The organism is Aeromonas sp. Marseille-Q7275 (assembly GCF_965119515.1).
In genome coordinates this window covers 1-56,672 of record NZ_CBCPLW010000022.1, presented here as the reverse complement: position 1 = coordinate 56,672, position 56,672 = coordinate 1, and the positions used below count along the sequence as shown (strand labels likewise).

Here is a 56,672-nt window from a genome sequence, read left to right as displayed (position 1 = left end):
GCTTTTTTGACACTGATGGTATGAAAACAAGCTTTTCCAAGAAATATTGTGAACTAGATACGGCAAAAAATGCACCTATCTGGATAAATCAGATTAAAGAGTTTCTCGCAAAAAAATAGCTCTGCAGCCCATAGAGTGAAGCTAGGCAGAACTACTTTATAGAAAAGCTTCGATTAAAAACCACCCGCATAGTGCGGGTGGTTTTTTCTATTCCCGGTCGACCCCGAGATATTTAGCTTCAGCCCGAAATCAAGCCAACGGCGGCGTGCGCGGCGGCACCATCCGCTTGCTGCCGGTGGACTCAAAGGCCGAGGCGACGCGCAGCAAGTTGTTGTCGTCATAGGCGCGACCGGCGAAGGTCAGGCCTACCGGCATACCGATATCGGCCATGATGCCCATGGGGACGGTGACGGTCGGCACGCCGAGATGGCGAATGGCGAGGTTGCCGTTGGCGACCCAGATGCCGTTGCTCCAGGCGATATCGGCGGAAGCCGGATTCACGTCCGCATCGGCCGGGCCCACGTCGGCGACGGTCGGGAACAGCACGGCGTCGAGCTTGAGCCCGTCCATCCAGTCCTCCAGATCCAGCTTGCGGGTCTGCTCCAGGCCGCGCAGGCCGTCCGGCACCGATGCGATCTCGTCCCAGGATTTCAGGCCGCGCTTGGCCATATTGACGTACTCGTCCATGCCCGCCGCCAGATCGCCCTCGCGGTTCGGCAGGGTGCCCGGATCATGGGGGAAGATCTGGGGGCCATCCACATCGGCGAGCTTGTTCAACTTGGGATCGCCGTTGGCGCGCAGGAAATCGTCGAACGCCCAGCCGGAGAGCTCCCACAGCTCGTCGTTGAGAAACTCAGGTGACACTATGCCGCGATTGAACACGGTCGGCGCGCCCGGTCTGTCCCCTTCGCAGTTGGAGACCAGGGGGAAGTCCACTTCGACAACGATGGCGCCCGCGGCTTCCAGCGCCTGACGGGCCTGCTCCCACAGGGCGATCACGGTCGGACGGGTATGAATGCGCTGACCGGTCGGGCCACCGATGCCGGGGTTTTCGCTGGTGCCGGCCAGTTCATCCTTGTTGATAAACATGCGCGGCACGCCGAGGCGCTTGCCCTTGAGGGCGGAGGCACCGGCGGCGAGATCGAGATAGGAAGCCGGGCGCACCTCGGACGCCTTGGGCAGTTGCACCCAGGGCTGCAGGCGCCACAGATCCCCACGGGTGTCTGCATCGTCAGCCACCACCACATCCAGCACTTCCAGCAGATCGGCCATGGTGCGGGCATAGGGCACCACCACGTCCATGGTCGGGGTCAGCGGCCAGTTGCCGCGCACCGAGATGACGCCACGGGACGGGGTGTAGGCACACAGGCCGTTGTTGGAAGCCGGGCCCCGGCCGCTCGACCAGGTCTCTTCCGCCAGACCAAAGGCGGCAAAGCTGGCCGCGGTGGCGGTACCGGCGCCGTTGGAGGAGCCGGAGGCAAAGGGTGCGGTCAGGTAGTCGGCGTTGTAGGGGCTCTCGGCACGGCCATAGACGCCGCGCTGCATGCCGCCATTGGCCATGGGGGGCATATTGGTTTTGCCAAGGCAGATGGCACCGGCTGCGCGCAGCCGCTCCACGGTAAAGGCATCGCGCTGGGCCACCAGATCCTTGAAGGCCGGGCTGCCGGAGGCGGCGGTCAGCCCCTTGACCAGATAGCTGTCTTTGGCGGTGTAGGGGATGCCGTCGAGCGGCCCCAGGGTTTCGCCACGGGCGCGGCGGGCATCGGAGGCTTGCGCCTCTTTCAGTGCATCGGGATTGGGTACCACCACGGCGTTGAGGCGGGTGTCGGTCTCGGGGCCGTTGTAAGCCTCGATACGGGCCAGATAGGCCTTGACCAGTTCGACCGCCGTGGTGCGGCCTGCTTCGAGCGCACCGCGCAGCTCGGCAATGGAAACCTCTGTCACTTCGATCATGGGGATCTCCTGTAGAAGGGTGACTGCTTGTCATGATGATCGCCGCATCGGCGCCTGCGACCATCACACCATCAAGAGATAAAACCCCACGGCGTGGGGTTTTTAATACTCACCGGAACCGGTTTACGACCCGTCGCGAGAGGCCGTCAGCAAGGTGAAGAGCAGCGCAGGAACCGGAGTGTATGTGAATACATGAGGATTCCGAGCAGCACATAAGCCTTGATCACGGCCTCGCAGCAGGATCGTCATCCGGTTCTTACTGACCGGAAGGGATCTGCTGGGTAATGCAGTGGATATTGCCACCGCCCAGCAGGATCTCGCGGGCCGGCACGCCGACCACGGTGTGCTCCGGGAAGATCTCTTCCAGAATGCGCTGGGCTTCGCCATCTGTGGCGGCATCCAGCAGCGGGTAGACGATGCGATCGTTGGTGATGAGGAAGTTCACGTAGGAACCGGCCAGACGACCTTCTGCCTCGCGCGGCACACCGGTACCGCTCTCGACGCCGGCAGACTCTTCCTGGGTGCAGTAGAGCGGGCCCGGCTGGGGCAGCTTCCACACTTTCAGCTTGCGACCCTTGGCGTCGACCGCCGCTTCCAGCACCTTGAGGGCGGCCAGGGAGCGGGCGTACTGAGGATCGTTCTGGTCATCAGTCCAGTGCAGGGCCACTTCACCCGGGCGCACGAAGCAGCACATGTTGTCGATGTGGCCGTCGGTCTCGTCCATGTAGACGCCTTCGTCCAGCCAGATAAAGCTGGTGACACCCAGGTAGTCGCGCAGGTGAGCTTCGATCTGCTCCTTGGAGAGGTGCGGGTTGCGGTTTTCGTTGAGCAGGCACTCGGCGGTGGTCATGCAGGTGCCTTCACCGTCCACGTGGATGGAGCCCCCTTCCAGAATGAGCGGCGCGGCGTAGCGATCCATGCCGTGCTGCTCCAGCATCTGGGCCGCCACCTTTTCATCCTGATCCCAGGGGTAGTAGAGACCGCCCTTGTGACCGCCCCAGGCGTTGAAGCCCCAGTCCACCCCACGGCACTCGCCGGCGGCGTTGGTGACCACGGTCGGGCCAGTGTCGCGGGCCCAGCAGTCATCGCTGGCCATCTCTACCAGGGTGACGTGGGCGGGCATGATGGCGCGGGCCTGCTCCATAAACTGGGCCGGCACCCCCATAAAGACCGGGGTGGCTTGCCCGATGGCATCCGCCACCTTGGCGAAGGTGGCCTGCGCGAAGCGACCGGCGACGCGCCAGTTGTCCGGGCGGAACGGCCAGATCATCCAGACGGCCTGCTGGTGCGCCCACTCGGCGGGCATGGTGAAGCCGTCGGCGGCCGGAATGGAGTTGATGGTCTTGATGCTCATCGCAAGGCTCCTTGCATGGATTGAGGCCCCCCGATTCATCTGGGAACCCTGGAAAAATAACAGTGGGTCGCAGTGTAAGAAGTTGCGTGCCCATCCATCAAATGAATAGGATGGATTGTCCCATAAACACGGCGAATAATCCTCCCATGAAACTGCACCAGCTCGACCTCAATCTGCTGCTCGCCCTTGACGCCCTGATGACGCAAGGGAGTGTGACCCGCGCCGCCGAGTCGCTCTTTATCAGCCAGCCCGCCATGAGCCATGCCCTCAATCGCCTGCGGGCCTTCTTTGACGATCCGCTGCTGGTGCGCACGCCCCAGGGGATGCTGCCGACCCCCCGGGCCCAGCGGCTGCATCTGGGGGTGCAGCAGGTGCTGCGGCTGCTGGAGCAGCAGCTCAGCGAGGAGGATCTGTTCGAGCCGCGCCAGTCGAAGCGCCGCTTCGTGCTCTGCACCACGGACTACGTGGAGTGCGTGCTGATCCCGCCGCTCATCCAGCGCCTCAGAAGGCTGGCGCCCGGGGTCACCATAGAGATCCGCATACTGCGCGACACCTTGCCGGAGGCGGAGCTGGCGAGCGGCGAGATAGATCTGGTGCTGGGGTTTGACGAGTACATGCAGGTGCCGGGGTATCTGGGCAAGGAAACCTGGCTCACCGAGCCCCTGGCCGGACTGGTGCGCGCCACCCTGGAGCTGGAGGAGGAGCGCATCACCCTCGAGCAGCTTATCGAGATGCCCCACGTGTTCCACTCTCCGCTCGGCACCTCGGAGGCGAGCCTCGACCGCTATTTGCAGAGCCTGGGACACAGCCGCACCATCTCGGTCAACAGCCAGAGCTATATGTCCGCCGCCGCCATCGTCAGCCAGAGCGACCACCTGCTGGTGCTGCCGAGCATGGTGGCCGAGCTGCTCGCCAACCACTGGCCGCTGAAAAGCCTGCCCCTGCCCGAAGACGTGCCCGATTACCATCTCAACTGCGTCTGGCACCCGGTCCATGCACAGCAACCGGCGTTGATCTGGTTGAAAGAGCTGATGAAGGAGTTGGTGAGCCCGGTTTGAGCCCGCTGCGTCTGGCGGCTCCTCCCCCTCATCCCCAGCCCTTCTCCCGCGAGGGGAGAAGGGAGCGGATCGGCGTTAAATAGAAAGAATCGGGACAGCCGACACGCCAAAGCAACAAAGCGACAAAGCGACAAAGCGACAAAGCGACAAAGCGACAAAGCGACAAAGCGACAAAGCGACAAAGCGACAAAGACCCAAAATGCCAGGGCTTCAATGTGTTGGCACTAGAGGCCCCTTGTGATCTTCACTTTCAAGGATTCCCCGATCGGTTCCCTCTCCCTCTGGGAGAGGGCCAGGGTGAGGGAAAAGCTCCCCGCCCACCCGTACGCCACCGAGTAATGACTATATCTAATAGGGTCAAACAGCTCTGGATATGCACCATGAAGACCCACTCCTTTGCCAAGCGGCTGAGAGCCGAAGCTACCCTGGCAGAGCAGAAGCTCTGGTTCCAGCTTCGTAATCGCCGGTTTGAGGGGCTCAAGTTCCGCCGCCAGTTTCCTGTCGGGCCCTACATAGTGGACTTCATCTGCCTGGAACAGCGGCTGGTGATCGAGGTCGATGGCTCGCAACATAGCCAGCCGGAAGGTCAACAACAGGATGAGGCCAGCACGGCCTATCTCAATGGTGAAGGGTTTCGGGTGATCAGGGTGTGGAATAACGAGGTGCTGGGGCGGATGGATGGAGTGCTGGCGTTTATCAGATTGTCATTGCAGTGACTAGATCCCCCCCTCATCCCCAACCCTTCTCCCGCAAGGGGAGAAGGGAGCGGATCGGCGGCCTGCGGATAAATTGTGGCAGCCGACACGCCAAGACAAGAAAAATTCAAAGCTCCAAGACTCCAAGATTCCAAGATTCCAGCACTTTGGCACTTCAGCTATTTCGAGCCTCGCCTCCACCACCTCATCGATCGGTTCCCTCTCCCTCCGGGAGAGGGTGAGGGGAAGCGCTCACCTCGCCTCTGAGGCGACCGGCAGCTCCCCGCGGGCGATGGCGGCCAGCAGCAGGGCGTGATCTTCCCGGGTGCGCTGACCATAGGCCACGGCGAAGTCGGCGATTGCCTCATCCATCACCTCCGACTTGCCAAGATAGCCGGCGATCTGGGCCGCATCCCCCGACTTGGCATGGGCCAGCGCCAGGGCCCAGCCGCACAGCTGGCAATACTCCACGAAGTGGCGAGGTTTGACCATGCCGGGGGTGATGTCGATGCCCCCCTTCATGTCCCGCAGCTGGCGCACGTAGAAGTGGCGGCCCCTGAGCTCGCACCAGCCGAGGAAGATGTCCGGCGATCCCTGGATCATCCGCTGCCCCCGCACCACCCGCCGCCCCTGGTTGCCGCTGTCGTCTTCCGAGGTGAAATAGGGGGCCAGCACCGAGGGTTGCGCCTCTTTGACCTGCAGGAAGAGGGGATCCTCATCGTCGGCGCCGGTGAGCAGGATCACCCAGCAACGGGTGCCCACGCTGCCCACCCCCACCACCTTGCGGGCCACGTCCACGACCCGGTAGCGGCGCAGCAGGATACGCCTGTCCTCCGGCAGGGAGGCGAGATAGGCCTCCAGCAACTCGCCGAGCACCTCATAGACGGGTTCCCCGTCCTCGGTGTGGGTCTCGCGGATGACGAAGGGGTGAAGTTCGCGGATCCTGTGCTGATCGTCCACCAGATCCGTCATCTTGCCGAGCACCTGCAGGTGGTTGCGACCCCGGGCCTTGGCGAAGGTGGCCTTGACGCGCTGATGGGCATCGACGGAGAAGGCGTCGAGCACCGAGGCCTGTTCGATGTGATCGTACCAGACCCTCATAAAGCCCATCTTGCCGTATTCCCGCAGCTTGGTGCGGTAACCGGTCGCTATCATCCTGGCCGCCTCCCGCTGGCGGGCGGCGTCGGCCCCCAGGTACTCGGCCGCCACCAGGGCGCTGGCGGCCAGGCGCTTGAGATCCCACTCCCAGGGGCCGAGGTGGGTCTCATCGAAGTCGTTGATGGCCAGCACCAGGTTGCGCTCGGCGCTCGCGTAGAGGCCGATATTGGCGACATGCATGTCGCCACAGGCCTGGACCATGAGGCCGGAGTGGGGGGTGGCGACGAGATCCCCCGCCATGATGGCGGCCCCCCCGCGCAGGAAGGCAAAGGGGGACTCCTGCATCCTGGCATGGCGCACCGGCACCAGCTGCTTCAAGCGAGTGGTGGCCTGGGCCTTGAGCACGGCGATGGGATCCCTGTCATAGGGCGCTGGCGGCAGCCAGGAGTGAGCCTCGCGAGGAAACTGTTCCCGCAGGGCCTTGCCGGCGGCGAACCGCTGCGCGATGGAGAGCTGTGGCGTGGTGAAGTGCGCCAGTATCGCCCGAGACGTTGCCTTCCTGGTCATTCTCTTTCCTCCTGCCGATATCCTCACCATCAAGATGGAAGAGGGGGCAGGCAGGGGCAAGCACCGGGGACAAATATAGGCCCAGAGGGCCGGGATTCAGCGGCGAGGGGTCAGGGCCGCCATCAGCTGGTCGACGACGCCCCTCAGCAGGGCGCGGTCTGGGTGGCACTGGGCGAAGGTCACCAGCCCCTGGATGTTGACCTGCAAGAAGGCGGTCAGGGTGGGAATGTCCCCCCCGGAGGCCAGCTCCCCCCGCTCGCTGGCCTGATGCAGCAGCTGCGCCAGGTCGCTTTCCAGCTCGCCATAGATGACCTTGAAACGCAGGTGCAGCTCTTCGTCCTGCTCCGCCAGCTCCATCAGGGTGCGGGTCAGCAGGCAGGAGCCCTGCAGGGCATCGTCCACCAGCTGGGTGAAGTAGGCCTTCAGCCCGGCCAGCGGGCTCGGCTGATCGAAGCAGCGACGGCGCAGGGCGCCCTTCTCCTGCACATAGTGATCGACCGCCTCCAGCAGCAGCCCACGCTTGTTGCCAAAGGCGGCATAGAGACTGCCCGGGTGCAGCCCGGTCGCCGCCACCAGATCCTGCATGGTGGTCTTGGCATAGCCTCTGGCTCGAAACGCCTCCATGGCGCTTCGCAGGACAAGGTCCCGATCAAATTCGGCACTGCGCATGGGATCTCCGCTGGCAAGGGCCCGGCGTACCGGGGAACAGGGCGGCAAGTTTACCCCAGCAGGCAGGCAAGACCAATCCATGTTGAATGCTTGCTCAAAAAAGACTTGCGTACAAACCAAAAAACGTCTTGAATGCCCATTCAAGAATCACCCCCGAGGACGCTCTGCATGGATACCCTGTTTCAACCTTACCGCCTCAACGGCACCCTCACCCTCGCGAATCGCTTCATGATGGCTCCCCTCACCCGCTGCATGGCGGGCCCGGGGCTGGTGCCGACCGCGCAGATGGCAGCCTACTATGGCCGCCGCGCCGACATCGGCCTCATCATCTCCGAAGCCACCATCATTCGCCCGGACGGCCAGGGCTATCCCAACACCCCCGGCATCTACAGCCCTGAGCAGATCGCCGGCTGGAAACAGGTTACCGCCGCCGTGCACGCCAAGGGGGGCAAGATCTTCGCCCAGCTGTGGCACGTGGGCCGCCTCTCCCACCCCTTCTTCCATCAGGGCGAGGTGCTGGCACCCTCCGCGGTCGCCCATGAGGGCACGGTGCCGCGCATGCGCGAGCTGGTGTATCAGGTGCCCCGCGCCCTGACCGAGAGCGACATTGCCCAGCTGGTCGAGGATTACGCCCAGGCCGCCGCCAACGCCATCGAGGCGGGCTTTGACGGGGTGGAGATCCACGGTGCCAACGGCTACCTCATCGATCAGTTCCTGCACCATTCGAGCAACCTGCGCACCGACCAGTATGGCCAGACCCCGGAGAACATGAGCCGCTTCGCCCTGGAGGTGGTGGACGCCATCAACGCCCGCATCGGCAGCGAGCGGGTGGGCCTGCGTCTCTCCCCCGGTGCCTATGTGCACCTGGAAGGGGATGCGCGGGATCGCGCCGTGTTCGATTACCTGCTGGCGGAGCTGAACCAGCGCGCCCTGGCCTATGTGCACCTCGGCATCTTCGATGACAGCCTCACCTTCGACTACCTGGATGGCCGCGCCTCCGACTACCTGCGCGCCCACTACGACGGCCACCTGGTGGGGGTCGGTAACTACACGGCAGAGAGTGCCGCCGAGGCGATCCGCGCCGACCGCTTCGACCTCGTCGCCATCGGCCGCCCCCTTATCGCCAACCCGGACTACCTCGTCAAGGTGAAGCAGGGGGAGACTCTGACCCCCTATGCCGACACCATGCTGGCGGAACTGGTATAAACCGCGCCGCCCCCCGAGGCAGCGCCGTGACCGGCACCATGCAGACCGAGCTGGTGCAAGCCGCCAGAGCCGAGTCATCCACAGACCGGGCCGCCGTTGCCCGGCCAGCTTGTTCCTGACCAAGGATGGGATCCGCGCCATGGCGCGGGTTTCCAATGTTTGGGCCCCTCTCCCGGGCCCTTTTTTGTGCCCGCCTTCTGCCCCTGAAAAATGGTTGCCACCAACAACCAGTTGGCTATATTGGTTGTAGGTAACAACCAGAAGGACACTCACAAGATGGATCCCCGCCCCCTGCGCGCCCTGTCACGGGAACTGGTACGCGAACTCGGCATGCTCTCCCAGCAGTGCGGCTCACTTGCCCTGAGCCCCCTGGAGGCCCACCTGCTCATCGAGCTGGAGAATGGCCCCGCCACCAACCAGCAGCTTGCCGAGCGGCTGCGCATCGACAAGTCCAATGCCAGCCGCCCCCTGGCCCGCCTCGCCGAGCGGGAGCTGATCACCTGGCAGCCGCACCCCTCGGACGGGCGCAGCAAGCAGGCTAGCCTCACCGGACAGGGCAAGGCGCAGCTTGAGGAGCTGCACCGGCAGATGGACGAGGCCATGGCCGAGACCCTGGCCCAGCTCGCCCCCGCCGAGCGCGAGCGGCTCTGGGACGGCATGCGCCTCTATCGCAGCGCCCTCTCCCGCGCCCGCCGCCAGCAGGGCTATCGCATCAGGCCCATAGCCCCCGAGGACAATGCCGCCATCGCCGCCGTGATCCGGGCCGTCTCCGCCGAATACGGCCTCACCGCCGACAAGGGCTACGGGGTGGCGGACCCGAATCTCGACTTCCTCCATGAGACCTATCAGGGGGAGCACAGCCGATATTGGGTGATTGAGGGGCCGGACGGTGCCATTCTCGGCGGGGGCGGCATAGCCCCCCTGGTGGGGGAAACCGGAACCTGCGAGCTGCAGAAGATGTACTTCCTGCCCGCCCTGCGCGGCCTGGGGCTGGGGCGGCGACTGGTGCTGCAGGCCCTGGCCGAGGCACGCAACCTCGGATACCTGCGCTGCTATCTGGAGACCACGGCCGATCTGCGCGAGGCCACCAGCCTCTACGAGTCGCTGGGCTTCGAGCACCTGCCTGGCCCCCTCGGCTGTACTGGCCACGACGCCTGCGAGATCTGCATGGTGCTGAAACTAGAATAGAGCGCCCCCTCATCCCCAGCCCTTCTCCCGCGAGGGGAGAAGGGCGCAAACAAGTTGCCTATGAACGGTGCCCTCTGCCTCACCTAAACCCGTTGGGTGTAGTGATCAAAGGCGATGACCTTCTGATATCCCTCTGATTCGTAGAGCGATTTGGCAGGATGATTAGATACGGCTGTGGCCAGCTTTACAGTCAGCGCATCTGTCTCTTTGGCAAAACTTGCCACCCGTTTTAACAGGGCTCGCGCCACTCCCTGCTGGCGGGCTGACTCGATGACAAAGAGATCGTTGAGGTACCACATCCGCTTCATGGCAACGGATGAGAATGCCGGGTAAAGCTGGGTAAAACCGATGCTTTCACCCATCTCATTGCGAGCAAGAAAGATGACTGCATCGGCAGCCTCGAGGCGCTCGGCAATAAACCCGGTTGCGGCACTCTGATCCGGCGCCTGCCCATAAAACTGCCGATAGGCATCAAACAGACAACTGATTTCTTCAAGATGATCCGGGGTGGCCTGGATAATGTGCATTCAATGTCCTTATTGCAGTTTTTCCGACATCCCATGACCAGAGGAACCATATATTGGCGCCGTATGGAGAAATAGTTAGATATTCGTATCAAGAGGGGAAATAGAACCAGGCTGTCTGGATAAGGCCGTCCTCCACCTCGAACACCGCCACGCTCTCGATGGGCTCAGGGGAGAGGCCATAAATCAGCTCGTGATCGAACACCTTGTTGCCGAGCAGGGTTCTGGAAAGCAGCTCGGCCCGCAAGGCCGGGTTGTTGAATCTGTGCTCGGCATAGAAGCTCCGAAGCGCCCCCTTGCCGACTGTGCTCGGGGTCTCGGTCGGCATGCGATAGCCTTTGAAATCCTCGGCGAAGCAGGCCAGGAAGGCGTCAATGTCGTGGGCATTGTAGGCGGAAAACTGCGCCTCTACGGGTTGGGTGACGGACATGCCTATCTCCACAAATGAAATTTAAATCACTTATCCGTGTTTTTTATTCACACATCAAGCCCCGGATGGGGATAGCCTCCCGACAGCGCACATAACAAAAGACCCCGCCGAAGCGGGGTCTCTCTTGTCATCAGCCACCCGCAGGGCGCGGGCGGGGTGATCAGTGCTCGCGGGTCTGGCGGAACGCCACGTCCGGGTGACGCTCCTGGGCCAGGCGCAGGTTGACCATGGTCGGGGCTATGTAGGTGAGGTTGTCACCGCCATCCAGGGCCAGGTTGACCTCGTTCTTGCGCTTGAACTCCTCGAACTTCTTGACGTCGGTCCCTTCCACCCAGCGGGCGGTGGAGACGTTGACCGCCTCGTAGATGGCCTCGACGTTGTATTCGCTCTTCAGGCGCGAGACCACCACGTCAAACTGCAGCACACCGACCGCGCCGACGATGAGATCGTTGCTGATGAGCGGACGGAACACCTGCACCGCGCCCTCTTCGGAGAGCTGCACCAGCCCCTTGAGCAGTTGCTTCTGCTTGAGCGGGTCGCGCAGGCGGATGCGGCGGAACAGTTCGGGGGCGAAGTTCGGGATGCCGGTGAATTTCAGATCCTCACCCTGGGTGAAGGTGTCGCCGATCTGGATGGTGCCGTGGTTGTGCAGCCCTATGATGTCACCGGCGCAGGCTTCGACCGCCTGCTCCCGGTCACCGGCCATGAAGGTGACGGCATCGGAGATGTTCACGTCCTTGCCGATGCGCACGTGGCGCATCTTCATGCCCTTGGAGTAGGTGCCGGAGACGATGCGCATAAAGGCGATACGGTCTCGGTGTTTCGGGTCCATGTTCGCCTGGATCTTGAACACGAAGCCGGAGAACTTCTCCTCGGTGGCCACCACTTCGCGGCTCTCGGCCTTGCGCGGCATCGGAGACGGCGCCCAGTCGGTCAGGCCATCCAGCATGTGGTCGACACCGAAGTTGCCGAGCGCAGTCCCGAAGAAGACAGGGGTCATCTCGCCGGCGATGAAGGCCTCGTGATCGAACTCCGGAGAGGCGCCCTGCACCAGCTCCAGTTCGCCGCGCAGCTGGGCGGCCAGATCTTCACCTATGGCGGCGTCCAGCTCCGGGTTGTTCAGCCCCTTGACCACCCGCTTCTCCTGGATGGTGTGGCCCTGACCGGTCTGATACAGATAGGTCTCGTCCTTGTAGAGGTGGTAGACCCCCTTGAAGGACTTGCCGCAGCCGATGGGCCAGGTGATGGGGGCGCACATGATCTTCAGCTCGCGCTCCACCTCGTCCATCACTTCCATGGGATCGCGCACTTCGCGGTCCAGCTTGTTCATGAAGGTGAGGATGGGGGTATCGCGCAGCCGGGTCACTTCCATCAGCTTGCGGGTCCGATCTTCGACGCCCTTGGCGGCATCGATGACCATCAGGCAGCAGTCGACCGCGGTGAGGGTACGGTAGGTATCTTCGGAGAAGTCCTCGTGACCCGGGGTATCGAGCAGGTTGACCAGGCAGTCCGCATAGGGGAACTGCATCACGGACGTAGTGATGGAGATGCCGCGCTGCTTCTCCATCTCCATCCAGTCGGATTTGGCGTGCTGACCCGAGCCACGGCCCTTGACGGTACCGGCGCGCTGGATGGCCTGTCCGAACAGCAGGACCTTTTCGGTGATGGTGGTTTTACCCGCATCCGGGTGCGAGATGATCGCAAAAGTGCGTCTCTTGGAGACTTCACTCAGAAATTCAGCTGACATAATTCGACGTTCTTCTATTGAGCGGCGGCCTGGAGCCACCGTGGGAATAAATGCGGGACAGCACCTTGGGATCAGGGCTCCCATGCAGACAACGACGCCACGCAGCCGGGTCATGGAACCCGCAGGTGGAAAAAGGAGGAGCGCTGCGTTACATGGGCCTTCTCGCCTGAGTCAAAGCAAAATTGCGCGACATTATACCCGCGCGAGTGAAAAATACCCAGCCCGGCATGAGGGGCTGGAGGGCGGTTCGGGATCAGGCCGCCTTCACCACCCGGTTGCGCCCCGCCAGCTTGGCGCCGTACATGGCCTCATCGGCCCGGCGGATCAGCTCCCCGAGATTGTCATCCTCTGCCTTGTACTCGGCACAGCCTATGCTGACGTGGATGGGGTGATCCTCAGGCACCCCCTCGATGACGAGGCGGGAGACGGCAATCCTGACCCGCTCGGCCACCTCGGCCGCCTCCTCAAGCCCGGTGTCCGGCAGCAGCACCAGAAACTCCTCGCCCCCGTTGCGCCCCACCCTGTCCAGGCTGCGCACCTGCGCCTCGATGCACTGGGCCACGGCGGTCAGCACCTGATCCCCCACCTGGTGGCCGAGCTGGTCGTTGACCTTCTTGAAGTGATCTATGTCCAGCAGCAGCACGCACAGGGGCTTGCCGCTCTCGCGCGCCTGGGCGAACCATTTGCGCCCCTTGGCCTGGATCTGGCGCCGGTTGTGAATGCCGGTCAGCTCGTCCGTCATGGCGAGGTGCTGCATCTTGCGGGTGCGGCTGCGCTGATGGAGCACCAGTACCCCCATGACCAGCAGCGACAGGACCACCACCAGATATTGCCAGTAGCGCCGCTCCTGCAGCTGCTTGAGCTTCTCCGCCTGCAGCTGCTGCTGGGATCTGAGGGTCTGGTTCTCCAGCTCCTTGCGCGCCAGATCGAACTCGAAGCGCATCTGCAGGGCCCGCTGCTCCCGCAGCCGCTGATCCAGTGCATGACGGGTCTGCACGAAGGCCTTGAGGCTGGCCAGGGCCTCCCCGATCCGCCCCTGATGCTCCAGCACCCGGGCGCGCACCTCATGCACCCAGGCGAGGAAGCGCAGGTTCTGCTCCCGGGCAAATATCGGCTCGGCCTCGTCCAGGTGCCGCAGCGCCTCGGCCGGCTTGCCCATGGCATCCAGCGCGGTAGCCATGACGATGTGCCAGTGGCCCAGAGTCACGCTGTCCGCCCCCTCCCCCTGCTGCAGCAAGGTGGCGGCCTGCTCCAGCTTGGCCATGGCCTGCGCCGTCTTGCCCTGCCTGAGCAGGATGGTAGCCAGCTCTATCCTGCTCCAGGCCAGCACACCGTCCTGCCGCTGCGCCTCATAGTAGCGCTCGGCCTCCACCATCAGGGGCAGCGCCTTGTCGTACTCGCCCGTGTCCACATAGAGCAGCCCCTGCTGGGTGTGTATATCCACCAGCCGCTCCTGATCCCCCAGCGTCCGGTAGTCGTGCTCCAGCTCCTGGAAGTAGCCCTCGGCCCGCTCGAAGAGCCCCATCCGGCGATAGGCATTGGCGATCCTGGCCAGCACCTCCCGCCCCTTGTTCTCCAACCCCAGCGCCTCGTAGCGGCGATGGGCATCGATAAGCTCCATCAGCCCCTCGGCCAGCTCCCCCTGGTAGGAGTACATCTCCCCCCGCAGGTTGAGGATGTCGGCCCGTTGCCGCTCATCCCCCAGTCTGCGCGCCAGGGTCAGGGCTGCGTCGTAATCCTGCCGCGCCTCGTCCATGTTGCCGAGCAACTGCTGATGATAACCGCGACAGGCGAGCAGACCGCTCTCGGCGACCCTGTCCTTGCGGCTCTTCACCTCTGCCAGCGCCCGATCGGCAAACTGCACGGCGCGCAGGAACTCCTCGTCCCGCTCGCTCGGCTGGGCCCAGCACTGCAACCGGGCGATGCGACCCTGCACCTCCGGCGGATAGGCATCGACATGGGCAACCAGGGCGGCGACACGGTCGCGAAACACCTGCAGGGGCGGGGTATCATCCTCCAGCTGCTGCAACTCCCGGGAGAGCGCGGGCTCGGTCAGCCGGGGAGACACCGCGAAGGCGGGTGTCACTCCCAGCCATAACAGCAGGCTAACGCCCATCAGGATCTTCATGCTGATTCAGTCTCCCCGTTCGATGGCCCGGACGCCATGCCCGCCGCCTCAATCATATCCCTCCTTGCCATGGGCGCACAGCCACGGCATGCATTGCCCTGTCAGCGCTCACTCCTGCTATCTCATTCTTTACAGAAGGAAAGTCTGCATCGACTATAAGCGAACTGACACAAGGGAAGGGATGAAGAATGACCTACGAGGAGCTGCGGGAGGCTTACGACAGGTTGTTGCTGGAGAACGAGCGCCTCAAACGCATCGCGGATGACGCACGGGAGAAGCTGGATGCCGCCATGGACGGCACCGGCCTGTGCATCTGGCAGAACCATGTGCCCACCGGCAAGCTCATCATCTTCAACCGGCGCTGGGGATCCATGCTCGGCTATCAGCCCAAGGAGCTGTCTGCCCACTTCGACATCTGGCGCGAGCACCTGCACCCGGAAGACAGGGAGCGGGTGCTGCAGGCCTTCTTCGACCACCTGGAGGGCAAGAGCCCCTTCTATCAGGTGATGCACCGGATGATCGCCAAGGATGGCAAGACCACCTGGGTGCTGGATCGCGGCCGGGTGGTGGAGCGGGATGCCCAGGGCAACCCCATCCGGGTGATGGGCACCCATATCGACATCACCCACGAGAAGGAGTACGAGCAGCAGCTGGCCCAGCTCGCCCACCGGGATCCCCTCACCGGCCTGCTCAATCGCACCGCCCTGCACCGCCAGTTCCCGCAGGAATACCAGGCGATCTGCTTCATCGATCTCGATGACTTCAAGCAGGTGAACGACAACCTGGGCCACCGCGCCGGGGACGAGCTGCTGGTGGCCCTCAGCCAGCGGCTGCGTCACTGCTGCGGCGAGGAGGTCAGGCTGGGTCGGCTCGGGGGGGATGAGTTCGTGCTGCTGCTGCCCTGGCCGAGCGAGGATCCCCGCACCAGCCACCTGGCCCGTCAATGTGTCGACACCATTACCACCCCGTTCGAGCTGCCCAATGGAGAGGCGGCCGTGGGCATGAGCATGGGGATAGCGGCCATTCGGCCACAGGATGACTTCAGCACCGCGCTGGCCCGGGCCGATCAGGCCATGTACAGGGTCAAGCGCAGCGGCAAACGGGGATTCTATATCGCCAGGCCGAGCGGCCAGCCGCTGCTGGATCAGGATCAGATCAGCGAACGGGGCCTCTACCACAGGGTCGACATCTGACACCGGAGCGGCGCCAGCCCGCCCCTAGCCGCGTTGCCAGCGCCTGAGCAGGCGGCCCCGCAGACCGCAGTCCAGCAACCAGCTGTTGTCGAACACCCGCAAGATGGCCGACTTGGCATGCCTGGACATGGCGACGGCGTGGAAGCGGGTCTGCTGTGTTCGCCGCCGGTTCATCCGATCGAGCAGGGCATGGGGCAGGCTCTGGGCGATGAAGTCGGAGATCACCAGCACGTCCGCCCTGGCAAAATCCGGTTGATCCAGCTGCACCAGCGCCTGCTCGAGGCAGGGCACCAGATCGGTGCCGCCGTGGAAACTCATGGAGAGGAAGCGCTCCGCCTTGTCCAGCCCGGTGTCTGCGGTGATCTCCAGGGTCGCCACCTCGGTGGAAAATAACATTAGATAGCAGCCCCGCTTCTCGTCCATCGCCAGTTTGAGCAGGGCCAGGAAGAGCGCCTTGGCGCACTCCTCCGGATAGCCCCCCATGGAGCCCGAGGTATCGACGCAGACGATGAAGGGGCCCCGCGGCTGCACCTCCTGCCCGCCCTGCTCCGGGGAGCGCTGCATCAGGCGCTGGCGCGGCAAGGTGCCCCGCGACTGATAGCTCAGCAGGCGCCGCTCCAGATAGCGGCGATAGAACTCCAGCTCCAGCTCCGGCAGGGCCAGCATCACCGCCTCGCTCGGCAAGAGGCGCATCAGATCGCTGGCCGGGTGCACCCCCACCAGATCGTCAGGCACGTCGTCGGTCTGCACCTCTTCCAGCTCGTGCATGGGCACGGGGGGCAGCGTCCGGGCGTCGGTCCGCCGATCCCGCTCGCTGCGCCCCAGCAGGGCCGCTATCTCCCCCAGCAGGGGTTCGCGCTGCAACATGCGGGCATATTGCTGCACCAGCACCAGGCTGCGCTTGTGCCAGCTGCCCTGGGCCAGATCCCAGAGCCCCCCGGCGGAGATCTGGTGCGGATCCAGGGCATCGGCCAGGGTCCGGTTCGCCAGCAGCTGATCCTCTATCTCCTGGCGCTGCTTCTCCCGCTCCGCCTCGGCGATCTGCTGCTGCAACTGCAGCAGGCTGCCCACCAGGCTGGCCCGCCACTTCTCCACGAACAGCTGACGCAGCCCCTCGGTCGGCTGCACCATGATCTGGCGCACCAGGCTGCGGGCATCCCCGGCGAAGGGGCTGTGCTGCTCCAGCGCCTCAAGCAGGGCCGGCAGCCGCCCCACCAGCTCGGGCAGGGACAGCAATCTGTGGGCCTGATAGAGCAGGTACTCCTGCTCCAGCGCCACCGGCACCGGCTTGTGGCGCATCTCCTCGCCGAGCTGCTCGCTCCAGCTCTGGATGCGTTTTTTCAGCAGCTTGCCCTGCAGCGGGGAGCGTTTGAGAAACTCGGAGATCTTGGGGGTGGAGGCCAGCAGCAGCGCCATCTCCCCCGCCAGCTCCCCCTCACCGATGAGGAGCCCCAGATCCATCATGCCGATCTCTAGCATGGGCACTCCCTAGGCAAGGGACGCACGGCGCCTTGCTGCCGGAGGCCAAGGGCTGGTGGCGGCGTCAGTCCGGAGCGCATCAGGCATCCAGCCCGGGCAGGCGATCCCGCCACTGCTGCAGCTCCTCGCCCAGCCGTTCCAGGTCCCTGTTCAGCACGAAGAAGCTGTCCTCCACCTGGCGCAGCCAGTGCTCCCCGACAAACAGGTGGGGCTGGTGACGGTCGAACAGGCTGCGCTGCCCCTTGAGGCTCTGCTGCACCCTGACAACCTGGCTCGCCAGCTCACCGAGCTCCGCCTGCCAGGGGGCCGTCACCACCTCGGGAATGGGGGTTCGCTCCACCAGCACCAGGGGCACGGGCTGGCGCTGGACATCCAGCACCTGCAGCCGCAGCTGCTCGTCGAGCACCAGCTCGTAGTGCCCCTCCTTGGGGTTGCCAAGGGGCCAGCCCACCAGCGCCTCCCCGGTGGGGTGCCAGTGGGAGAGCAGGGTGCGATCGAAGGTGAGGGTCTCGGTCAGGCGATCGGGATCCCCCCCATCCAGGGGCGCCGGGGTGAGCAGGTGGAAGTGCACCTGCTTGCCGAAGGGTTTGGCGTTGGCCAGCGGCAACTCGGTGCCGCGGGCGCGGCGGCCGAACCACTGCTTGCGCTTGACCGCCTTGCAGCCGAGTCGCTGGGCAACCGCCCCCTTGAGTTGCTTGAACCGCTCGCGCAGGGCCAGCAGCTCACGGGTCAGCACCAGTTGCTGGTAGCCGTAGAGGCGGGAGAACTCGCCGATCATCTCCAGCAAGGCGGTGCGGGAGGCCTCGTCGTGCCAGAGGCAATCCTTGAACAGCAGCAGATCCAGCGGGGCCACTTCGTCGCGGCCGTTGAAGAAGGCGCTCGCCTTGATGAGCCTGACCGCCTTCTTCCAGCGCCGATCCGACACATAGCAGCCGTGGCCGAGCTGGCTGTCGAGCTGCTGGCGCAGCTGGTAGATGAGCTCGAAACAGGCGTCGGGCAGGCGCACCTGCTCGATCTCCTGCTGCCAGGCCTCGTACTCCTCCCCCCGGATCTGCACCGAGGGAGTCAGGTTCTGGTGGGATTGGCCATCGCTCGCCAGCATGGCCTGGAAGTTGGATTTCTCCTGCACCCTGTCCATCCAGATCCGCACCAGCATGCGATCGTAGAGCGCCTCCAGCCCGCTGTCCGGGGCGGGCAACTCGTTGGAGGCGGTCACCAGCAGCCGCATGGGAATGGGGTGCTGGCTGTCGCCGTTGCGGAACTGCCGCTCGTTGATGGCGGTGAGCAGGGTGTTGAGGATGGCCGGGCCCGCCTTCCAGATCTCGTCGAGGAAGACCACCTCGGCCTCCGGCAGGTAGCCCTGGGTCAGCCTCAGGTACTTGCCATCCTCCTTGAGCGCCTGGATGGAGAGGGGGCCGAACACCTCCTCCGGCGTGCTGAAGCGGGTCATCAGGTATTCGAAGTGGCGGGCATCGTGAAAGGCGAGCTTGAGGCGCCGTGCGATCAGGCTCTTGGCGATGCCGGGGGGGCCCAGCAGGAAGACGCTCTCGCCACTCAAGGCCGCCAGCAGGCCGAGCCGCAGAGCATCCTGGCGCTCATAGAGCCCCTCCCCGAGGGCGGCCAGCAGCCGTGGCAGGCGCTCATGGATGGGGGTGGCACGAACAGTATTCTGGGCTAAAGGCGGCATAGGCACAGTTCCGAAGCTGGTATTGTCATCAGTGTCCGCAGGGTCCGGCCTCAGGCCCCGCCTCACTGTCATGGTCTGTTGAATCTGTTCATCCCGCGGCTAGGGTCGGGATCCTGCACGGCCCTGGCGGGACAATCCCGGCACGCAAGGGGGTGCAGCAAAACCTGCGAGAGTGTACTCTGCGCATCAGAATTTACCCCAACGCAGATCAAGAGTGAGCCTTCGCATGCAAGATCCCCTACTGGACCCACTGCGTCAGCGCATCCTGGCCAGGATGGGCATCCCCCTCTGGCAACTGAGAGCCCAGGGCCTGCCAGGCAAACCGGCAGACGCTGCTGCAACCCAGCCGCCGGTAAACATGGCGGCAGAGGATGCGGCGGCCTCACGCCAGCAGGTGGCGGTGCCGACCGGCAAGCTGTGGCTGCAGGCCGAGGCGCTGCCCGCGCCCTCTTTGCTCGGGGACATCTGCCAGTGGCTCGGCATAGGCACGGACGAGGTCTCCTTGCTCGGCGAGCTGCCCGAGGGGGTGACGCCCCCCCTGCTCTGGCTGACGGCCCCGGATCCGCGCTGGCCCCATGCCCTCGTCTGCCCGCTCAAGCCAGGCCCGGCGCACAAGCGCGCCCTCTGGCAGCAGTGCCGGCAGCGCCAGCCCGGTTGAACCGGCCAGCCCCCAAGATCCTTGAAGCCACGACCATGGCATGACCATGCCGTCCGTCGCAAGTCCGAATCCCGTCCGGAGTAACCATGTCTGACCTCTTGCCCAGCTTTCGTCCCCTGCTCGAATCCGATTTCGATGCCATCTATCCCATAGAGCGGGCCGCCCACCAGGAGCCCTGGAGCCAGGCCAACCTGCTCTCCTGCTTCGGGCCGCGCTATCTCAACGGCCTGATGCTGGTGGAGGGCCGTCCCGCCGGTTTCTATATCTCGGATCTGGTGGCGGGAGACAGCTCGCTGATGAACATCTGCGTGCACCCCGAGTTTCAGGGCAAGGGGCTGGGTCGGGCGCTGCTCAAGGAGTATCTGGCCCGCAGCAAGGCGAAGGGGGCCGAGGCCTGGTTCCTGGAGGTGCGGGCGGGCAACCGTACCGCCATCGGCCTCTACGAGAGCGAGGGGTTTGCCGAGTATTGCCGTCGCGCCGACTACTACGGCACCGGCCAGGATCGGGAAGACGCCGTGCTGATGTCCCGCCTTTTCGACTTCGGCTAAGAGACCGCCCGCAACAGACAAGGGGGCCGTGCAGCCCCCTTGTCGTGTCTACCCTCATCCCGCTCCCCAGCCGCCCCTCAGGGCAGGGGGGCATTGTCGATGGCGGGATCCTCCAGGCTGAGGGTGACCCTCAGCACCGCCTCGAAGGCGGCCCCCGAGAGCGGCATGAAGAAGCCGCGCCCGTAGGTGACCCCTGGCATCCAGATCTGCTGGATATCCACCGCCACCTTGATGGGCCGAAGCGGCTCCCCCGGTCGCTGCACATAGATGCCGGGGGCGGTCGCCACCTGGGGGAAGCGCCGCAGTATGTGCTCGCTGCCATCCCCCGCATCCGGGTTGAGCCGCACCTTGGCCAGCCCCGCCAGGGCAGACTGCATCTCGGGGGCACGCCACAGCTCGCTATCGAGCGCCTTGCAGCGTCGGCATTTGGCGCGCTCTATCACGTAGAGCAAGGGGTATCCTTCCCTCAGCGCCAGCCGCTGCGCCTGCTCATAACCCTCGGCCCCGCTCAGCCAGGGATTGTCCTGCCCCTCGGATCCGCCAAGGAGGAACCAGAGTGCGCCGGCTCCCGCCAGCAGCAACAGCATGCCCGTCAACAGACTCTTGACCCCGATCCCCATGGCGCACCTCCCTGAATGAATCCGACCCTTGCCCTTATCATGCCTGACTCTCCCCGAGTTGACGACTTTGTGATCCAGGACAAATGGCGCACACTTGTAAGCTGTAATGTTAGAGTTTAAACTCCAGCCCCGATTTTAGTGCCCCTGCGGGCGCACAACTGTTACTTGAGGATGATTTAGATGTCGCAGCTTCATCTGGTTAGAGTGATGCGTGAGCGTATTGCCCGCCTTGGCAACAAGGCCGCCCTGCGCGTCCAGCAGGATGGCCAGTGGCGTGCCATCGGCTGGCGCACCCTGGGCCAGGCCATGGACTACTGTGCCCAGGCGCTGATCCGCGCCGGCCACCAGCCCACCGAGATGGTCGGCATCTATGCCCGCAACATGCCGGAGTGGACCCAGGCCGATCTCGGCATCCTGGCCGCCCGCGGCGTCAGCGTGCCCATCTACCCCACCAGCACCCTGGATCAGCTGCGCTACATCGTAAAGGATGCCGGCATCAAGCTGCTGTTCGTGGGGGAACAGCCCCAGTTCGATCAGGCGCTCCTGCTGCTCGAGAGCGGCGAGATCAACCAGATAGTCACCCTAGACGGCACCGTCGATCTGCGTGGCTGCGAGCAGGCGAGCCACTTCCAGAGCTTCCTGGTCTCCGGCAACCATCAGCCCAGCGAGCAGGCGCTGAGGGAGCGCGAGCAGCACTACCGCATGGACGACCTGCTGACCCTGATCTACACCTCGGGCACCACGGGTGAACCCAAGGGGGTCATGCTCGACTTTAACAACATCGCCGCCTGCTTCGAGATGCACGATCGCCGCCTGGATCTTGGCGAGCAGGACGTGTCCCTCTGCATGCTGCCGCTGAGCCACGTGTTCGAGCGCGCCTGGAGCTACTACGTGCTCTATTGCGGCGCCGAGAACGTCTATATCCGCGATCCGCAGAAGGTGATGGAGGTGATTGGCGAGGTGAAGCCGACCGTGATGTGCGCCGTGCCGCGCCTCTACGAGAAGGCCTACGCCATGATCCAGGCCAAAGTTGCCCAGGCGCCGCGCCTGCGCCGTGCCCTGTTCGGCTGGGCCACCGGGGTCGGCAAGCGGATGGTCGCCACCCGCCAGGCGGGCAAGTCCGCCTCCCCCCTGCTCTACCTGCAGCTGGCCCTGGCCGAGCGGCTGGTGTTTCGCAAACTGCGTGCCCGCTTCGGCGGCCGCACCCGCTTCCTGCCGGTGGCGGGCGCCCGCCTCGCGGACGACGTCAACCTCTTCTTCCAGGCCATGGGGCTCAACCTCAAGTACGGCTACGGCATGACAGAGACCACGGCCACCGTCTGCTGCTACGAGGAGAGCCAGTTCAAGCTGGGCTCCATCGGCACCGTCATGGAGGGCATAGAGGTCAAACTCGGGGAGAACAACGAGCTGCTGGTGCGCTCGCCCACGGTGATGCGCGGCTACTACAACAAGCCAGATGCCACGGCCGAGGTGATGACGGCGGATGGCTTCCTGCGTACCGGCGATGCCGGCGAGCTGGACGACGATGGCAACATCTACTTCACCGAGCGCCTCAAGGAGTTGATGAAGACCTCCAACGGCAAGTACGTGGCACCGCAGCTGGTGGAGGGGACCCTGGGCAAGGATCGCTTCATCGAGCAGATCGCCATTGTCGCCGACGCCCGCCACTTCGTCTCGGCGTTGATCGTGCCCTGCTTCGAGTCCCTGGAGGAGTATGCCCGCTCCATCAACCTGCAATACCAGTGCAAGACCGAACTGCTGCGCCACTCCAAGGTGGTGGAGTTCTTCGAGGCACGGATCGCGGATCTGCAACAGGAGCTGGCCAAGTTCGAGCAGGTGAAGAAGTTCACCCTGCTGCCGAGCGCCTTCTCCATGGAGCTCGGGGAGATCACCCCCACCATGAAGCTGCGCCGCAAGATCATCGAATCCAAGTACCAGAGCGAGATCGAAGCCATGTATAGCCATGTCTGAGTCCAGCTACGGCTGATCCCTCATCTGGCATGAAAAAGCCGCTCATGGAGCGGCTTTTTGCTGTCTGCCTGTGACTCAGGGCAGCTTGACCAGGGGCTGCTCCCGCAGCTCGGTGGGGCGGCCATCCTGGATCTTCTCCACCTGGGCCAGGGCCTGCTTCACCTCCTCCCCATTGCGCAGCAGGCGATAGGTCAGGTCGAAGGTCTTGGTCTCCCCAGGCTGGATCTTGGGCACCAGCCCCAGCGGACGCTGGTACTTGGTGCTGTAGGCATAGCTGGTGCCTGGCTCGATGCCGGTCACATAGCCCTGGGCCCGGGTGTCTGTGTTCTTCCACAGGGTCAGCACAGGCAACTGGTGCGTGTTGTAACCCACCGCCACCCCGACGCTGCCCGCTTTATTGTTCAGCACCGCCAGGGTATTGCCCTCGGCATCGCTGTAGGGCACCAGGTTGAACACCATCTCGTCGAAGCCCTTGGTGGGCCCCAGATAGGTTTGCCAGCCCTTGAGCCCTGCCTTGGCGTAGTCGTTGAACGGAGAGATCTGCTTCACCGGGGTGCTAACGCGCGCCCCCTCCTCCAGGATGGGGGCCCCGAAGTTGCCGTGATAGATGATCTGGTACTCGTTCTCGTAGTCGGCGTGGTTGGTCAGCTTGTCCTGCAGGGCAAATTCCGCCTGACCTGGCACTACGCTCAGCTGGGTCCAGGTGACCAACTCGCTCATCTTGAAGGTGCGCTCGTCCACCCGGCCCCGCACGTGGATGGCGTAGGGCGGCTCCTCGTCCACCGTCACGCTGACCACGGACGCCGGTATGTTCTGTACCCGGCCGTGCAGGCTCTTGAGGCGGCCGTCGTCATCCACCCCGGGGTGGCCGGTCCACTCGTAGCCGCAGCGCACCAGCATCTCGTTGAAGCCATCGAGCCAGCCGAGACCGGCGCGGCTCTCCAGATCGATGAAGGCCGGGTTGACCACCTCCTTGACCGGGGAATCCCAACCCAGGCGCAGATCGGCCCCCTTGACCTCCTTGATCCCCATGCCGCGGGTCGGCACCAGGGTGATCTTCATCACCCCGTTGTCGACGATGAGCAGATCCACCCCCTCCTGGCGCCCGCCGTGCAGGCGCCTCTTCTCGATGGAGAAGGGGACCGGGCTCTTGATCCCCAGCTTGTCGCTGGTGATCTTCCAGTCCCCCACATCCAGCCCCTGCTGAGCGTCGGTCAGCAGGAATTCGGCGGCCTGGCCAGCACTCGTGCCCAGGGCGAGCAGCACGGCAATGGAGAGTCTCTTCAACATGGCTTTATCCTCGTGTCTCTTGTTTTTGTGAGTGGTTTTCGTGAAAGCTGAATCGTTTCAGTGATCGAAAACTAGGCGCCTGACGCACCAGACTCAAGGGTCAAAAGGGGGAAATGTGAGCCGTTTGACAATAAAAGCGTCGATCGGCTTGCTGAAGTGAAGGCTGACTCACAGTCAGGATCGGGGGATGACGGGCAAGGAGGAGGGGAGGCGCCGCAGCGCCTCCACGGGATCCTGTCTCTCCCTGCCCTACTCCAGCGCCCACGCCACGGCGGCGTCGGCATGAATGGCGGTGGTGTCGTAGAGCGGCACGGCGGCCTGGCACTCCCCCACCAGCAGGGCGATTTCGGTGCAGCCCAGGATCACGGCCTGGGCCCCGGCCCGGGCCAGATCGGCGATGATGGCCAGGTATTCGGCCTGCGACGACTCGCGGATCTGCCCAAGGCAGAGCTCGTCATAGATGATGCGGTGCACCCGCTCCCGCGCGGCGTCACCGGGCACCAGCACCTCCAGCCCGAACTGCGCCTCCAGCCGCCCCTTGTAGAAATCCTGCTCCATGGTGAAGCGGGTACCGAGCAAGCCGACCCGGGTCACCCCGTCTGCCAGCAGGCGGCGGGCGGTGGCGTCGGCGATGTGCAGCAGCGGGATCTCGATGGCGGCGGCGATCTCGGGCGCCACCTTGTGCATGGTGTTGGTCCCTATCATCAGGAAATCGGCGCCACCGGCCTGGAGTGCGCGGGCCTCGGCCGCCAGCAGACGGGCGGTGGCGGGCCAGTCACCGGCATGTTGCAACCGCTCTATCTCGGCAAAATCGACGCTATTGAGCAACACCCGCGCCGAGTGCAGGCCGCCGAGCCGTCCCCGTACGCCCCGGTTGAGCGCCTGGTAGTAGCTGACGGTGGACTCCCAGCTCATGCCACCCAGCAGACCGATACATTTCATTAGACCTCCTTGCCGCGATGCAGGCACTGGGCGACGCGAGCGCCATGCCGCGCCGCCGGGGAAACAAAAAAGGCCCCGAAGGGCCAACAAGACAGCCGGTAAAGGCTCAGGCCAGGGCCTAAACCCAGATCATCAGCACGCAGGCCGCCGTGGCGATCCCCATGCCGAGGTTAAAACGACGCCAGCCTCTGGCGGTACGGATGAGGCGGCGCACCTGGGCACCGAACAGCACCCAGAAGGCCCCCGTGTAGAGGCCGGTCACGAAGAAGATGCCGAGCACCCAGCCGGCGGACGGCCAGTAAGCCTCCCCCGCCAGGGTGAAGCCGCTGATGGCGGAGAGCGCCATCATCCAGGCCTTGGGGTTGAGCAACTGCAACATGGCCCCCTGATGAGCCGGAATGAGCGGCCGGCTGCCATCCGCCGGGCCGCTGGCATTGGCCACCTTCCAGGCCAGCCAGAGCAGGTAGGCCGAGCCCACCAGCTTGAGACCGTCGTGCAGCAACGGCACCTTCTCGAACATCACCCCCAGCCCCAGGGCCGTGGCCAGGATCATCAGGTTGATGCCCCCCACCACCCCCACCAGCAGGGGAATGGAGCGGCGAAATCCCTGGGCGGCCCCGGCGCTGGTGAGCAGCATGTTGTTGGGGCCCGGGGTGGCACAGGTGATCAGGGCAAAGCCCGCCAGGGGAAACAACCAGTTCAGATCCATCTCAATCTCATCCTTTAATGCGGCAAGAGCGCGGCAAGCCTCCTAATATGCAGAGCCTCTGCCCTGACGACAAGGTCAGCAATGCATTTTCTTTGCATGAATAATCAGGCGCTCATTAATACCAGAGCATCACCACGCACAGGGCGGTGAGGGCCCCCAGGCTGCCATTGAGGCGGCGCCACCCCTTGTCCGAGTTGATCCAGCGGCTGAGCTGATGACCGAACAGCACCCAGGCAAAGCAGACCGGCAGCCCCGCCATGGGGAAGACCGACATGATGCCCCACATGCTCGCCCAGTAGTCGCTCCCCGGCAGGCTGAACAGACTGATGGCGGAGATCCCCATCATCCAGGCCTTGGGGTTGAGAAACTGGAAGCCCAGCCCTTCCAGCAGGGTCAGCGGGCGGGCGCGTCTCGCCGGATCCCCTGGCGCACCGGCCACCGCGATGCGCCAGGCCAGCCACAGCAGATAGAGGCTGCCGAGCACCTGCAGGCTCAGCTTGAGCAGGGGCCAGCGCTCGAACAGCGGATAGAAGCCGAGCGCCAGCACCAGTTGCAGCACGGGCTGGCCGACCGTCACCCCGATGAGGTGTGGCAGGGTGCGACGCACCCCGAAGTTGGCGCCGGATGCCGTCAGCATCAGGTTGTTGGGCCCCGGGGTTCCGCAGGTGAGCAGGGCGAAGCCAAACAGGGTGGCGTACCATTCGATGGTCATGGGGTGACTCCTTTCTCGCCACATTGTATCGGTACAATGTGAGCTATCGGGTTGTTAACAGGCTGAATATCACGCTATATTGGGGACAATATTGGATCAATGGATTTATTGTCACCATGACAATCTGGACACCCGACCTCACCCCCTTCGAGGGGCCCCTCTACCTGAAACTGGTCAAGGCCATCGAGCAGGCCATTGCCGATGGCGCCCTGCCTCCCCAGACCCGGCTGCCCACTCACAGGGCGCTGGCGGACCGGCTGGGGGTGACGGTGGGCACCATCACCCGCGCCTACACCGAGGCCGAGCGGCGGGGTCTGCTGGCGGCCAGGGTGGGTCATGGCACCTGGGTCAGGGCCGCGGCGGATCCCGCCAACGAATGGGTGATCCGCAACGAGGACAATCACCGCATCGAGCTGTGGCAGAACCTGCCGGTGCAGCTGGACAGGGCCGCCATCATCAAGCCCATGCTGACCGAACTGGCGGACGGGGATCTCAACGGCCTGCTCGGCTATGACAAGGAGGCGGGGCGTGCCCCCCAGCGCCAGCTGTTCATCGACTGGCTCGCCGAGCAGGGCATCCGGGGAAGCGAGGAGAGGCTGCTGTTCAGCCATGGGGCCCAGCACGGCATCATGCTGGCCCTGCTGGCCACCGGCTGCGTGGGGGAGACCCTCTTCTGCGAGGGGCTCAGCTACCCCGGCATGCTGGGCAATGCGCGCCAGCTGAAGAATCAGGTGATGGGGCTGGCGATGGACGAGGAGGGGCTGATCCCCGCCGCCCTGGAGGCCGCCTGCCGCCAGCGGCGGGCCAAGCTGCTCTACCTGACCCCCACACTGCAGAATCCCACCACGGCCACCATGAGCCTGGCGCGGCGGGAGGAAATCGTCGCCATCGCCCGCCGCCACGATCTGCTGATCGTCGAGGACGACGTCAACGGCCTGCTGCCCGAGGAGATGCTGCCGCCCCTGGTCAACCTGGCGCCGGAGCGGGTCATCTACCTCGGCAGCCTGGCCAAGATCGCCTGCGGCGGCCTGAGGGTCGGCTTCGTGCTGACTCCCCCCGCCCTTCGCAACGGCTTCGCCCAGGCCATGCGGCTGTCGAGCTGGATGGTGAGCCCCCTGCTCATCGAGCTGGCCTGCAAGCTGGTGAGCCAGCGCCAGATCATGCCGCTCATCGAACAACAGCGAAAAATCCTGGCGCGTCGGGGGGAGCTGCTGCGCCACCTGCTACCGGGGGCCCGCTGGCAGCCGGGTTCCATGCACGCCTGGCTGCCGCTGCCCGAGCCCTGGCGCAGTCAGGAGTTCGCCGAGGCGGCCAACGCCCTTGACGTCGGGGTCGCGAGTGGAGAACACTTCGCCGCCGGCCAGTTTGCCGCCCCGCAAGGGGTGCGCCTGAGCCTGAGCCAGCCCGCCACCGACGCCCGCGTCGCCGAGGGGCTGGAGCGCCTCGCCGGGCTACTGCGGGGCACGCCGCCCACCAATCCCCTGCTATAGTCTGTGGCCCTGATCCCGAAGGAGTGACCATGCTGCCCGTCCGCCCCGCCCTGCTGCTCATGACCCTGTTGCTGGGGGGCTGCGCCTCGCCCAGCCATCAGCAGCTGGGTGCGGCGCTGAGCGGGCTGGAGGGGGAGTTGCAGCGGCTGGAGGAGGAGCTCGCCGCCATGAACGGGCTCCACTATCAGAAGGCCATCGACGCCCCCCTGACCCTGCGCCGCTACCTGAGCGCTCCCTCCCCCACGGCGGAGGGCCTGGTGCCCGCCCAGAGCCAGCTGCAGGACGGCCCCCTGCTACGCTATGACTACCGCCTGCCGGCGTCCATGACCCGGCTACCCACGGACAACCCCTGCCTGCGCTACGAGTTCGAGCTGCGCCACCTCGGTCGCCTCGGCCAGCTCGAGCTCGCCTGGCAGGGGAGCGGCCAGCAGGGCAGCCAGCGCATCCACCAGCGCGACTGTCCCTTCTCCGCCAGGGGGCAGGGGTTGCAATGAGGCCTGCCGACGCCGGGGCCCTGTCCGGGCGGGGTGCCCTGCGTGAGCCTTGCGGCCCCGCCAGCTCACCACTGACCCAAGTGAGGTATTGACCCCGTCACGGCTCCCGGACGACAGTGGAGGCTACTTTTGAATCCAACCTCGCCACCCCAACCGGCGAAGGAGCGTCGAAGATGCAGATCCTCCTGATCGAAGACGATGCCATGCTGGGCTCGGCCCTCACCCAGGGGTTGAGTGACCAGGGGATGGCCCCCTCCCAGCTGCACCATTGCAAAGAGCTCGCCACCCTGCCAGCCCTGCTGCGCCAGCAGTCGTTCGATGCCATCCTCTGCCGCCAGTATCACCACCAGGCCCGCGAGGGGGTCCGCCTGCTGCAGGAGGCCCACCACCTGGGGCTGCTCACGCCGGGTTGCGTGCTGCTGCTGCTGGACCATGACGATGATGCCGGCCATTATCCCCCCGCCGATCTCTATTTCGCCCTGCGCCTGGCTGTGCCCTTCACCACCGAGCAGTTGAGCCGCAGCCTGCACGATCTGCTGGTGCTGACGACCCTGAGCCGCCCCCTGGCGACGCCCATGGCCCTCAGGGAGTGGCGCAGCGCCTGCGCCCAGTGCGAGGATCTGCTCTACCGGCATGCCAGCAACAAGGCGCTGGGGCCGCAGATGGACAGGGTCAAGGGTTACATGCTGTTGCAGGAGCAGGATCACTTCCAGGCCACCCAGCACTACGCCATGTGCACCACTGAGCACGACGCCTGGTGGCCGCGCAAGGGGTTGATCCTCGCCCTGCTCGGATTGAACCGGCTGGAGAGTGCCCGCAAGGATCTGGCCCGCAATCAGCAGAAGTTGCCCCCCGCCATTCATCAGGAGCTCTTCCTCGCCTGCCAACTGCACGAGGCGCAGTGGGAGAGCGCCTGGGACACCTTGACGGGATTGCTGCAACGCTGTCCCTGGCAGCCACAATGGCGCCAGACCGCCATCTTGCTGGCCCTGTTGCTCAAAGAGGAGGGGAAGGTGCTGGCCCAGGCCGACGACTTCACCCTGCGCTTCTTCCCCAAGCAGAAGTTTCGCCAGTCCGTCGAGCGCTGCATGCTGGATGCCACCCTGGCGGTGCTCTGGCATCCCCCGGTCGCGGCCAGGGCGCATGGACTGCAACAGGGTCTCGCGGATCTCGGCCAGCAGGCGGGCACCCTGCGGGTCCACGAGGAGGCCCTGCTACGCGCCCTGATGCTGGGGCTGGATTACCGCTTCGACGAGGCCCTGCTGCTGCTGGCCAAGCACCCGCCGGAGGCGGCGCGGGACCATCACCTCAACCAGTTGCTCGGCGTGGCCGTCAGCCAGTTCTGCGGCCTGCCCCACCACGCCCGGCGCTATCTGGCCCAGCTTGGCCAGTACCGGGGGCCGGTGGCGCAGAGCCCGCAGTTGCAGCGGCTGATCCGCCAGGTGGTCGAGGATCTCCAGCGGCAGCTGGAGCAGCGCGAGCAGCACCTGGCCCAGTTGCGCCAGCAGCGGCAACAGGCCATGACGGCGGGCCAGCACCAGCTCGCCGTGCAGTGTGCCCTGACCCTGCAGGAGGCGTTCCCCGCCCAGGCGGGAGATGCCTGGCAACTGCTGACGTTGCTCACCCACTGCTGGCCCGCCGGCATGGCTGCCCCGGCGGTGGCGCAACTGGTGGACAGGCTGGAGCTGCGCCTCAACCACAGCGCCGCCTTCATGGGGCAGCATGCCGACGCCTGTCAGGAGACGCTGCGGCAGATCCGATCTCATCTGGCCCCCAGGCTTTCCCCCCTCCACCCCATTAGGGGCAGCCCGAAACCAGCGCCGCCACCGAGGGCGGCAAGCTGAATCAGACCCCGCACCAGGATCCCGCCGATCAAGAGCGGCGCCACCAGTCGCCAGCACCAGAGCAGGCACAGACGCAGGGTCGGGGAGAGCCCCCCGGGCAATATGGTCTCCCCCAGCCGCCAGCCCAGCAGCAGGGTCAGCACCAGACCGAACAGCGGCATCATCAGGTTGGAGGTGAGGTAGTCCAGCAGGTCGAAGATGGTCTTGCCAAACAGGGTGTAGTCGGCCCAGGGGCCGAACGACAGGCTGACCGGAATGCCGGAGGCCATGATCAGCAGGGTCAGCACCCGGCAGGCGCCACGGCGCGACCAGCCCCACTCCTCGCAGGTGAAGCGCACCAGGTGCTCCAGCATGGAGATGGAGGAGGAGAGCGCCGCCACCAGCAGCAGCAGGAAGAAGACCACCCCCAGCCCCTGGCCGAACGGCAGGTGGCTGAACACCGCGGGCATGGTCATGAAGGTGAGGCCCGGGCCGGCGGTGGGGTCTATGCCGGTGGAGGCCAGCGCCGGGAAGATCATCAGCCCCGCCAGCACAGAGATGAGGCTCGCCAGGGTCACAACCCAGACCCCGGAGCGCAGCACCCCTTCGCTGCTCGGCAGGTAGGCGCCATAGGTGGTGTGTACCCCGAGCCCGATGGAGAGGGAGAAGAAGGCCAGCCCCAGGGCATCCAGCACGCTCTGGCCGGTCAGCATGGAGAAGTCCGGCAGCAGCAGCTGGCGCACGCCCGCCATGGCCCCCGGCATGGAGAGACCCACTCCCACCAGCAGCAGCATCATGATGAAGAGCGCCGGCATCATCCAGCGCAGCGCCCGCTCCACTCCCTTCTGGATGCCCCCCTGCACGAACCACCAGGTGAGCCCGGCGAAGACCAGATGGGTCAGCACAGGCCACCAGGGATGGCTGACATAGCCGTTGAACAGGGCGGTCAGCGCCGAGCCCTCGCCGAGGTTGAGCTTGCCCGCCACAGCCAGCGCCGCATAGCCCACGGTCCAGCCCCCCACCACGCTGTAGAAGCTGTAGATGAAGAAGCCGCAGAGGATCCCCATGTAGCCCATCCAGCGCCAGTTCGGCCCCACCAGCTTGTGGAAGGCGCCGAGCACCCCGCGCTGGCTGCGGCTGCCGAGCAGGGTCTCACCCACCAGCACCGCCACCCCCAGGGTGAAGCTGAACAGCAGAAACACCAGCAGGAAGGCGCCGCCGCCATTGGTGGCGGTCACATAGGGAAACTTCCAGATGGCGCCGAGGCCGATGGCCGTGCCGGCCGCCGCCAGCACATGACCGAGACGGGAAGACCACTGAACCTGGCTCATACAACCTCCGGGGAAGACAACATCGAATCGATACTCCATGGGTAAGTGCAACCTGGGTCGCAACGACCGGGTTGCAACAAAAAGGCCGCCCGGGGGCGACCTTTGCAATGAACATTCAGACTGAGTGCGCGTGCAGGGTCACCTCTCTTGCGAGCGGAAAAATCGACCAGTGAGGGCGATGAGGGGTGACATGCAGTGGGTAACCTGGACGCGAAAAAGGAGCCACAGCCTAAACCACGGCAAGAGAAGTTGACAGCCAATAGTCCATTTTTGCCCGCAAAACAGAATATTTATCAATTAAATGGCCGCTCGATAAATCAAAGTTTTGATAAACCGCTATTTCGTGGATTTTTCGAGGCAGTCAATCCTGCCGGCGAGGATCCTCTCTCTGCCCGGACAACGGGCAGGCCCGGGGGCCCACCCGCACGGTCGGAGGTTACAGCAGACCCCGCACCAGGATGCCGCCGATGAGCAGGGGAGCCAGCCAGCGCCAGCAGCCCATCAGCAGGGTGCGCCAGTGCGGTGCCAGCCCGGCGGGCAGCGCCCGGCGACCGAGCTGCCAGCCCAGCAGCAGCGTCAGGGCCAGCCCGAACAGGGGCATCATCAGGTTGGAGGTGATGAAGTCCAGCAGCTCGAAGATGTTCTTGCCAAACAGGGTCACCTGCGCCCAGGGGCCGAACGACAGGCTGACCGGGATGCCTCCCGCCATCACCAGGGCAGTGATCAGGCTGCAGGCCGCCCGCCGCGACCAACCCAGGCCCTCGCAGACGAAGCACTGCAGGTGCTCCAGCAGGGAGATGGCCGAGGAGAGCGCCGCCACCACCAGCAGGGCGAAGAAGACCACCGCCAGCCCCTGGCCGAAGGGCAATTGCTGGAACACCGCCGGCATGGTCATGAAGGTGAGGCCGGGCCCCGAGGCGGGATCTATGCCGGTCGCCGCCAGCACCGGGAAGATCATCAAGCCCGCCAGCACGGCGATCAGGCTCGCCAGCAGCACCACCCAGAGGCTGGAGCGGCCCACCCCTTCGCTGGAGGGCAGGTAGGCGCCATAGGTGGTGTGGATGCCCAGGCCAATGGAGAGGGAGAAGAAGGCCAGCCCCATGGCGTCCAGCACCCCGGACATGCCGAGCTTGCTGAAGTCAGGCATCAGGAAGTGGCGCACCCCGGCCATGGCATTGGGCAGGGTGAGACCGAAGGCCACCAGCAGCAGGATCATGATGAAGAGGGCCGGCATCATCCAGCGCAGGGTGCGCTCCACCCCCTTCTGCACGCCCCCCTGCACGAACCACCAGGTGAGGGCGGCGAACAGCAGGTGGGTCAGCACCGGCCAGAGCGGATCACCGACGTAGTCGTTGAAGCGGGCGGTGAGGGCCGCGCCGTCCCCCTGTTGCAACTCTCCCGCCAGCGCCATGCCGGTGTAACCCAGGGTCCAGCCCCCCACCACGCTGTAGAAGCTGAAGATGAGCAGGCTGCACAGCAGGCCCATGGCACCGACCCAGCGCCAGCGCTTGCCCATCAGTTCGCCGAAGGCCCCCACCACCCCGCGCCGGGTCAGGCTGCCGAGCAAGGTCTCCCCCATCAGCACCGCCACCCCCAGGGTGAAGCTGAACAGCAGGAACACCAGCAGGAAGGCGCCGCCACCGTTGGCGGCGGTCACATAGGGGAACTTCCAGATGGCGCCGAGACCGACCGCCGAACCTGCGGCGGCCAGGATGTAACCGAGCCGGGATGACCATTGGGACTGCTTCATGGGAACTCCAATCGAGGGGCCCGCCAGCGGGGCCCGGAATGGCGCTCAGAGTACGCCCGGGGGCGCGCAATCACTCGGCGTATATCCGATATAAAACTCAGTTTTTAGCATCATTAACCAATAAAATTCGGATAACCCACCAAACGTGCCACAAAATAAAAAACCGGAGCGAGTTTGCTCCGGTTTGCTGTCTGCTCGCGTCTGGCGGGATTAGATGACCCCCAGCTCCCGCAGCCGCTCCATCAGGTAGCTGTGGGCGGTGTGGCGCTCGGAGAGCACCACGTCCGGGCGCGGGTGCAGGAACAGCGGCAAGGAGATGCGGGACTTGGCGGCACTGCCGCCGGTCGGGTTGATGACCCTGTGGGTGGTGGAGGGGTAATAGCCACGGGAGGCCTCCTGCAGCATGTCACCTATGTTGATGATCAGGGTGCCAAAGTCGCAGGGCACGTCCATCCACTCCCCGTCCGAGCCCTTCACCTGCAGGCCGGGCTCGCTCGCGGCGGGCAAAATGGTCAGCAGGTTGATGTCTTCATGGGCGGCGGCGCGGATGGCCCCCGGCTCCTCGGTGCCGTCGAACGGCGGATAGTGCAGCACCCGCAGCAGGGTCTTCTGGCTCTCTTCGATCATGGAGGAGAGCGGGCAGCTGTAGTGGGCGGCGATGTCCGCCGGGGTGTATTGCTCCACCCAGGAGAGCAGCTCGGCGGCGAGATCGTTGGCGAGGCGGTAGTACTCCATCGCCTGCGCCCTCAGCTCTTCCGGCATCTGGCCCCAGGGGTAGAGGTGGAAGTACTCCTTGATGTCCTTCTGGGTGTTGCCCTTGGCCACCTCGGACACCGAGGGCGGGAAGTAGCCGTCCTGGGTCTCGCGGTTGAACAGGAACGCCTGCTTCTGCTCGCTCATGAAGAAGCGATACCAGTTGTCATAGATGGACTGCACCAGCTCCTTCGGGATGGGGTGGTGGGTCAGCACTCCGAAGCCGGTGGTGCGCAGGGATTCGGTGAAGCGCTCGGCCGCGTCGGGGGAGCGATAATCGACGGTCAGGACTTTCATTGTTTTTTTGTTACATGCCAGTTAAAAGTAGGCGCAGTTTACCCTGCCTCCCCCGGCAAGAAAAGGTTGCCGGAGGCCCGTTAGCAACGGCTTGAAAATACTGATAAAAACATCATGATATCGGCCTGGTGCCGGGTGCTTGTCCCGGGCGGGCTTCCTCTTCTAGAATGCCCCACCATCATTGCTGTCGGAGCCCCTTCATGTCCCCCAAGATCCTGCTGTTGACCCTCCCCCTGCTGCTCGCCGGGTGCAGCTCCCTGTCGGAGGAGGAGTGCCGCGCCATGAGCTGGTACAACCAGGGTTATCAGGACGGGGAGCAGGGCAAGACCCGGACCGCCACCCGTGACTACAAGCAGACCTGCGGGGAGTACGGCCTCAGGGTGGACGAAGACGAGTGGCAGCGCGGCTACGCCAAGGGGCTGGAGCTCTACTGCATCCCGGAGCTCGCCTACAGCAAGGGGCGGGAGGGGAACGAATACCTGGGGGTCTGCCCCAACGACACCAGCTTCCTCACCCAGTTCGAGCGCGGCCGCAAGGAGTTCCTGCTTGAGCAGCGCCTCGGCGAGCTGCAACAGGAGCTGGAGCGCACCGAGCGGACCATCTATCAGCTGGATCAGCAGATCCGGGGCGAAAGCGACAGCAAGCAGCGGGACTACTACCAGGCCCAGCGCGAGCGTGCCATCCGCCACTACGAGGGGGTGCGCCGTGACTACAACCGGATCCGCTTCCCGGATCGGGTGATCCAGTTCTCCTTCGGGAGCTGACCAACAAGGGGCCGCGCCGGCCCCTTTCTGTTGCCCCTCAGGAGGGCAGGACCCAGCGCTGCAGCGCCAGCGCTATGCCGTCTTCGTTGTGATCCGCGGTGACCCTGTCCGCATGGGCCTGGATCTGGGGCGCCGCATTGCCCATGGCCACCGCCAGCCCCACCTGCTCGAACATGCTGATATCGTTGTTGTTGTCCCCAAAGGCCACCACGTTTTCCATCGCTATGCCCTCCCTCGCCGCCCACTGGGCCAGCCGGTTGCCCTTGCTGCACCCGGGCTGCACCAGCTCCACCGCATAGGGCGCCGCCCAGTCCTGGGTGAAGGGCAGATGCTGCACCACCTCCCCCACGAAGCGGTGCAGCAGGCCGGGATCCTGATTGAACAGCTCCAGCTTCCAGATGGGCTTTTGCAGCCAGCTGTCGATATCCTCGGCGGGCAGCAGGGAGACCTTGAGGTGATCCGGCTGGTTCGCCGACCGGTGCCGCATCCGTCCCACATGCTCCTCGCAGCCGAGATAGCCTATGCCTTCGTCGAGGTGGAACAGGGCGCCCATCTGCTGGGCCTGCACCTCGGCGAGCAGGGCGGTGAGCGGCGCCACCGCCAGGGGATCCCCGACCTGGATCCGATCCTGCACCGGATCATAGAGGTAGGCGCCGTTGCTGCAGATGAGGGGGGTGTCGAGGGCCAGCTCGTGATGGAAGGGGCGGGCCGTCATGAAGTGGCGGCCCGTCACCAGCAGCACCTTGATGCCGTGGGCCCGGGCCTGGGCCAGGGCGGCCCGGGTGGCGGACGAGATCTTGTGATCCCGGGTCAGCAGGGTACCGTCCATATCCAAAGCAATCGCCTGAAAACGACTCATATCACCTCCAAGAATGTCGAAACGAATGCGGCACCGTACAATCCCGCGTCCAACGCAATGGCTTGATAATGATTCATATCACCTCTCAGGACTGGGCATCGCGGGGCGCAAATGAAGGCCTGTGCAGGCCAGGTTCGCCGGGCGACGGAGTAAAAGGGGACAAAGAGCCATACCGTCCCAAACTCGGCGCCGGGATGCAAGCCCCACCTGCCACCCCAGCGCCAATCTGTGATCCCCTCGCCCTTCGTCAGCCCGGCTCGGCAAAGGCGGCCACGGCGCTTCGTCTGTCCGCCCGTCTGCGCAACCCGTAGAAGCCGAGGGCGCAGATCACGCCGCAGAGCGCCGCCAGATAGAAGGGCCACTCGGTGCCTGCCAGCAGCGCCAGGCTGCCGAGCACCACCGCCAGGATCTCGCTGCCCACCGCCAGGCCGCGATAGATCCCCATCGCCTGCCCCTGCTGGCTGGCATGGCTGCGATTGGAGATGGCCACCGAGGTGGCGAGCTCCCCCAGGCTCATGCCGATGCCGGCCGGAATGAAGGTGAGCGCCAGCCCCCACCACTGGGTCGGCAGGATGAACATCAGCATGCCCGCCGCCATCACCAGATGCCCGACTATGCCGAGGGAGCTGCCGCGCCAGTGGCGGGCCAACTGTTCCCCGAGCCAGGAACCCAGCATCATGGGCACGCTCACCAGCACGGCGGCCTGGGCCAGCTGCACCGGATCCCAGGAGAGCCGCTCCACCAGCCAGACGTTGAAGTAGGTGAAGTAGAGCTGCACCGCCCCGTAGCTGAGCAGGGTCAGCACGAAGTAGGGCAGGAGGCGGGGCTGCAACAGCAACTGCCGGGTCGAGAGGGAGGCCAGCTCCTGCTCGGCGGGTACCGGCGGCCGGTTGGGCAACAGCCAGAGCACCAACAACAGGTTGCCCGCCGTCATGGCCACCGCCAGCCAGGCCGCCAGGCTGTAATCCCCCGACACCACGGCGGCATAGCCCCCTATCATGGGGCCCAGCACCCAGCCCAGGTTCATGCCGATGTTGATGCGGGCGAAGTTGCGCGCCTTGGTTTTGGCCGTGCTCATGTCCGCCGCCATGGCCTGGACGATGGCGATGTCGCCGTTGAAGAAGCCCTCCACCACCCGGCTCAGCAGCAAGAGCGGCAGGGAGCGCCAGGCGATCCCCAGGGCCATCAGCACATAACCCGCCAACACCCCGACCAGGCAGAGGGTCAGCACCGGCTTGCGGCCATGGCGATCCGACAGCTTGCCCAGCCAGGGGGCCCCCAGCAGTTGAAACAGCGGATAGAGCCCCATGATGACCCCGAGCCACAGCTTGCGGCTCCAGTCAGATGCCTCGGGCGTCAACATGCCCTGGGCCGGATCCAGCATCAGCGGCGCCAGCACCGGCGAGGGCAGGCTGAAGCCCGCCACCGCCAGGGTCACCGTCATCACCAATACCCAGAGGGTCGCCTGTCCCTTGATCCCTTCCATCTTCGCCTCATTAAATAAAGTTATTGGTTTATTTATACTGCAAAGGGAACGGCATTAAGTAAAGTGAATTGTTGATTTAAATGAGGCCGCTGCCCATAATGACCCTATCAACGCCAGTGCCGCCCTGGCTTTCCCGCAGCGAACGCCTGTCGATAACGAGATCCACTCCATGAACGCCAGTACCGACAAGATCCTCTACCTGCTTAAGACTCACGGTCCCCAGAGTGCCGCCGCGCTGGGGGAGCAGCTGCAGATGACCTCCATGGGCGCCCGCCAGCATCTGACGGCGCTGGAGGCCGACGGCTGGGTGGGCTTTAGCGACGAGGCGCGGGGCCGCGGTCGCCCGGTACGGCTCTGGCACCTGACCGAGCAGGCCTGGCAGCGCTTCCCCGACACCCACAGCGAGCTGACCCTGCAGCTCATCGACGACGTGCAGCAGCTGTTTGGCGAGAGCGGCCTGGATCAACTGATCGCACGGCGGGAGCAGCAGATGCTGAGCCGCTATCAGGCCAAGCTGACCCAGCCGGCGCTGGCGGATCGGCTGACCGCGCTCAAGGAGCTGCGCAGCCGGGAGGGCTATATGGCGGACATGAGCCAGGAGGAGGATGGCAGCTGGCTATGGTGGGAGAGTCACTGCCCCATCTGCGCCGCGGCGCGGGCCTGCCGGGGCTTTTGCCGGAGCGAGCTGGCGCTGTTTCGCCAGCTGCTGGCGCCGGCCGGGGTGGAGCGGGAGCAGTACCTGCTGGAGGGGGACAGGCGCTGCCTCTATCGCATCCGGCCGCCGCAGGCCTGAGGATGCCGGCGCGCAAAAACAACAAAGCAGGCGCCGGGATGCCTGCTTTGTTGCCTTCGGGGAGGGGATGCTCTCGTTCCAGCCCGTCGTTTCCCGATAAGGTCGGACGGCTGATGGGGTTGTTGACCCGGTAAGGTCCTTCACCACAGAGGCCTGGTCGGGCATCTGTCTTGCCACCGGAAGATGAAACCATGGTACGCCTGCCGGTGCGGTGAGTGGTTGTGAAGTAGTAGGTATTTTCAGTTGTTTTTGCAATAGTTCACCCTTAATCTAGGAAAAGTGAATCAGTAATTGCAACGAGGAACGGAGAATGCTGAAACTTGATCGCATAGACAGGCATATTCTGGAGTTGATGCAGGAGAATGGCCGCATCAGCAACCTGGAGCTGGCCGAACTGGTCGGGCTCTCCCCCTCCCCCTGCTCGCGCCGGGTCAAGGCGCTGGAGGATGCCGGTCTCATCGATACCCACGTCACCCTGCTCAACGCCCGCCAGCTGGGGCTCACCCTCACCGCCTACATTCACATCTCCATGGACAGGCACACCCCTGAGCGGTTCGAAAACTTCGATCGGGCCATCCAGGATCTGCCCGAGGTGCTGGAGTGCGACCTCATCACCGGCAACGACGCCGACTACCAGCTCAAGGTGGTGGTGCGGGACATGGAGCACTACCAGCACTTCCTGCTGGACAAGCTGACCCACATCTCCGGGGTGACCGGGGTGCGCTCCAGCTTCGTGCTGCGCCGCATCAAGCACAAGACGGCGCTGCCCCTCAACCACCTGGGCTGACAGCCCGGCCCCCGGAGGGCCAGAGACGCAAAAAGCAAGAGGAGGCCCAGGCCTCCTCTTTGTATCTTGTGTCACCGGGAACTGACCGGATCAGACGCCGACCGGGCTGACGTCCTGCACCTGCAACAGCCAGCCGGCCTGCTCCTGCTGGGGTTCGCCGCTCAGTCGCAACCGCTCCCCCTCTGACACCCACTGCCCCTCGGGCAGGGAGACCAGCAGACTCTCGCTGCCGTTGTCGAACACCCAGCGATCTTCGCCGAGCGACTCAATCAGATAACCTTCCATCTCCACTCTGGACTCGGCTTGCCAGGACGGCGCAACGGAATCACGGCTCTCGATGAAATCCCCCTGAACACCAAAACTGGCCAGCCCCCACAGAATGGAGAGCCCGACGATGGATGACTGCATCTCTCTCTCCTCTCATGAAACTGTGGGGCCAGTATGGAAAGGGAAGCATGAGTGCACCATGAACAAGGCCGCAAAGTGCAGGCGAGATCGCGAAAAAAACCGGCCAAGGGGCCGGTTGTGTCATTTTATGGCGTCTGGATCACACTATTTGGCGGCTTCCTCTGCCATTCGAACCGCCCTTGGCTTATTCGTCCACATGGCCAGGCCGCGGTGATCCGCGCAGATCCCCTCCTCGCTGATGGCCCTGACCCGGACGCCATCCTTGCAGAGGGCCTGCCAGGCATCCGCATCATCGATCCGCAACTCGGACGGGGGCTGGGTGCCGCCGGCGCAGCCACCGAGCAGCAGAACAAGCAAGGGTAACCAGGGTTTCATCGGATGACTCCAGACTCCAGACAGGGGGAAGAGGATTCAGCGCCCGAGCTGGGCCGCCACGCGATCGCAGAGTCGCTTGAGCTCGGCCAACTCGGCATCGGCCAGATCCACCTGATTGCGCAAGTTGTCCGCCAGACAGCACTCCCTGACTCCCTGCTGCAGCTGGCGTCCCGCCTCGGTCAGGCGGATGCATTTTTGCCGCTCGTCTTCGCTTGAGACGGTGCGGGTCAGCCAGCCCTTGCTCTCCAGCCGCTTGACGATGGGGGTCAGGGTGCCCGCGTCCAGCCCTGTCTCCTGGCCAATCTCCTTGAGGCTGACCTCGTCCCGCGCCCAGAGCGACAGCATCACCAGGTACTGGGTGTAGGTGAGATCCAGCTTGTCCAGCAGCGGCCGATAGGCGCGCATCACCGCATTGGAGGCGCTGTAGAGGGCAAAACAGACCTGCTTTTTCAATTCACTCATGGGGCACCTCGCTGACGACTGGGGCCAGTATACCCCAGGACAACTGACGCCTGAATAATTTGCACACAAAACAGTTGTCACCCCCTCTTTTCGGGATTAACCTGATTTTAGTTTGCACACAAACAGAATGCCCGAGCCGTTGCCTCCGCCCCCAGGCTGGCGCGGCGTCGACAGCCCCCTACCTCGCTGGAGAAAGACCATGACCCCGATCAGCCATCAGATCCAACTGCTGCGCCGCCCCACCGGCTACTCCCCACCCCGGACGATTTCGCCCTCGGAAGTGCCCCCTGCCCGCCCTGCAGGAGGGCGAGGGTGCAGGTAGCCAACCAGTGGCTGTCGGTGGACCCTTACATGCGCGGTCGCATGAGCGAGGCCAAGAGCTATGTGCCCCCCTTCCCCCTGAACGGCCCCCTCGACGGCGGCGCCATCGGCACCGTGCAGGCCTCCCGTCACCCCGACTTCCAGGTGGGTGACCAGGTGAGCAGCATGCTGGGCTGGCGGGATGCCTTCGTCGCCAAGGGGGAGCAGTTGACCCGGTTGCCCGCCACGCCGCTGCCCTCCCAGCTCTTCCTCGGCGCCCTCGGCATGCCGGGCATGACCGCCTGGGCGGGCTTGCACAAGGTCGCCCGCCTGCAGGCCGGTGAGACCCTGCTGGTCTCGGCCGCCTCCGGCGCGGTCGGCACCATGGCGGTGCAGCTCGCCAAGCGGGCCGGTGCCCGGGTGATCGGCTCCACCGGCTCGGCCGACAAGGTCGCCTACCTCGAGACGCTGGGCGCTGATGCGGTGATCAACTACAGGGAGACGCCGGATCTCGACGCCGAGCTGGCCCGCCTCGCCCCGGAAGGCATCCAGGTCTATTTCGAGAATGTGGGGGGCGCCATGCTGGACGCGGCCCTCAACCACATGGCGCTGCACGGGCGCATCGTCCTGTGCGGCCTCATCGAGCAGTACAACAGCAATGGCCAGGGGAGCGGCCCGCACAACCTCTCCCAGATGATCCGCAAACGCCTCCTGATGCAGGGGCTGCTGGTCTCCGATCACTGGCAGCACTACGGGGAGTTCCTGGCCGAGGCCATCCCCGCCTTCGAGGCCGGCGCCCTGCAGGCCGAGGAGACCATCAGCGAGGGGCTGGCCAGCATGCCGCAGGCCTTTATCGGGCTGTTCGAGGGCCGCAACACCGGCAAGATGCTGGTCAAGCTGGGCTGACAAGCGGCCCGCCCCGGCCTTTATCGACGATGGGCACAGCTACGGCAAGAGGTCGATCAGGCTGGACTGACGGCCAGCCACGCACCGGGGAGCCTCATTCCTCGTTTCTACCATCTGCTTGGTAGATGCAATATCGCGATAGCCATCTGATTGGCAGATAGAGAAACGGCAAGATCCCGCGCCCTCGGGCTCCCCCTGCGGTGACTTGCGAAACGGGCCCATCCGTCCTAAGGTGGGCCCGTTTTTTATGGTGCCATGCCGGGTCGGCAGGGTGCCCTGCCCATCCCTGCCACGTCTTGTCCCGGCGTCGGTGGTCGATGCACCTCGTCGCACAGCCACAGCAAGGAGCTCTTCTTATGTCCACGCCCTATCCCCGCGTCGGGGTCGGTGTCATCCTCGTCAACCATCAGGGCCAGGTGCTGCTCGGCAAGCGCAAGGGCAGCCACGCCCCCTACTGGTCCATCGCCGGCGGCCATCTGGAGCTTGGCGAGAGCTTCGAGTCGGCGGCGATCCGGGAGGTGGCCGAGGAGACAGGTTTTCTCATCACCAACCCCAGCGTCATCGCCATCACAAACAACCTGGAGACCTGGCGCGAGAGCGGGCTGCACTACATCTCTGTCACCCTGCTGGCCGAGGTGGAAGGGGAGCCGCAACTGCTGGAGCCGGAGAAGTGCGAGGGCTGGGTCTGGTGCGATCCCCGCGCGCTGCCCGAGCCCCACTTCGATGCCAGCCGCCAGTCCATCGCCTGCTGGCTGGCGGGGCGCTGCTATCTGCCTCAGCCGACAGCGTGACCATCGCTTGCCAGCTGGCTGGTCGCTGTTACTTGCCACAACCAGACCAGCCGACCTAATCCCCATCCCCTGCTGGCTGGCTCGCGGCTAATTGCCACAGCCACACCAGCGCGAATTGTCATAAAAAAGTCATCGCCTTGTCATATCATCCTGCCCATCAACGATGACAACGGGGAGTGAGTGGTGGGACAGGTATTCCTTCAATTTCTGTGGCTCGGCTGCATCAGTTTCGGCGGGCCGGCCGCCCATATCGGCTACTTCCAGCGCACCTTCGTCCAGCGGCTGGGCTGGCTGAGCCAGGCCGAGTTTGCCCAGTTGCTGGCCCTGTGCCAGCTGTTGCCGGGACCCGCCTCCAGCCAGCTCGGCTTCGCCATCGGCCGCCAGCGGGCCGGCCTTGGGGGCGCGCTTGCCGCCTTTGCCGGCTTCACCCTGCCCTCCTTCCTGCTGTTGCTGGCCGCTGCCATCGGCCTCGGGCAGCTCGGCAACAACCTCTGGCTGGATGCCGCCCTGCACGGCCTCAAGCTGCTGGCGCTGGTGGTGGTGGCCGATGCGGTGCTCACCATGAGCCGCCAGTTCTGCAAGACGGCGCTGCAACAGGGAGTCATGGTGGCGACCGCCGCCGCCCTCTGGTGGCAGCCTGGCCTGCTGACCCAGCTGGGCATGCTGCTGGGGGCGGCCCTGCTCTGCGCCTACCGTGAGCAGAGCGAGCCGGCGCAGGCCCCCTCAGAGGATCTGGCTCGCCAACCCCACTGGCCGACCCTGCTGCTGTTTGCCCTGCTGTTTGTCGGCCTGCCGCTGCTGGCCCAGGGCCCCGCCAGCCAGCTGGTCGCCGACTTCTATCGGGCGGGCAGCCTGGTGTTCGGCGGCGGTCACGTGGTGCTGCCCCTGTTGCAGGAGAGCGTCGGCCACAGCCTCAGCGAGCAGCAGTTCCTGACCGGCTATGGCCTGGCCCAGCTGGTGCCCGGCCCCATGTTCACCCTGGCCACCTACCTGGGCGCCCAGCTGCTGCCTGCCGCGCCGCTGGCGGGCGCCCTGCTGGCAACGTTCGCACTATTTTTGCCGGGATTTTTGCTGCTCTGGGCCCTGGGTCCCTGCTGGCAGCGCTGGCTGGCCCACCCCAGGCTGGCGGGAGCCGTGGCCGGCATCAACGCCGCCGTGGTGGGGTTGCTGCTGGCCGCCCTCTATCAGCCGGTGTGGCAGAGCGCCGTGCTGGCCCCGACCGATCTGGCGCTGGCCGCCATCGGCTTCTATCTGCTGCGCGTCATCAGGCTGCCCATACTGGCGCTCGCCGCCCTGCTGGTGGGGGCCAGCCTGCTGCCGCTCTGAGGGCCAACCAGGGCCCCATAAAAAAATGGCGCCTCCGCAAGCGGAGGCGCCATTTTTCATTTCCGACGCGCTCAGGCGTCTGTATCGGGCTCGAACTCCAGGCTCAGGCTGTTGACGCAGTAGCGCTGGCCTGTCTCGGTCGGCCCGTCCGGGAAGACGTGACCCAGGTGGGAGCCGCACTGGCTGCAGGTGATCTCCACCCTTGCCATGCCGTGGCTGCGATCCTCTGTGTAGGTCACTGTCCCCTCGATGGCCCGATCGAAGGAGGGCCAGCCGCAGCCGGAGTCAAACTTGGCATCCGCATGGAACAGTACGCTCTTGCAGCAGACGCAGAGGTAGTCGCCGCTCTTGCGATTGTGCAGCAGGGCGCCGCTGTAGGGGCGCTCTGTGCCCTTCTCCCAGCAAACGTGAAACTGCTCTGCACTCAACTTGCTGCGCCATTGCTCGGGATTGTTGCCCTTCATACTGACTCCTTGCCTTTTATCACGGCGCCCAGCATACCCACTCGGACGCCCCGACTCTACCCCGCCAGCGGGAACTGTGATCCCGTTGGCAACACGGCGGCAACATCCGGCGTGGCGACCACCCCTTCCTTGGCCAGCGCCACCGCCGGCAGCGCGACCCGCTCCAGCAATTTGAGGGAGTGGGCGCGCCCCACCGCCACCTGCCGCTTGATGTCGTCAGGCAGGAAGGGCAGGCCGTCGTTGGTGGCCGTGTCTATGGTCTGGATCCACTCCAGCCCTTCTCCCGGTGGTGGCAGGCGGAACTGGATGTCGTAGTCGCTGGCGTTGAACAGCACGTACCAGCGCTCCCCGCCGCACGTCAGCATGCCGATGTCCATGGCGAACGCCTGCCCCATGGGGGCGTGCCAGTCCTGATCGGTGAGCTGATGGCCATCGGGGTGATACCAGTTGACCCTGTGACAGCTGGTCGCCTTGCCATTCCACTCATCGTCACTCAGTTGCAGGTTGGCGAAGACCCCGGACTCCGCCCGCAGCGCCATCATCTGGCGGGTGAAGGCGAGCAGCCGTTCATCTTCGGGGCGCAGTTGCCAGTTGACCCAGCTTATCTGGTTGTCCTGGCAATAGGCGTTGTTGTTGCCGAGCTGGCTGCGACCCATCTCGTCCCCGGCCAGGAAGTGCGGCGTGCCCTGGGAGAGCAACAGGGTGGCGATGAGGTTGCGCTTCTGCTGCTGGCGCAGGTTGTTCACCCTGGGGTCCAGGGTCGGCCCCTCCACCCCGTGGTTGTAGGAGAGGTTGTTGCCGTGACCGTCTCTGTTGTCTTCGCCGTTGGCCTGGTTGTGGCGCTGGTTGTAGGAGACCAGATCCTCCAGGGTGAAGCCGTCGTGATAGCAGAGGTAGTTGACGCTGGTGTGGGGGGAACGCCAGTTCTTCGGGAAGAGATCCCGCGACCCCGCCAGCCGGGTGGCGAAGTCCCCCATCTTGCCCGCGTCGCCGCGCCAGAAGGCGCGTACCGTGTCGCGATAGCGGTCGTTGATCTCCAGCCACTGGCTCGGGAACTGACCCAGGCGATAGCCGAAGGGGCCTATGTCCCAGGGTTCGGCAATCAGCCTCACCCGCGCCAGCACGGGATCCGCCAGCAGGGCCTTGAAGAAGGCGCTCATGGGATCGAACTCCCCCGCCTCCCGCGCCAGGGTGACCGCCAGATCGAAGCGGAAACCGTCCACCTGCATCTCGGTGACCCAGTAGCGCAGGGCATCGAGCACCAGGCGCAGGCTGTTGGGGTGATCCAGGTTGACGCTGTTGCCACAGCCGGTGACGTTGGCGTGGCGCTGGTAGTCAGGGCCGTGGGCCCCGGATTCGAAGGCGTAGTAGCCGGCGTTGTCGAACCCCTTGAGGGAGAGCATGGGGCCGTCGGCACCGGACTCTGCGGTGTGGTTGTAGACCACGTCCAGTATCACCTCGAGCCCGACCCGGTGCAGCTCGCGCACCATGGTCTTGAACTCGGTCACCGCCTCCCCCGCCCCGTAGCGCGGCTCGGGGGCGAAGAAGGCGATGGGGTTGTAGCCCCAGTAGTTGGTCAGCCCAAGCTGCTCGAGCCTGGGCTCCGACATGAAGGCGGCCACCGGCATCAGCTGCACCGAAGTGACCCCGAGAGAGAGCAGGTGCTCGATCATCAGCGGATGGCTGATGCCGAGGTAGGTGCCCCGCAGCGCCTCGGGCACCCCGGGGTGCTGACGAGTGAAGCCCTTGACGTGGGTCTCGTAGAGCACCACCCGCTCGGGGGAGATGGCGGGCTTGCCGACGCCCTGCCAGTCGAAGGCGTCGTCCACCACCACCGACTTGGCCACCATGGCCGCACTGTCCCCCTGATAGAGGTCGTCATCCCAACGGGTCGCCCGGCTGAGCGCCCTGGCATAGGGGTCGATCAGCAGCTTGTCCGGGTCGAACAGCATCCCCTCCTGGGGCGTGCCATGGACCCGATAGCCGTAACGCCGACCTGCCCGCACCCCGCGCACATAGCCGAATCTGTATTGGCCGCGCCGACCGGGCAGGGCCAGCCGGACCAGCTCCTGCTCCTGTTCGTCGAACAGACAGAGCTCCACCTTGTCCGATTGGGGGGCCCAGACGCAGAAGTGGCAGCCTGCCTCGTCGAGCCGGGCTCCCAGCGGGTAGTCCACCCCATTTTCCATTACAAACATCAGGACTCCTGTTTGATGAACAAGGTCGCGAGCGGCGGCAAGTCCAGCACTATGCTGTGCGCCATCCCCTGCCAGGGGGTCGGCTCGGCGACTAGGGTCAAACCCACATCATAGTTGCTGCCCCAGTAATGCTCACTGTCGGTGTTGAGCACCACGGCATAGCGGCCCGCCGCCGGCACCCCGAGGCGATAGGCGAGGCGCGGCACCGGGGTGAAGTTGGAGGCGATCACCACAGGATTGGCCCCCTGCCTGTCGGCGCGCAGCCAGGCGAAGATGCTGTTGTCGGCGTCGTTGTGATCCAGCCAGCGGAAGCCGCTCTGCTCATAATCCGCCTGATACAAGGCAGCTTCATGACGATAGAGCCGGTTGAGATCCCGGATCAGCCGCTGCTGGCCGCCGTGCTTGGGGAATTGCAGCAGGTGCCAGGGCAGCTGGGCATCGTGATTCCACTCGTTGCTCTGGGCGATTTCGGTACCCATGAAGTTGAGCTTCTTGCCCGGATGGCCATACATGAAGCCCATGTAGGCCCGCAGGTTCGCGGCCTGCTGCCACTCGTCACCGGGCATCTTGTAGAGCAGGGAGTGCTTGCCGTGCACCACCTCGTCGTGGGACAGGGCCAGGATGAAGTTCTCGTCATAGTGATAGACCATGGAGAAGGTCATCTCGTTGTGGTGATAGCGGCGGTGGATAGGCTCCTTCTGCACGTAGCTCAGGGTGTCGTGCATCCAGCCCATATTCCACTTGAAACCAAACCCGAGGCCGCCGAGGAAGGTGGGACGGGAGACACCGGCAAAGGCGGTGGACTCCTCGGCTATGGTCATGGCGTGGGGATACTTGCCGTAGACCTCCTCGTTGGTCCACTTGAGCAGGCTGATCGCCTCGTAGTTGTGGTTGCCCCCGTCGACGTTCGGCACCCACTCGCCGGCGTTGCGGGAATAGTCCAGATAGAGCATGGAGGCCACCGCATCCACCCGCAGGCCGTCGATGTGGAACTTGTCGAGCCAGAACAGGGCGCTCGCCACCAGGAACTGGCGCACGTTGTTGCGGCCGAAATCGTAGATGTAGGAGTTCCAGTCCGGGTGCCAGCCACGACGCGGATCCTCGTACTCGTAGAGCGGGGTGCCGTCGAAGCGGGCGAGGCCATGGGCATCCGCCGGGAAGTGGGCCGGCACCCAGTCGAGGATGACGCCTATGCCGGCCTGGTGGCAGGCGTCGACGAAATGCTTGAAGTCATCGGCACTGCCGTAGCGACTGGTGGGGGAGAACATGCCCACCGGCTGGTAGCCCCAGGAGCCGCTGAAGGGGTGCTCGGAGACCGGCATCAGCTCGATGTGGGTGTACCCCATCTCGGTGACGTAGTTGACCAGCTCCACCGCCAGCTCGCGCCAGTTCAGGCTGTCGCCGTTGGGGTGACGCTTCCAGGATCCCACGTGCAGCTCGTAGATGGAGAGCGGCTGCTCCCGCTTGTCGTTGCGCTGGCTCTCGCGCCAGGCGGCATCCTGCCACTGGTACTGCTCGTGGTCGTGGATGACGGAGGCGAACGACGGATACTGCTCGCAGTAGAAGCCCACGGGATCGCTCTTGTGGGGCAGGCGGTTGCCCATGGGGTCTTTGAGCTCGAACTTGTAGCGATCCCCGGCCTTGAGGCCAGGCACGAACAGCACCCAGTGACCGCACTGGCTGCGCTGCATGGGGTGGCGACGGCCATCCCAGAAGTTGAAATCGCCGATCAGGCTCACCGCCGTGGCGCTCGGCGCATAGACGGCAAAGCGCACCCCTGCCACCCGCTGGCCGAGATGCTCCACGGTGCGCAGCTGGGCACCCAGGGTGTGGTAGAGGTTTTCCGGCTGGAAGCTCAGCTCGGCCAAGCCTTCCCAGGCGGCAGCCTGGAACTGGTAAGGGTCGATGGATTCGGCACTGGCATCGGGGTAGCTGGCGATCAGCTGATAGGGGAAGGGATTCTTGCGGCGAGTGAAAACAGTTTCAAAAAGGCCCGCTTCGTCGGCGGAGGTCAGGGTGGCAACTATCTTGCCTGACTTGAGGTCCCTGACCCGGACCTCGAGCGCATCGGGCAACCAGGCCGTCAGTTTCAGGCCTGGCCCATCCGGATTGGCCAGCAGGCCTAGATGGGAGAAGGGATCGGCACAGCGGGCGGCAACCAAACGTTCAACGGGCATCGACATTTCCTTTCATGGCTGAACATCCGCTCCGGCCTGAGCCGAAGCGGATGAAAGTGAGTCACATGTTGACAGCAGGGGCTCAACGACTGGCCTCGTCACGGGCCTGGCTCATCTTGCCCGCCAGCGCCTTGAGCGCCTCATCGGCAAAAATATCTTCCAGATCCTTTGAAAGCTTGCGACGCCAGTTCGGGTATTCGTAACTGGTGCCCGGCACGTTGACCGGCTTGTCCATCTCCAGCCAGTCTTCCAGCTGGGTGCTGAACAGGGCACAGCTGCCGCGGGACATGTGCAGTTGCAGGCCATGGTTGAGTTCGGTGTTCATCCCGACCCAGTTCACGTCATGGCTGATGTTGCCAGAGATGACCCCATGGGCATGCAGGCTGTCAAGGATCCGCTGCTTGGCCTGGTGGCGATCAGCATACAGGGTCTTGAGTACCTCTTCATCCGGGTACAGGCCCAGCTCGCGACCCAGCGCCAGATCGTCGCAATGCCAGAAGCCCTTCAGGGTCGGCATGTCGTGGGTGGTCAGGGCCGACATCGCCTGCTCGGTGTAGTGGGCCGGGGAGATGAAGCCGCCGTCGTCCTTGGAGCGTTCGAAGAAGAACACCTTGTAGGAGTGGACCCCGTTCTCTTTGAGGGTCACGTCTATGCCTTCCGGCACAGTGCCGAGATCTTCGCCGATCAGCAGGCACTGGTTGCGGTGGGACTCGAGGGCAAGTATCCCCAGCAGATCGTTGACCGGATAGTAGATGTAGGCGCCCTTGGCGGCAGACGCTCCGGGCGGAACCCACCACAGCCGCAGCAAGGCCATCACGTGATCGATGCGCAGCGCGCCGCAGGCACGCATGTTGGCGCGGAACAGATCCACCATGGGCTGATAGGCCGCCTCGAACAGCTGGTTCGGGTTCATGGGGGGCAGGCCCCAGTTCTGGCCGAGGGGGCCCAGGATGTCGGGGGGAGCACCGACCGAGGCTTTCGGGCAGTAGAGATCCCGGTTGGCCCAGATCTCGGTGGAGCCTTCGGAGACGCCCACCGCCAGATCCCGGTAGATCCCCATCACCATGCCGGCCGCCTTGGCGCGGGCATCGGCCTGTGCCAGCTGCTCATCGGCCAGGAACTGCAGATAGAGATAGAAATTCACATCCTGGCGGTGCTCCTTCATCCAGGCCGCCACTTCCGGGTTGTGGTAATCGCGGAAGGCATCCGGCCAGACCGGCCAGCCCCAGGCGTTCTCACCCTTGCCATAGAAGTGGGCCTGCAGGGCATCGAAGGCGGCCTGCTGTTGCAGGCTGTCGCCGCCGGCGGCCACGAAGGCATCGAACGCAGCCTGACGCTCGGCGCCGAGCCTGGCCTCATCGAACACCTGACGCAGCATGCCGATCTTGGTCTCGATGACGCCGGTGTAATCCACGTTCTCCTTGGCCCGCAGGGAGGCCAGATGCTGCTGGAAGGCCGGGCTCGCCACGTCGGCCTTGAGCCGCTCGTTGGCGAGAAACTCGGGCACGGCTTCCACGTTGATGTAGGCCACGTTGAGCCAGCGACGGGAAGAGGGGCTGTAGGGGCTGGCACTCTCGGGGTTGGCCGGATAGAGGGCGTGGATGGGGTTCAGCCCCACGAAGTGGGCGCCCCAGGCGGCGGCCTTCTCGACCAGCTGGCCGAGGTCGCTGAAATCACCTATGCCCCAGTTGTGGCGGCTGCGCAGGCAGTAAAGCTGCACGCTCGGGCCCCACACCTTGCGGCCGTTGGCAATCGGCGCCTGCTTGTAGCAGGACTTGGGGGCGACGATGAGGCGCATGGTGGCGAGCGGCTCGTCGTTGCCCTCTTCCAGCAGCACCAGCTGGTGATAGCCAAGCTCCGGCTGCACATCCAGCGCGACCCTGTAGGCCTGGCACTCCATCTCTTCGAATTCGGCGACGCCGACCAGTTCCCCTTCGATGGGGGTCAGCTGGCCGGACAACAGGGTCCCCTGCTCCAGCACTATCTGCCAGTGGAGGGCGTCGTTGACGAACTCGATGGGCAGACGAACCTCGAGGCTGACGGGATCGCCACTGCGCACTACCATCACGGGATCCAGAGGCCGCAACCAGTGCTGACGGTGCTCCTGCTCCAGTTGCTCGGTCAGGGCGGCCTCGTCGTCGACGCGGTAGCCCATGGCGCCCAGCATGGCGGCCTTGCTCTCTTCGGATACCTGGGCCGGGTGGCCCCAGGCATCAACATACTCACTGGCGATACCTTTGGCGGCAGCCAGCTGTTCAATCAGGGTGGTCATAGTTTGAGAATTCCCGCTGTGGATTCTATCTACACTATTTGTGATTAATTTTTATGGGTGGTACTTGAACAGTGGCTCTTTGGCCATGCTAAACCGCGCACATTTTTACATATCTCCCCGGCCGGATGTGTGACCGGACAGGCACTATTGTTGATCTCTGCGACCGGATCCGCTGATGATGCATTCGACAAAAGTTGGTAGCCAGTTACATAAAACGAAAATAAATTTCACAGTTTTTCATGATATAGCGCAATTTCGCGCAGATTGTTGGTTGACTCACCGGTGAGTTCTAGTAAATTTACAAACGGAATTTTCTTTGACTACTGAACAGTTAGGTAACCAATTATGACTATCAAAGTAGGTATTAACGGTTTTGGCCGTATCGGTCGTTTCGTTTTCCGTCTGGCCGCTGAGCGTGCTGACATCGAAGTGGTTGGTATCAACGATCTGATCGACGTTGACTACATGGCTTACATGCTGAAGTACGACTCCACCCACGGCCGCTTCAAGGGCACCGTTGAAGTCAAAGACGGCAACCTGGTTGTCAACGGCAAAACCGTACGTGTTACCGCTGAACGTGACCCGGCAAACCTGAAATGGGATGCCATCGGTGTTGACGTTGTTGCCGAAGCTACCGGTCTGTTCCTGACCGACGAGACCGCTCGCAAGCACATCGCTGCCGGTGCCAAGAAAGTCGTACTGACCGGTCCGTCCAAAGACGCCACCCCGATGTTCGTCATGGGTGTTAACCAGAACTCCTACGCTGGCCAGGACATCGTTTCCAACGCTTCCTGCACCACCAACTGCCTGGCCCCCATCGCCAAGGTTCTGAACGATACCTTCGGTATCGAATCCGGCCTGATGACCACTGTTCACGCTACCACTGCTACCCAGAAGACCGTTGATGGTCCGTCTGCCAAAGACTGGCGCGGTGGCCGCGGTGCGGCTCAGAACATCATCCCGTCCTCCACCGGTGCTGCCAAGGCTGTTGGCGTGGTCATCCCGGAACTGAACGGCAAGCTGACCGGCATGGCCTTCCGCGTTCCGACTCCGGACGTGTCCGTCGTTGACCTGACCGTCAACCTGAAGAAAGAAGCTTCCTACGCTGAAATCTGCCAGGCCATGAAGGCTGCCTCCGAAGGCGCCATGAAGGGCGTACTGGGCTACACCGAAGACGAAGTGGTTTCCACCGACTTCCTGGGTGAGCGTCAGACTTCCGTGTTCGATGCCAAGGCTGGTATCCAGCTGAACAAGACCTTCGTGAAAGTCGTCTCCTGGTACGACAACGAAATGGGCTACTCCAGCAAGGTTCTGGACCTGATCGCTCACATCTCCAAGTAATTTGGGATGCGCAATCGCGTAGCTTGAAAAAAGGCGGCCATTGGCCGCCTTTTTGTATTCTGAATCACGGACCCTTTCTGAATGTGCCCGAACACAGGAGTCGCCATGCAACCGACACGTACTCTGACTGCCCACTGCACCCTTAGCCACCCAGCGGATGGCCAGCCTCTGCTGACCATCGACAACCAGCATGCCAAGGCCGAGATCAGCCTGTTTGGCGCCCATGTGCTGAGCTATCAGCGCCACGGCGAACCCGCCTCTATCTGGCTCAGCGAGAAGGCCGTGCTGGATGGCAGCAAGCCGATCCGGGGCGGTATCCCTCTGTGCTGGCCCTGGTTCGGCCCCTCCCCCGCTCGCGTCGGCAGCGGAAAGCCCGCCCATGGCTTCGCCCGCACCAGCCTCTGGACCCTGGATGGCGTCTCCGATCACGGGGATGGCACCCTCGTCCATCTCTCTCTGCGTGACACCGACGCCAGCCGTACCCTCTGGCCCCACGTCTTCGAGCTGGAGCTGGATGTGCTGGTGGGCAAGGAGCTCTCCCTGGTGCTGACCACCCGCAACACCGGCAAGACGCCCCTCACCTACAACGCGGCCCTGCACACCTATCTGCAGATAAGCCGCCCGGAGGCCGTTCAGGTGACCGGCCTCGGCGAGCCTTACCATGACAAGCTGACCGGCCGGGATGCCCAGCAACAGGGGGCACTGACGCTCTCTGCCGCCATGGATCGCATCTACCGCCAGCCCGACGCCATGGTAATGGTCAAGGACGGCGATCGCACCACTAAAGTGGTGAGCGGCAACAACGACAGCGTCGTGGTCTGGACCCCTTGGCTGGAAGGGGCCACCGCCATGGCGGACATGAGCGACGACGGCTACCGCACCATGCTCTGTGTCGAGGCGGCCATCACCGCCGACGCCGGCGTAACGGTGGCGCCGGACGAGGAGCACAGCTTCTCTACCGTGATCATCTGACGATATGTCAGACGGATAAATAAAGAGGGCTCCCGCGGGAGCCCTCTTTGCATCTTGTCATCAGAGAAGATCAGGCATTGCCCTGGGTCTTGAGCTTGAGCTCGGCAGCGAAGTTCAGCATGCGATCCAGCGGGATCAGGGCCTTCAGGCGCAGCGCCTCATCCACATGGATCTCGTGACGCTCGGCGCCGTCGGTCAACGCTTCCTTGATCGCCACCAGGCCATTCATCGCCATCCAGGGACAGTGGGCACAGCTGCGGCAGGTGGCACCATCGCCACCGGTCGGCGCCTCCACCATCTCCTTCTCCGGACAGGCCTGCTGCATCTTGTAGAAGATGCCGCGATCGGTCGCCACGATCAGCTTCTGCTGGGGCAGCTCGCGGGCCGCCTTGATGAGCTGGCTGGTAGACCCCACCGCATCCGCCAGTTCGATGACGGAAGCCGGGGACTCCGGGTGCACCAGCACGGCCGCATCCGGGTTCTGAGCCTTGAGCTCGCGCAGGGCCTTGGCCTTGAACTCGTCGTGGACTATGCAGTGGCCCTGCCAGCGCAGCATCTCGGCGCCCGTCTTCTTCTCGATGTAGGCACCCAGGTGTCTGTCCGGCCCCCAGATGATCTTGTGGCCCTGGCTGTCCAGGTGCTCGACTATCTCCAGCGCGATGCTGGAGGTGACCACCCAGTCAGCCCGCGCCTTCACCGCCGCCGAGGTATTGGCATAGACCACGACTATATGGTCGGGATGGGCATCGCAGAAGGCGGAGAACTGGTCGATGGGACAGCCCAGATCCAGGGAGCACTCCGCCTCCAGAGTCGGCATCAGCACCCGCTTGTGGGGGCTCAGGATCTTGGAGGTCTCTCCCATGAAGCGCACACCGGCCACGATCAGGGTCTGGGCGGCGTGATCACGACCGAAGCGAGCCATCTCGAGGGAGTCGCCGACGAAACCGCCGGTGGCCTCGGCCAGCGCCTGGATCTCGGGATCCGTGTAGTAGTGGGCAACCAGCACGGCCTGACGCGCCTCGAGCAGCGCCTTGATCTCGATGATCAGGGCCGCCTTCTGTTCGGCAGTCAGGGGAGCCGGTTTGACCGGAAAGGGATAGTCCATCTCGATGACCGGAGGGACACTGCTCAGTGCATTGCTCATTGCGACTGTTCCATCAACGCTTGGAAAGGCCAAAATTATAACCAGAAGCCGCGCACAAACCCATCAACAAATCCAGTACAGTAAAACAGTCAGAACCCGCCCGGATTTATCGTTGTCATTCTTGCCAAAAGGAGTTGTCGAATGAAACAACGCTCGCTCAAAACCAAATTGTTGCTGCTCACCCTGGGTCTCTTTCTCGCCAGTGGTGTCGCCATGACGCTGATGCAGTCTGCCTCCCTGAACACCCTGCGCAATGACATCATGACCCAGACTAGCGGCGCCCTGGAGCAGGAGGTATCGCGCACCCTGCAGTTCCAGGCCGAGCGCTATGCCGTGCAAATCGCCGACCTGTTGCAGCAGTCTTATCAGATACCGCTGGGGATGGCCGCACAGCTCGAAGGCAGCATGGCACAGCCGGACCTGATGCCGAGCCGCCCGCAGGTGGAACTGCTGCTCGGCAGCCGCCTGCATCAGGCTGACGGGATCAGCTCCATCTATGCCCAGTTCGAACCCGATGGCTATGACGGGCAGGATGCCAGCTGGCAGACGGGGGCAACGCATTCGGTCGCGGGCAAGGGCAGCCTGGAGGTGTACTTCACCCGTGAGCAGAATGGCCAGATTGCGCAGCAGCAGATAGATGCGGCAACCAGCGAGGCCAAGTTTGACACCTCGCGCAACGAGTTCGGCATTCGCAACAGCGAGTGGTATCTCTGTGGCCGTGACAGCCTGCGCCCCTGCCTGATGGAGCCTTACCTCTACGAGATAAGTCCGGGCAAGCAGATGCTGATGACCAGCCTGACGGTTCCCATCCTCAAGGAGGGAAAGTTTGTCGGGATCACCGGGGTCGACATGAACCTGCCCATCTTCCAGCAACTGGCCGAGCGCCTCGGCAAGAGCCTGTATGACAATCAGGCCGAGGTGACCCTGGTCAGCAAGATGGGCTTTATCGTCGGCAGCAACCGCCATGCCGACAAGCTGGGCCGTCCGCTGACGGAGGCCGGGCTGGTGGCGCCAGACGGCAAGCCCAGGGATAGCGACAGCGACTTCATCCTGCAGCAACCCATCAAGATCGACGCCGCCGACAGCCAGTGGTGGCTGATGATCAAGGTGCCCAAGGCACTCGCCCTCAGTCAGGCCAACACCATCAGCAACCAGCTCGGCAGCCTGCTGCAGGCCACCCAGCAACAGCAGCTGATGACCATGGTCGTCATCACCCTGGTAGCACTGGGTCTGCTCGTCTGGTTCATTCAGAGTATCACGGCCCCCCTCTCCCTCATCAGCCGCCACGTCTCACACCTCGCCAGCAATGAGGGGGATCTGACCCAGCAGATGCGCATCGACACCCACCAGGAGCTCATCGAGCTAGGCAGACACCTCAATGCCTTCCTCGGCAAACTGAGGGCCATGGTGCAGGGCAGCAAGCAGGTTGGCCAGCAGGTACACCAGCAGGCGCGGGGCATGAAGCAGACGGCCAATGCCATGCGCAGCAGCCTGGACGAGCAGAGTCTGGAGCTGGAGAGCGTGGTCAGTGCCATGCACGAGATGAGCACCACGGCGGTCAGCGTGGCGGGTTACGCCGAGCAGGCGGCGCAAGAGTCGGAAGCGGCCACCCATCATATCCAGACGGCCCAGCAAGCCTTGAACCGGGCCCGCGGCGAGATCCACACCCTGGTCGAGGACATGCACCAGGCGGACAAGGCGGTGGCGCAGGTGGCACAACGCAGCACCAACATCAGCCACATTCTCGACGTGATCCGGGCAATCGCCGAACAGACCAACCTGCTGGCACTCAATGCGGCCATAGAGGCGGCGCGGGCTGGCGACATGGGCAGAGGCTTTGCCGTGGTGGCAGATGAAGTGAGAGCCCTTGCCAACAAGACCCGGGCCTCTACCGACGAGATAGGCCAGCTTATCGGCAGCCTGCAAGCCGAGGTGAGCAGCAGCCAGCAACTGATGAGCACGGGCATCACCCGATCCGTCAGCACGGTCGAGGGGACAGAGCAGGCCTTCGAGGCGCTCAATCAGGTAGTGAGTCAGATCCAGCAGATCCATGATCACATCAGCCAGGTGGCGACCGCCGCCGAGCAGCAGAGCGCCGTCAGCGATACCATCAACCAGAATCTGATGCGCATTGGGGATACCGCCACCTCCCTGGGGCAGGAGGCGAGTGCCAGCCACCTCTTGAGCGAGGAGCTGGAGCAGGCGGCCACCACGCTGGCCAGCGAACTCGAGCGACTGCGCACCTGACAAGCGGATACAAAAAAGCCCGCATTGTAGCGGGCTTTTTTTCAATCTGGTGGTCGTTACTGGGCTCGAACCAGTGACCCCCTCCTTGTAAGGGAGGTGCTCTCCCAGCTGAGCTAAACGACCTGGGATAAAGCTGAATGATGGTGGGTCGTGCTGGATTCGAACCAGCGACCAATTGATTAAAAGTCAACTGCTCTACCGACTGAGCTAACGACCCATCTGTATCATTTTTAAAG

The 56,672-nt window shown here is 64.3% G+C and carries 47 protein-coding genes, 2 tRNA genes and 2 pseudogenes (1 of these 51 running past the window's edge); 21 read left to right on the top strand and 30 right to left on the bottom strand.

What is annotated here, in order from left to right:
• Positions 1-119, top strand: the end of a protein-coding gene (locus ACWPWQ_RS17985) for an ATP-dependent nuclease (RefSeq protein WP_454010425.1). It extends 1,384 nt beyond the left edge of the window; 119 of the gene's 1,503 nt are visible here — the last part of the coding sequence; its start codon lies off the left edge, out of view; the stop codon is at positions 117-119.
• A gap of 130 nt (positions 120-249) precedes the next feature.
• On the opposite strand, the gene ACWPWQ_RS17980 is transcribed toward ACWPWQ_RS17985, so the two are convergent.
• Both ACWPWQ_RS17980 and aguA read right to left on the bottom strand, forming a co-directional pair.
• The gene (locus ACWPWQ_RS17980) at positions 250-1,953 is read right to left on the bottom strand and encodes an amidase (protein ID WP_454010424.1); all 1,704 of its coding nucleotides are present in this window, start codon (positions 1,951-1,953) and stop codon (positions 250-252) included.
• A gap of 256 nt (positions 1,954-2,209) precedes the next feature.
• Positions 2,210-3,307, bottom strand: a complete 1,098-nt coding sequence (gene aguA / locus ACWPWQ_RS17975; RefSeq protein ID WP_454010423.1) for an agmatine deiminase — start codon at positions 3,305-3,307, stop codon at positions 2,210-2,212.
• A 146-nt stretch (positions 3,308-3,453) separates the two neighbouring features.
• Between aguA and ACWPWQ_RS17970 the strand changes: the two genes are divergently transcribed.
• Together ACWPWQ_RS17970 and ACWPWQ_RS17965 are read left to right on the top strand one after the other, a co-directional pair.
• Complete coding sequence (locus tag ACWPWQ_RS17970) at positions 3,454-4,365, top strand: LysR family transcriptional regulator (RefSeq protein ID WP_454010422.1); 912 nt, start codon at positions 3,454-3,456, stop codon at positions 4,363-4,365.
• A gap of 380 nt (positions 4,366-4,745) precedes the next feature.
• Positions 4,746-5,081: an endonuclease domain-containing protein gene (locus tag ACWPWQ_RS17965; protein ID WP_454010421.1), complete on the top strand. Its 336-nt coding sequence runs from the start codon at positions 4,746-4,748 to the stop codon at positions 5,079-5,081.
• A gap of 231 nt (positions 5,082-5,312) precedes the next feature.
• On the opposite strand, the gene ACWPWQ_RS17960 is transcribed toward ACWPWQ_RS17965, so the two are convergent.
• Together ACWPWQ_RS17960 and ACWPWQ_RS17955 are read right to left on the bottom strand one after the other, a co-directional pair.
• Positions 5,313-6,725: a DUF2252 domain-containing protein gene (locus tag ACWPWQ_RS17960; protein ID WP_202047874.1), complete on the bottom strand. Its 1,413-nt coding sequence runs from the start codon at positions 6,723-6,725 to the stop codon at positions 5,313-5,315.
• A 96-nt stretch (positions 6,726-6,821) separates the two neighbouring features.
• The gene (locus tag ACWPWQ_RS17955) at positions 6,822-7,394 is read right to left on the bottom strand and encodes a TetR/AcrR family transcriptional regulator (protein ID WP_454010420.1); all 573 of its coding nucleotides are present in this window, start codon (positions 7,392-7,394) and stop codon (positions 6,822-6,824) included.
• Between the two features lie 168 nt (positions 7,395-7,562).
• Here ACWPWQ_RS17955 and ACWPWQ_RS17950 point away from each other — a divergent pair, with 168 nt between their 5' ends.
• Positions 7,563-8,600, top strand: a complete 1,038-nt coding sequence (locus ACWPWQ_RS17950) for an alkene reductase (protein ID WP_454010419.1) — start codon at positions 7,563-7,565, stop codon at positions 8,598-8,600.
• A 276-nt stretch (positions 8,601-8,876) separates the two neighbouring features.
• Complete coding sequence (locus ACWPWQ_RS17945; RefSeq protein ID WP_454010418.1) at positions 8,877-9,788, top strand: GNAT family N-acetyltransferase; 912 nt, start codon at positions 8,877-8,879, stop codon at positions 9,786-9,788.
• Between the two features lie 83 nt (positions 9,789-9,871).
• Here ACWPWQ_RS17945 and ACWPWQ_RS17940 read toward each other — a convergent pair whose 3' ends face one another.
• The 4 genes from ACWPWQ_RS17940 to ACWPWQ_RS17925 all read right to left on the bottom strand — a co-directional run bounded on the left by ACWPWQ_RS17940 (position 9,872) and on the right by ACWPWQ_RS17925 (position 14,617).
• A complete protein-coding gene (locus ACWPWQ_RS17940; protein ID WP_429162955.1) occupies positions 9,872-10,315 on the bottom strand; it encodes a GNAT family N-acetyltransferase in 444 nt (147 codons plus the stop codon).
• 88 nt (positions 10,316-10,403) lie between these two features.
• Positions 10,404-10,742 carry a nuclear transport factor 2 family protein gene (locus ACWPWQ_RS17935; RefSeq protein ID WP_454010417.1) on the bottom strand — a complete coding sequence of 113 codons (339 nt, stop codon included), beginning with the start codon at positions 10,740-10,742 and terminating at the stop codon, positions 10,404-10,406.
• A gap of 160 nt (positions 10,743-10,902) precedes the next feature.
• Positions 10,903-12,492, bottom strand: a complete 1,590-nt coding sequence (prfC, locus tag ACWPWQ_RS17930) for a peptide chain release factor 3 (protein WP_139439693.1) — start codon at positions 12,490-12,492, stop codon at positions 10,903-10,905.
• 250 nt (positions 12,493-12,742) lie between these two features.
• On the bottom strand, positions 12,743-14,617 hold the full coding sequence (locus ACWPWQ_RS17925) for a diguanylate cyclase (RefSeq protein WP_454010416.1): 1,875 nt from the start codon (positions 14,615-14,617) through the stop codon (positions 12,743-12,745).
• Positions 14,618-14,805: 188 nt separating this feature from the next.
• Between ACWPWQ_RS17925 and ACWPWQ_RS17920 the strand changes: the two genes are divergently transcribed.
• Complete coding sequence (locus ACWPWQ_RS17920; RefSeq protein WP_342059026.1) at positions 14,806-15,810, top strand: sensor domain-containing diguanylate cyclase; 1,005 nt, start codon at positions 14,806-14,808, stop codon at positions 15,808-15,810.
• Positions 15,811-15,834: 24 nt separating this feature from the next.
• Here ACWPWQ_RS17920 and viaA read toward each other — a convergent pair whose 3' ends face one another.
• Both viaA and ACWPWQ_RS17910 read right to left on the bottom strand, forming a co-directional pair.
• Positions 15,835-17,289: an ATPase RavA stimulator ViaA gene (gene viaA / locus ACWPWQ_RS17915; protein ID WP_319914274.1), complete on the bottom strand. Its 1,455-nt coding sequence runs from the start codon at positions 17,287-17,289 to the stop codon at positions 15,835-15,837.
• A 79-nt stretch (positions 17,290-17,368) separates the two neighbouring features.
• Positions 17,369-18,976, bottom strand: a complete 1,608-nt coding sequence (locus ACWPWQ_RS17910; protein WP_454010415.1) for an ATPase RavA domain-containing protein — start codon at positions 18,974-18,976, stop codon at positions 17,369-17,371.
• Positions 18,977-19,202: 226 nt separating this feature from the next.
• Between ACWPWQ_RS17910 and ACWPWQ_RS17905 the strand changes: the two genes are divergently transcribed.
• The gene (locus tag ACWPWQ_RS17905) at positions 19,203-19,634 is read left to right on the top strand and encodes a hypothetical protein (RefSeq protein ID WP_454010414.1); all 432 of its coding nucleotides are present in this window, start codon (positions 19,203-19,205) and stop codon (positions 19,632-19,634) included.
• A 98-nt stretch (positions 19,635-19,732) separates the two neighbouring features.
• Positions 19,733-20,182 (top strand): ribosomal protein S18-alanine N-acetyltransferase, encoded by a 450-nt coding sequence (gene rimI, locus ACWPWQ_RS17900; protein WP_139439695.1) that lies wholly within the window; start codon positions 19,733-19,735, stop codon positions 20,180-20,182.
• Between the two features lie 77 nt (positions 20,183-20,259).
• Here the strand turns inward: rimI and ACWPWQ_RS17895 are convergent, their stop codons facing one another.
• Complete coding sequence (locus ACWPWQ_RS17895; protein WP_139439684.1) at positions 20,260-20,802, bottom strand: thioredoxin domain-containing protein; 543 nt, start codon at positions 20,800-20,802, stop codon at positions 20,260-20,262.
• Positions 20,803-20,982: 180 nt separating this feature from the next.
• Between ACWPWQ_RS17895 and ACWPWQ_RS17890 the strand changes: the two genes are divergently transcribed.
• Entirely contained in the window at positions 20,983-22,773 is a 1,791-nt protein-coding gene (locus ACWPWQ_RS17890) for an AMP-dependent synthetase/ligase (RefSeq protein WP_454010413.1), read from the top strand.
• A 75-nt stretch (positions 22,774-22,848) separates the two neighbouring features.
• On the opposite strand, the gene ACWPWQ_RS17885 is transcribed toward ACWPWQ_RS17890, so the two are convergent.
• The 4 genes from ACWPWQ_RS17885 to ACWPWQ_RS17870 all read right to left on the bottom strand — a co-directional run bounded on the left by ACWPWQ_RS17885 (position 22,849) and on the right by ACWPWQ_RS17870 (position 26,426).
• Positions 22,849-24,063 carry an aldose 1-epimerase family protein gene (locus ACWPWQ_RS17885; protein WP_139439686.1) on the bottom strand — a complete coding sequence of 405 codons (1,215 nt, stop codon included), beginning with the start codon at positions 24,061-24,063 and terminating at the stop codon, positions 22,849-22,851.
• Between the two features lie 249 nt (positions 24,064-24,312).
• The gene (locus tag ACWPWQ_RS17880; protein WP_247627835.1) at positions 24,313-25,005 is read right to left on the bottom strand and encodes an aspartate/glutamate racemase family protein; all 693 of its coding nucleotides are present in this window, start codon (positions 25,003-25,005) and stop codon (positions 24,313-24,315) included.
• Positions 25,006-25,123: 118 nt separating this feature from the next.
• On the bottom strand, positions 25,124-25,714 hold the full coding sequence (locus ACWPWQ_RS17875) for a LysE family translocator (RefSeq protein ID WP_454010412.1): 591 nt from the start codon (positions 25,712-25,714) through the stop codon (positions 25,124-25,126).
• A gap of 115 nt (positions 25,715-25,829) precedes the next feature.
• Entirely contained in the window at positions 25,830-26,426 is a 597-nt protein-coding gene (locus tag ACWPWQ_RS17870) for a LysE family translocator (protein WP_139439689.1), read from the bottom strand.
• Between the two features lie 116 nt (positions 26,427-26,542).
• Between ACWPWQ_RS17870 and ACWPWQ_RS17865 the strand changes: the two genes are divergently transcribed.
• From ACWPWQ_RS17865 to ACWPWQ_RS17855, 3 genes are all read left to right on the top strand, one after another.
• Positions 26,543-27,916, top strand: coding sequence for an aminotransferase-like domain-containing protein (locus ACWPWQ_RS17865; RefSeq protein WP_454010411.1), 1,374 nt, complete (start codon positions 26,543-26,545; stop codon positions 27,914-27,916).
• Between the two features lie 29 nt (positions 27,917-27,945).
• Positions 27,946-28,410, top strand: coding sequence for a hypothetical protein (locus tag ACWPWQ_RS17860; protein WP_454010410.1), 465 nt, complete (start codon positions 27,946-27,948; stop codon positions 28,408-28,410).
• Between the two features lie 173 nt (positions 28,411-28,583).
• Positions 28,584-30,254, top strand: coding sequence for a hypothetical protein (locus ACWPWQ_RS17855; protein ID WP_454010409.1), 1,671 nt, complete (start codon positions 28,584-28,586; stop codon positions 30,252-30,254).
• Here the strand turns inward: ACWPWQ_RS17855 and ACWPWQ_RS17850 are convergent.
• The 3 genes and pseudogenes from ACWPWQ_RS17850 to ACWPWQ_RS17840 all read right to left on the bottom strand — a co-directional run.
• A pseudogene (locus ACWPWQ_RS17850) lies at positions 30,254-31,564 on the bottom strand (sodium-dependent transporter); the annotation flags it as partial. The gene ACWPWQ_RS17855 and the pseudogene ACWPWQ_RS17850 sit on opposite strands and share 1 nt — an antisense overlap.
• A 436-nt stretch (positions 31,565-32,000) precedes the next feature.
• Positions 32,001-33,314: a sodium-dependent transporter gene (locus ACWPWQ_RS17845; protein ID WP_139439109.1), complete on the bottom strand. Its 1,314-nt coding sequence runs from the start codon at positions 33,312-33,314 to the stop codon at positions 32,001-32,003.
• 210 nt (positions 33,315-33,524) lie between these two features.
• The gene (locus ACWPWQ_RS17840) at positions 33,525-34,364 is read right to left on the bottom strand and encodes an isopenicillin N synthase family dioxygenase (RefSeq protein ID WP_043128396.1); all 840 of its coding nucleotides are present in this window, start codon (positions 34,362-34,364) and stop codon (positions 33,525-33,527) included.
• 200 nt (positions 34,365-34,564) lie between these two features.
• On the opposite strand from ACWPWQ_RS17840, the gene ACWPWQ_RS17835 reads away from it, so the two are divergent.
• Positions 34,565-35,128 carry a DUF2799 domain-containing protein gene (locus ACWPWQ_RS17835; RefSeq protein WP_454010408.1) on the top strand — a complete coding sequence of 188 codons (564 nt, stop codon included), beginning with the start codon at positions 34,565-34,567 and terminating at the stop codon, positions 35,126-35,128.
• 37 nt (positions 35,129-35,165) lie between these two features.
• Here ACWPWQ_RS17835 and ACWPWQ_RS17830 read toward each other — a convergent pair whose 3' ends face one another.
• Positions 35,166-35,987, bottom strand: a complete 822-nt coding sequence (locus tag ACWPWQ_RS17830) for a Cof-type HAD-IIB family hydrolase (RefSeq protein WP_454010407.1) — start codon at positions 35,985-35,987, stop codon at positions 35,166-35,168.
• A gap of 247 nt (positions 35,988-36,234) precedes the next feature.
• On the bottom strand, positions 36,235-37,473 hold the full coding sequence (locus ACWPWQ_RS17825) for an MFS transporter (RefSeq protein ID WP_139439105.1): 1,239 nt from the start codon (positions 37,471-37,473) through the stop codon (positions 36,235-36,237).
• Positions 37,474-37,642: 169 nt separating this feature from the next.
• Between ACWPWQ_RS17825 and ACWPWQ_RS17820 the strand changes: the two genes are divergently transcribed.
• Both ACWPWQ_RS17820 and ACWPWQ_RS17815 read left to right on the top strand, forming a co-directional pair.
• Positions 37,643-38,266, top strand: coding sequence for a helix-turn-helix transcriptional regulator (locus tag ACWPWQ_RS17820; RefSeq protein WP_454010406.1), 624 nt, complete (start codon positions 37,643-37,645; stop codon positions 38,264-38,266).
• Positions 38,267-38,576: 310 nt separating this feature from the next.
• Positions 38,577-39,053 (top strand): Lrp/AsnC family transcriptional regulator, encoded by a 477-nt coding sequence (locus tag ACWPWQ_RS17815; RefSeq protein ID WP_025325819.1) that lies wholly within the window; start codon positions 38,577-38,579, stop codon positions 39,051-39,053.
• A 90-nt stretch (positions 39,054-39,143) separates the two neighbouring features.
• Here ACWPWQ_RS17815 and ACWPWQ_RS17810 read toward each other — a convergent pair whose 3' ends face one another.
• The 3 genes from ACWPWQ_RS17810 to ACWPWQ_RS17800 form a co-directional block, all read right to left on the bottom strand.
• A complete protein-coding gene (locus tag ACWPWQ_RS17810; protein ID WP_454010405.1) occupies positions 39,144-39,461 on the bottom strand; it encodes a hypothetical protein in 318 nt (105 codons plus the stop codon).
• Between the two features lie 144 nt (positions 39,462-39,605).
• Positions 39,606-39,836 carry a hypothetical protein gene (locus ACWPWQ_RS17805; protein WP_247627843.1) on the bottom strand — a complete coding sequence of 77 codons (231 nt, stop codon included), beginning with the start codon at positions 39,834-39,836 and terminating at the stop codon, positions 39,606-39,608.
• A 36-nt stretch (positions 39,837-39,872) separates the two neighbouring features.
• The gene (locus ACWPWQ_RS17800) at positions 39,873-40,298 is read right to left on the bottom strand and encodes a MarR family winged helix-turn-helix transcriptional regulator (RefSeq protein WP_162519291.1); all 426 of its coding nucleotides are present in this window, start codon (positions 40,296-40,298) and stop codon (positions 39,873-39,875) included.
• A 199-nt stretch (positions 40,299-40,497) separates the two neighbouring features.
• Between ACWPWQ_RS17800 and ACWPWQ_RS17795 the strand changes: the two are divergent.
• From ACWPWQ_RS17795 to chrA, 3 genes and pseudogenes are all read left to right on the top strand, one after another.
• A pseudogene (locus ACWPWQ_RS17795) lies at positions 40,498-41,504 on the top strand (NADP-dependent oxidoreductase).
• A gap of 356 nt (positions 41,505-41,860) precedes the next feature.
• On the top strand, positions 41,861-42,295 hold the full coding sequence (locus tag ACWPWQ_RS17790) for a nucleotide triphosphate diphosphatase NUDT15 (protein WP_454010404.1): 435 nt from the start codon (positions 41,861-41,863) through the stop codon (positions 42,293-42,295).
• A 183-nt stretch (positions 42,296-42,478) separates the two neighbouring features.
• Positions 42,479-43,621, top strand: coding sequence for a chromate efflux transporter (gene chrA, locus ACWPWQ_RS17785; protein WP_319914288.1), 1,143 nt, complete (start codon positions 42,479-42,481; stop codon positions 43,619-43,621).
• A gap of 71 nt (positions 43,622-43,692) precedes the next feature.
• Here the strand turns inward: chrA and msrB are convergent, their stop codons facing one another.
• The 4 genes from msrB to malQ form a co-directional block, all read right to left on the bottom strand.
• Positions 43,693-44,085 carry a peptide-methionine (R)-S-oxide reductase MsrB gene (msrB, locus tag ACWPWQ_RS17780; protein ID WP_106884912.1) on the bottom strand — a complete coding sequence of 131 codons (393 nt, stop codon included), beginning with the start codon at positions 44,083-44,085 and terminating at the stop codon, positions 43,693-43,695.
• Positions 44,086-44,141: 56 nt separating this feature from the next.
• On the bottom strand, positions 44,142-46,283 hold the full coding sequence (glgX, locus tag ACWPWQ_RS17775; protein WP_454010403.1) for a glycogen debranching protein GlgX: 2,142 nt from the start codon (positions 46,281-46,283) through the stop codon (positions 44,142-44,144).
• Entirely contained in the window at positions 46,283-48,460 is a 2,178-nt protein-coding gene (glgB, locus tag ACWPWQ_RS17770; protein WP_454010402.1) for a 1,4-alpha-glucan branching protein GlgB, read from the bottom strand. The genes glgX and glgB overlap by 1 nt, the downstream gene beginning before the upstream one ends.
• Positions 48,461-48,542: 82 nt before the next feature.
• Positions 48,543-50,732: a 4-alpha-glucanotransferase gene (gene malQ / locus ACWPWQ_RS17765; protein ID WP_454010401.1), complete on the bottom strand. Its 2,190-nt coding sequence runs from the start codon at positions 50,730-50,732 to the stop codon at positions 48,543-48,545.
• Between the two features lie 345 nt (positions 50,733-51,077).
• Here malQ and gap point away from each other — a divergent pair, with 345 nt between their 5' ends.
• Entirely contained in the window at positions 51,078-52,073 is a 996-nt protein-coding gene (gene gap / locus ACWPWQ_RS17760; protein WP_139439088.1) for a type I glyceraldehyde-3-phosphate dehydrogenase, read from the top strand.
• 105 nt (positions 52,074-52,178) lie between these two features.
• Entirely contained in the window at positions 52,179-53,045 is an 867-nt protein-coding gene (locus tag ACWPWQ_RS17755; protein WP_454010400.1) for a D-hexose-6-phosphate mutarotase, read from the top strand.
• Positions 53,046-53,115: 70 nt separating this feature from the next.
• Here the strand turns inward: ACWPWQ_RS17755 and nadA are convergent, their stop codons facing one another.
• A complete protein-coding gene (nadA, locus tag ACWPWQ_RS17750; RefSeq protein WP_265437453.1) occupies positions 53,116-54,189 on the bottom strand; it encodes a quinolinate synthase NadA in 1,074 nt (357 codons plus the stop codon).
• A 141-nt stretch (positions 54,190-54,330) separates the two neighbouring features.
• Here nadA and ACWPWQ_RS17745 point away from each other — a divergent pair, with 141 nt between their 5' ends.
• Complete coding sequence (locus ACWPWQ_RS17745) at positions 54,331-56,436, top strand: methyl-accepting chemotaxis protein (RefSeq protein WP_454010399.1); 2,106 nt, start codon at positions 54,331-54,333, stop codon at positions 56,434-56,436.
• 47 nt (positions 56,437-56,483) lie between these two features.
• On the opposite strand, the gene ACWPWQ_RS17740 is transcribed toward ACWPWQ_RS17745, so the two are convergent.
• A tRNA-Val gene (locus ACWPWQ_RS17740) sits at positions 56,484-56,559 on the bottom strand.
• A gap of 18 nt (positions 56,560-56,577) precedes the next feature.
• Positions 56,578-56,653, bottom strand: a tRNA-Lys gene (locus ACWPWQ_RS17735).
• Between the last annotated feature and the right edge of the window lie 19 nt (positions 56,654-56,672).

Bases quoted from the DNA above. Each gene is read 5' to 3' on its own strand.
- ACWPWQ_RS17980 (WP_454010424.1), bottom strand. From the start codon at position 1,953: ATGATCGAAGTGACAGAGGTTTCCATTGCCGAGCTGCGCGGTGCGCTC.
- aguA (WP_454010423.1), bottom strand. From the start codon at position 3,307: ATGAGCATCAAGACCATCAACTCCATTCCGGCCGCCGACGGCTTCACC.
- ACWPWQ_RS17970 (WP_454010422.1), top strand. From the start codon at position 3,454: ATGAAACTGCACCAGCTCGACCTCAATCTGCTGCTCGCCCTTGACGCC.
- ACWPWQ_RS17965 (WP_454010421.1), top strand. From the start codon at position 4,746: ATGAAGACCCACTCCTTTGCCAAGCGGCTGAGAGCCGAAGCTACCCTG.
- ACWPWQ_RS17960 (WP_202047874.1), bottom strand. From the start codon at position 6,725: ATGACCAGGAAGGCAACGTCTCGGGCGATACTGGCGCACTTCACCACG.
- ACWPWQ_RS17955 (WP_454010420.1), bottom strand. From the start codon at position 7,394: ATGCGCAGTGCCGAATTTGATCGGGACCTTGTCCTGCGAAGCGCCATG.
- ACWPWQ_RS17950 (WP_454010419.1), top strand. From the start codon at position 7,563: ATGGATACCCTGTTTCAACCTTACCGCCTCAACGGCACCCTCACCCTC.
- ACWPWQ_RS17945 (WP_454010418.1), top strand. From the start codon at position 8,877: ATGGATCCCCGCCCCCTGCGCGCCCTGTCACGGGAACTGGTACGCGAA.
- ACWPWQ_RS17940 (WP_429162955.1), bottom strand. From the start codon at position 10,315: ATGCACATTATCCAGGCCACCCCGGATCATCTTGAAGAAATCAGTTGT.
- ACWPWQ_RS17935 (WP_454010417.1), bottom strand. From the start codon at position 10,742: ATGTCCGTCACCCAACCCGTAGAGGCGCAGTTTTCCGCCTACAATGCC.
- ACWPWQ_RS17925 (WP_454010416.1), bottom strand. From the start codon at position 14,617: ATGAAGATCCTGATGGGCGTTAGCCTGCTGTTATGGCTGGGAGTGACA.
- ACWPWQ_RS17920 (WP_342059026.1), top strand. From the start codon at position 14,806: ATGACCTACGAGGAGCTGCGGGAGGCTTACGACAGGTTGTTGCTGGAG.
- viaA (WP_319914274.1), bottom strand. From the start codon at position 17,289: ATGCTAGAGATCGGCATGATGGATCTGGGGCTCCTCATCGGTGAGGGG.
- ACWPWQ_RS17910 (WP_454010415.1), bottom strand. From the start codon at position 18,976: ATGCCGCCTTTAGCCCAGAATACTGTTCGTGCCACCCCCATCCATGAG.
- ACWPWQ_RS17905 (WP_454010414.1), top strand. From the start codon at position 19,203: ATGCAAGATCCCCTACTGGACCCACTGCGTCAGCGCATCCTGGCCAGG.
- ACWPWQ_RS17895 (WP_139439684.1), bottom strand. From the start codon at position 20,802: ATGGGGATCGGGGTCAAGAGTCTGTTGACGGGCATGCTGTTGCTGCTG.
- ACWPWQ_RS17890 (WP_454010413.1), top strand. From the start codon at position 20,983: ATGTCGCAGCTTCATCTGGTTAGAGTGATGCGTGAGCGTATTGCCCGC.
- ACWPWQ_RS17885 (WP_139439686.1), bottom strand. From the start codon at position 24,063: ATGTTGAAGAGACTCTCCATTGCCGTGCTGCTCGCCCTGGGCACGAGT.
- ACWPWQ_RS17880 (WP_247627835.1), bottom strand. From the start codon at position 25,005: ATGAAATGTATCGGTCTGCTGGGTGGCATGAGCTGGGAGTCCACCGTC.
- ACWPWQ_RS17875 (WP_454010412.1), bottom strand. From the start codon at position 25,714: ATGGATCTGAACTGGTTGTTTCCCCTGGCGGGCTTTGCCCTGATCACC.
- ACWPWQ_RS17870 (WP_139439689.1), bottom strand. From the start codon at position 26,426: ATGACCATCGAATGGTACGCCACCCTGTTTGGCTTCGCCCTGCTCACC.
- ACWPWQ_RS17865 (WP_454010411.1), top strand. From the start codon at position 26,543: ATGACAATCTGGACACCCGACCTCACCCCCTTCGAGGGGCCCCTCTAC.
- ACWPWQ_RS17860 (WP_454010410.1), top strand. From the start codon at position 27,946: ATGCTGCCCGTCCGCCCCGCCCTGCTGCTCATGACCCTGTTGCTGGGG.
- ACWPWQ_RS17855 (WP_454010409.1), top strand. From the start codon at position 28,584: ATGCAGATCCTCCTGATCGAAGACGATGCCATGCTGGGCTCGGCCCTC.
- ACWPWQ_RS17845 (WP_139439109.1), bottom strand. From the start codon at position 33,314: ATGAAGCAGTCCCAATGGTCATCCCGGCTCGGTTACATCCTGGCCGCC.
- ACWPWQ_RS17840 (WP_043128396.1), bottom strand. From the start codon at position 34,364: ATGAAAGTCCTGACCGTCGATTATCGCTCCCCCGACGCGGCCGAGCGC.
- ACWPWQ_RS17835 (WP_454010408.1), top strand. From the start codon at position 34,565: ATGTCCCCCAAGATCCTGCTGTTGACCCTCCCCCTGCTGCTCGCCGGG.
- ACWPWQ_RS17830 (WP_454010407.1), bottom strand. From the start codon at position 35,987: ATGAGTCGTTTTCAGGCGATTGCTTTGGATATGGACGGTACCCTGCTG.
- ACWPWQ_RS17825 (WP_139439105.1), bottom strand. From the start codon at position 37,473: ATGGAAGGGATCAAGGGACAGGCGACCCTCTGGGTATTGGTGATGACG.
- ACWPWQ_RS17820 (WP_454010406.1), top strand. From the start codon at position 37,643: ATGAACGCCAGTACCGACAAGATCCTCTACCTGCTTAAGACTCACGGT.
- ACWPWQ_RS17815 (WP_025325819.1), top strand. From the start codon at position 38,577: ATGCTGAAACTTGATCGCATAGACAGGCATATTCTGGAGTTGATGCAG.
- ACWPWQ_RS17810 (WP_454010405.1), bottom strand. From the start codon at position 39,461: ATGCAGTCATCCATCGTCGGGCTCTCCATTCTGTGGGGGCTGGCCAGT.
- ACWPWQ_RS17805 (WP_247627843.1), bottom strand. From the start codon at position 39,836: ATGAAACCCTGGTTACCCTTGCTTGTTCTGCTGCTCGGTGGCTGCGCC.
- ACWPWQ_RS17800 (WP_162519291.1), bottom strand. From the start codon at position 40,298: ATGAGTGAATTGAAAAAGCAGGTCTGTTTTGCCCTCTACAGCGCCTCC.
- ACWPWQ_RS17790 (WP_454010404.1), top strand. From the start codon at position 41,861: ATGTCCACGCCCTATCCCCGCGTCGGGGTCGGTGTCATCCTCGTCAAC.
- msrB (WP_106884912.1), bottom strand. From the start codon at position 44,085: ATGAAGGGCAACAATCCCGAGCAATGGCGCAGCAAGTTGAGTGCAGAG.
- glgX (WP_454010403.1), bottom strand. From the start codon at position 46,283: ATGTTTGTAATGGAAAATGGGGTGGACTACCCGCTGGGAGCCCGGCTC.
- glgB (WP_454010402.1), bottom strand. From the start codon at position 48,460: ATGCCCGTTGAACGTTTGGTTGCCGCCCGCTGTGCCGATCCCTTCTCC.
- malQ (WP_454010401.1), bottom strand. From the start codon at position 50,732: ATGACCACCCTGATTGAACAGCTGGCTGCCGCCAAAGGTATCGCCAGT.
- gap (WP_139439088.1), top strand. From the start codon at position 51,078: ATGACTATCAAAGTAGGTATTAACGGTTTTGGCCGTATCGGTCGTTTC.
- ACWPWQ_RS17755 (WP_454010400.1), top strand. From the start codon at position 52,179: ATGCAACCGACACGTACTCTGACTGCCCACTGCACCCTTAGCCACCCA.
- nadA (WP_265437453.1), bottom strand. From the start codon at position 54,189: ATGAGCAATGCACTGAGCAGTGTCCCTCCGGTCATCGAGATGGACTAT.
- ACWPWQ_RS17745 (WP_454010399.1), top strand. From the start codon at position 54,331: ATGAAACAACGCTCGCTCAAAACCAAATTGTTGCTGCTCACCCTGGGT.